A 53,950-nucleotide genomic window follows, 5' to 3' on the forward strand; every position below is an offset into this window, starting at 1 on the left:
CCGAATTTGACGGCAAAGCGAAGTTCGTGATCGAGGGCGAAGGCGCGGTGATGATGGATTCGGCAGGCGCGCGCGCCGGCGATGACGAGGCCGATGTGACCCTGACCGCAGACGTCGACACCTTCCAGTCGATCCTGTCGGGCGAGATGAACCCGACCGGGGCCTTCATGTCGGGCAAGCTGGCTGTCGACGGCGACATGGGCATGGCGATGAAACTCGGCTCGGTCCTGAGCTGAGGCGATGGAGCGCGCACCGTTTTTCGACGATCTGGCCGAAGGGCCGGACAACGGTGCCGCCTACTGGCTGCGGGCCGATGATGGCGTGCGGCTGCGCATCGGTGTCTGGCCGCAGGCGGATGCGCGGGGCACGGCCATCATCTTTCCCGGACGCACCGAATATGCCGAGAAATATGGCCGCGCCGCCGCCGATCTGGCAGCGCGCGGCTATGCCACGCTGGCGATCGACTGGCGCGGGCAGGGTCTGGCCGACCGATTGTTGCCGGATCGTGCCATCGGTCATGTCGAGGATTTTGCCGACTACCAACGCGATGTGGCAGCGGTGATCGCGGCGGCCCATGCGCTGGACCTGCCCCGCCCCTGGCACTTGATCGCGCATTCGCTGGGCGGTTGCATCGGTTTGCGCGCGGTGATGTCGGGCCTGCCGGTGCAATCATGCGTCTTTTCCGCCCCGATGTGGGGCATCACCCTTGCCCCCGCCACGCGGCCCGCAGCCTGGGCGCTGGGGTGGAGCGCCGCGCGCCTGAAACTGGGGCGCAGCATGGCCCCCGGCACCAGCCCCGTGCACCTTGTTCTGGGCGAACCGTTCGAGGGCAATCCCCTGACCACGGATCGTGACATGTTCGACTATATGCGCAGTCATCTGGTGATGCAGCCGGACCTGAGCCTTGGCGGCCCGTCCATCCATTGGGTGCACAAGGCGCTGGTGGAAATGCGCGCGCTGGCGCGACTGCCATCGCCATCCCTGCCCTGCCTGACTTTCCTTGGCACGGCGGAAAAGATCGTCGATCCCGGTCGCATCGATGCCCGCATGGCCGCGTGGCCCGGCGGCAGCCTGCAGATGGTCGCAGGCGCCGAGCACGAGGTTCTGATGGAGACCCCCGCAATCCGCGCCCTTGCCTTTGACCAGGCCACCGCGCTGTTCGATGCCAGCGCCGATGGCCCGGTGAACCGCGCGCGGATCGGCTAGGCGCTCTCAGGCGTCGCGCTGTATTTCTTGGCGCTGCGCGCCAAGACGTTCGATCCTGGCCTCCATGATATCGCCTTCCTTCAGGAATTTCTGCGGCTTGTGGCCCATGCCGACGCCGGGCGGCGTTCCGGTGGCGATCACATCCCCGGGATGCAGGGTCATGATCTGGCTCAGATGCGAAATGATCTGCGGCACGTTGAAGATCATGTAGGACGTGTTGCCGGTCTGCATGGCCGTGCCGTTCACCTCAAGCGACATGGCAAGGTTGTGCACATCGCCCACTTCGTCCGGCGTCACCAGCCAGGGGCCGATCGGCGCAAAGGTGTCGCAACTTTTGCCCTTGGTCCACTGCCCGCCCATTTCCAGCTGGAATTCCCGCTCGGACACGTCGTTGACGATGGTAAAGCCCGCGACATGATCCATCGCCTCTGCTTCGGTCACGTACTTGGTACGCTTGCCGATGACGATGCCCAGTTCGACCTCCCAATCCGCCTTTTTCGAACTGCGCGGCAGGATCACCGGATCGAAGGGGCCGTTGATCGCGCTGTTGGCCTTCAGGAACACGATGGGCATTTCAGGTGGTTCGGCGTTCAGCTCGGCGGCGTGATCGCTGAAGTTCAGGCCGATCGCCACCAGCTTGCCGATGCCGCCCACGGGCACGCCAAGACGCGGGTTGCCCTCGACCAGCGGCAGGGTCTCGGGATCGACGCGGGGCAGATCGGCCAGCACATCGCCCGCCAGATCACCCACCACGCCCGACAGGTCGCGCAAGCCCCCCTGCGCATCCAGAATCCCCGGTTTCTCTGCCCCGTCAGCCCCATAGCGCACGAATTTCATGTCATTTCTCCTGCAAGTTTCCGCGCCACCCTAGCCACACCGCCGGAAAGGGCAAGCACTGGCGCGGCGCTTGCCTTGCCCTATGATGGTGGGTATGGCCGAAAAGCAGGTTCTGGAATTTACGGACAGGGGCGTCTATTGCCCGGCGGGCGATTTTTACATCGACCCGTGGCGCCCGGTGGCGCGCGCGCTGATCACCCACGCCCATGCCGATCATTCACGCCCCGGGCATGGCGCCTATCTGGCGACCCATGGCAGCCTGCCGGTGATGCGCCACCGGTTGGGCGGCATCACGGCCGAGGGTGTGGGGTATGGCGAGGTGCGCAGGATCGGTGATGCATCGGTCAGCTTTCATCCCGCAGGCCATGTGCCCGGATCGGCGCAGATCCGGGTTGAGGTGGACGGCCAGGTCTGGGTCGTTTCAGGCGATTACAAGCTGGGCGATGACGGGCTGTGCGACCCGTTCGAGCCGGTGCGCTGCCACGCCTTCATCACCGAATGCACCTTTGGTCTGCCGGTGTTCCGCTGGCGCCCGCAGGCCGAGGTGGCGCAGGACATCCTGCACTGGTGGCAGAGCAACGCCGCCGAGGGACGCGCCAGCCTCCTGGGGGCCTATTCGCTGGGCAAGGCGCAGCGTCTGCTGCACATGCTGCGCGACCGGCCCGGCCCGATCCTCACCCACGCAGCGGTCGAGAACGTGAACGAGGTGCTGCGTGCCCAAGGCCTGCCGCTGCCTGATACTGTCCGCGTCACACCCGATCTGGACGCCAAGGCATATCCCGGCGCGTTGGTGGTCGCGCCGCCGTCGGCCTTTGGCAGCACCTGGGCGCGGCGGTTCGGCCCGGCCAGCACCGGCTTTGCCAGCGGCTGGATGCAGTTGCGCGGGGTGCGGCGGCGGCGCGCGATGGATCGCGGCTTTGTCGTGTCGGATCATGCGGACTGGCCTGAACTGCACCGGGCCATCACTGATACCGGTGCGGAAAGCATATATGTAACACATGGTTACACCGACATCTTCGCGCGTCACTTGAATGAGCAGGGCTACAGCGCGCTGGTCGTGCCAACGGAATTCGGCACTGACGAAGATGCGAGCGAGGATGCGGCATGAAACGCTTTGCCGCGCTGTTCACCCAGATCGACCAGACCACGAAAACATCACTCAAAACCAATGTGTTGCGCACCTATTTTGAGACGGCCCCGGAAAACGACAAGCTGTGGACTGTGGCGCTGCTGTCAGGCCGTCGTCCAAAACGCGCCGTCACCACCACACGCCTGCGCGAATGGGCGGCCGAGCGTGCCGGGATCCCCCTGTGGCTGTTCGAGGACACCTATGCCATCGTCGGTGATCTGGCCGAAACCATCGCACTAGTCCTGCCCCCGCCCGCCCGTGCTGACGACCCCAGCCTGACCGACACCATCACCCGTCTGCGCGCGCTGACGCATCTGGAGGAACCCGCGCGCAAGCCGGTCATTCTGGACCTGTGGGACGGGCTGGACCCGTCGCAGCGACTGGTGTTCAACAAGCTGCTGACCGGCGGTTTCCGCATCGGTGTCAGCCAGAAGCTGATGACCCGTGCGCTGGCGCAGGCGGTGGACAAAGACGAGGCCGAGATTGCCCACCGCCTGATGGGCGACTGGACCCCTGACAGCACCACCTGGCACAGCCTGATCATCGCGCGCGACGCCAGCGCCGATCTGTCCCGGCCCTATCCCTTTGCGCTGGCGCATCAGGTGGATGACACGCCCGACACTCTGGGCCCGATCACAGACTGGCAGGCGGAATGGAAATGGGACGGCATCCGCGGCCAGTTGATCCTGCGTGAGGGCCAGCATTTCACCTGGTCGCGTGGCGAGGAGCTGATGACCGACCGCTTTCCCGAACTGGCGCGCGCCACCGACTACCTGCCCCCGGGCACCGTGCTGGATGGCGAGATTGTCGCATGGGACGGCACCGCGCCCCTGCCCTTCAACGCGCTGCAAAAACGCATCGGGCGCAAGACAGTGCCGAAGAAGCTACTGGCCGAGGCGCCGGTGATACTGCTGGCCTATGATCTGCTGGAACACGGCGGGGACGACATCCGCAACCAACCGCTTGTCACCCGCCGTGCGGCGCTGGACGCGTTGCTGGCCAACCTGCCCGATGATGCGCCGATCCGCCCCTCGCCCCTGATCGACGCCGCCACATGGGGTGACCTGGCGCAGGTCCGCGCCAGCGCCCGCGAAAACCGGGCCGAGGGGCTGATGCTGAAACGCCTTGCCAGCCCCTATTTCGTGGGCCGCAGACGCGGCGACTGGTGGAAATGGAAACTGGACCCGCTGACCATCGACGCGGTGATGATCTATGCCCAGTCAGGCCACGGGCGGCGCGCCAACCTGTTTACCGATTTCACCTTTGCCGTGCGCGATGGCGACGCGCTGGTGCCCTTCACCAAGGCCTATTCCGGCCTGACCGACGCCGAGTTTCGCCAGATCACCGCATGGGTGCGCAAGAACACGCTGCAACGCTTTGGCCCGGTGCGGCAGGTGACGCCGCATCACGTGTTCGAAATCGCCTTCGAGGGCATCCAGCGCAGTCCGCGCCACAAATCGGGTGTGGCGCTGCGGTTTCCGCGCATGGCGCGCTGGCGGCAGGACATGGCGATTGACGACGCCGACACGCTGGACCACCTGCACGAACTGCTGGATACCTACGGCTAGGGTTGAGGGTCGGCCCCGCCAGCCATATGTGTGGAGCAACAAACAAAAGGATTGCCCCATGTTCCACCTGCCCCTGCCCGTCTTTGACGCCAACACCAATTCCGGCCCCGGCGGCCTGGGCGATCTGCCCGAATGGGATCTGACCGATCTCTACCAGTCCGAGGATGACCCGAAACTGGCCCGCGACCTGGAATGGCTGGAGCAGGAATGCGCCGCCTTTGCTGCTGATTACGAGAGCAAGCTGGCCGATCTGGACGCCGAGGGGCTGCTGACCTGCGTGCACCGCAACGAGGCGATCAGCGCCATTGCCGGGCGCATCATGTCCTTTGCGGGCCTGCGCTATTACCAGATGACCATCGATGCGGGTCGCGCGAAATTCCTGTCGGACGCGCAGGAAAAGATCACCAACTTCACCACGCCGCTGGTGTTCTTCACGCTGGAACTGAACCGCATCGACGACGCGCATCTGGATGCGATGCTGGACGCCAACGCCGATCTGGGCCGCTATCGGGCCGTGTTCGACCGTATTCGCGCGATGAAACCGTTTCAGTTGTCCGACGAGATGGAGAAATTCCTGCACGATCTGGGTGTCGTGGGCGACGCTTGGGAAAAGCTGTTCGACGAAACCATCGCAGGCATGGGGTTCGAGGTGGATGGCGAACCGCTGGGGATCGAGGGCACGCTGAACCTGCTGACCGACCATGACCGCGCCAAACGCGAATCCGCCGCGCGCGAACTGGGGCGCGTTTTCCAGACAAATATCAAGACCTTCGCCCGTGTGCACAACACGCAGACCAAGGAAAAAGAGGTGATGGACCGCTGGCGCGGAATGCCCACGGCACAGACCGGGCGGCATCTGTCCAACGATGTCGAACCCGAGGTGGTCGAGGCACTGCGCAACGCGGTGGTCGAGGCCTATCCGCGCCTTTCGCATCGTTACTACGCGCTCAAGGCAAAATGGCTGGGGCTGAACCGCATGCAGGTCTGGGACCGCAACGCGCCCCTGCCGATGGACGCGCCCAAGACCGTCGGCTGGGACGAGGCCCGCGCCATTGTTACCGAAGCCTACGAGGGGTTCGATCCGCGCATGGCGGACTTGGCCGAGCCGTTCTTTACAAAGGGCTGGATCGACGCGGGCGTGAAACCGGGCAAGGCACCCGGTGCCTTTGCCCACCCGACCGTGACCGACGTGCACCCGTATGTGATGCTCAACTACCTGGGCAAACCGCGCGATGTGATGACACTGGCGCATGAGCTGGGGCATGGCGTGCATCAACGGCTTGCTGCGGGTCAGGGGGAAATGCTGTCGTCAACGCCGCTGACCCTGGCCGAAACCGCCAGCGTGTTCGGCGAGATGCTGACATTCCGCAAGATGTTGGAAAAAGCCAAAACTCAACAGGAACGCAAGGTTCTTTTGGCCGGAAAAGTTGAGGATATGATAATCACGGTCGTGCGCCAGATCGCATTCTATGACTTTGAATGCAAGCTGCACGCCGCTCGCAGGCTGGGTGAACTGACCCCCGACGACATCAATGACATCTGGATGAGCGTGCAGGGCGAGAGCCTTGGTCCGGTGTTCGATTTCATGGACGGGTATGAAACTTTCTGGGCCTATATCCCGCATTTCGTCCACTCGCCCTTTTACGTCTATGCCTATGCCTTTGGCGACGGGCTGGTGAACGCCCTCTATGCCGTCTACGAGGAACAACCCGAGGGATTTCAGGAGAAATACTTCGACATGCTCAAGGCTGGCGGGTCCAAGCACCACAAGGAACTGCTGGCCCCCTTCGGACTGGATGCGTCCGATCCGGCGTTCTGGGACAAGGGGCTTGGCATGATCGAAAGCATGATCGACGAGCTGGAAGCGATGGAGGGATAAGCGCCAGCGCCGCGCTTCTGGCGCTGCGCGCGCCCTTTGCTGCGCATCCGCTTTGGTGCCACGCGCTGGCAGGGGCTCTATAGATCAATCATCAGGCTCGATATGGGTTAAGTGATCACTATTCGCAGAAAAAAGCGCGCCGCCCGAAAAGGCGGCGCGCTAAATGGTCTTGTGGCGGGAATTTCTTCAGCCGATTCAAAGTATCTTAGTTTGCATCCCGGTTGTTTTCCGCTTCATCGTCCGAGGATTCGGCTTCGTCGCTGGACTCTTCATCGGCCTCACTGCCTGTATCCGACTCGGTCGTCTCGGCTTGCGTGCCTTCGTCCTGGGTGCCTTCGCTGGTTGCACCTTCGGAGTCCGTGCCTTCGGTCGTTGCCTCTTCGGTCTCCACACCTTCGGATTCGGTGCCGTCAGTGTCTGTCCCTTCGGTTTCCGACCCTTGGGATTCAGTGCCATCACCGTTGTCACCCGAAGATTGCGCGCCCTCGGCGTCAGAGCCGTCGGTTTCAGTGCTTTCCGAGTCGGCACCATCATTGCCTGACCCTTCGGCGTCGGAGCCTTCCGAGTCCGCGCCCTCAGATCGCGTCCCGTCGTCTGCGGTGCCTTGGGCGTTTTCCTCTTCGCCTTCCGTGCTTTCGCCTTCTGTCGCATCGGAAGACGCGCCGTCGGTATCCTCGCGCCCTTCGCCCGAGCCTTCGCTGTCACCTTCTGCCGCAGCCTGATCGGATTGCGATGTCGACGAGGCATCAGACGTATCGGCCCCGGCTTCACCTTCCTGCGCCGACTCCGCATCGGGCTGCTCGGGCGTGTCCGATGCCATCGTGCCGGCGATACGGTTTTCCAGATCCGACAACTCCTCGGCCCGGCGGGCGATGGAATCGGTCAAGGTGACAAGCGCGCCCTGCACTTCCGTGCGCTGCGTCTCGGTCGCGGCGATGTCCTCTTTCAGTCCCGCCAGACGGGTCTCGGCTTGTGCCGCGTCCTCTTCCATCTGGGCGATGTTCTGCTCCAGCGTCTCGCTTTCGCTGCGCGATTGTTCAAGCGCCTCGGTAACTTCGGCCAGTTCCGCGCGGGCTTCTTCAACCTCTGCCTTGCTGCTGGAGGCCTCTTCCGTCAGGCGCGCGGTTTCTTCGGTCAGTTGTGACAGGGTTTCCTGAAGCTCGGCTTCCTGGTTACGCGCCTGCTCGACCCGTTCGCCGACCTGTGACAGCTCAGCTTCCTGATCGGCGGTGGCCTGCTCCAGCTCGTCGCGACGCTGCTCGAACGTCGAGAGCTCTTCGCGCAGCGGCGCCAGCTCTTCTTCCAGCGTTGCCTTGTTCTGCTCGGCGGTCTCGATCTGCGATTGCAACTCGGATTCCTGCGCGCGCAGCTCTTCGACGCGTTCAAGCAGCGTCTCGGCGTCGCCCTGGGCACCATCGCGCTGCTCGGTCAGCTCCTGCAGTTCGGGCGTCAGCGCCTCGATCTGGGCATTCAGGTCTGCCAGGGTGCCCGATGCTTCGCGCTGCTCATCGAATTCCTGTTGCACCTCGTTGCGTTCTGCCAAGGTGCGGTTCAGTTCACCGTCCAGACGATTTTGCTCTGTGTAGAAAAAGACAGCAGCCATCAGACCCACAACCGCGACGGCAATCGCGATAATGGTCAGTCTGCTCGTGCCGCCAGACGCGGTTTGCTTCTCAGCCATCGTTCATCCCCTATCAGCTGTGACCGGCGCGGTCTGGACGACGGTCGTTACACGTTCATGAACGCACGACCGCCGCAGTTCGTTCCCGCAGGCGCGCAATTTTCTTGATCCGAAGCGCCGATCAGTTCAACGGCGGCAGGTCCAGCGCGGCTCGGATGGCGTCGATTGCCGCCCCGACCATCTCGGGGTTGGCGCTGGCACCCTCGACAAGTGCGCGCAAAGTCGAGCGCTGTTCTTCGCTGATCTGGTCGCTGTCTTCGATCAATGCCAGCGTCTCGTCGCGATCAAATCCTTCGGGCGTCAGCAGCTCCTCGGGGTCGGTCGCGCCCGTGGTATCTGCACTCTCAACTGCCGGGTCCGTCGCCGTATCGGGCGTGTCTGCCGAACCAGCAGACTCGCCATCCTCGACGATTCGGGCTGTGGACGTTGTCTCATCGGTATCCATGATGACCGGCTCGGACGTCTCGGAGTCCACGACGGTCGTGTCTTCGGTGATTTCATCGCCGATCACCGTCCGGTCGTCTCCAACCGCTTCGGCTTCGCCGTCCTGGGTGGCGGCGTCATCACCGGCAGGCTCTGCTTCGCCTTCCTGGGCTGGCTGGTCGGTTTGTCCGGCTGTCGCGGCCTCTGCTTCTTCGCTTGCGCGCGCGGCCTCAAGCGCCGCTTCTTCCTCGCGGATGCGGTTTTCTTCGTCCCTCGCTTCCTGAGCGGCCTGTTCCGTGCGTTCCTCTTGCAATCGGACCTGCTCGGACTGATTGTTCATCCAGAGGACTCCCCCAATGACAACAATGACGGCAACGACGATTGCGATGATGATTCCTGGGCGCATGGGCTGACCTACTTTCGACTTTGGTCGCAGCAGCATTGGCCGCCTTTTGACCGGTTCACGGGTCGCGTCGCGGCATGCCACGAGGCGTATTCCTGAAATAACCCTCGATCCTGAGTTTCGTTCCGACCTGACGCCCCAGACACCGCCGGGCCGTGATTTTCTGAGGCGCATCCGGTGGCCTGGGTCTGCGCGCAAGGGATTGGTCAACGGAACTTTCTTCCGCTCAGAAACAGCGCCCAGCCACCAGGCCGTGCCGAAAAACCGGAACGGACGCAGGCGGGTCCTGTTGTCAAGGGTAGTCGCAACCATCCAGTAGGAGAACAACCATGCTTCGAAACACCACGCGGGTCGCGCTTCTGAGTTCAGTCGCAGCACTTGCCTTCACGACAGCTCAGGCCCAGACCAACGAGCAAGCACAGGCCGAAACCGATGCCCAGGCCTGCGTCTCCCTTGCCGAGCGCCTGGCGGACGACACCGACGTCGATGCAGAAGTCCGCACCGAGGTCGAAGATGTCATTGCCACGGGCGATGTCACGCAATGCGAGGTCGTTTTCACCGCCTGGGAGGAAGAGGGCACGATCAACCGCGAAACCCTTGAACTTGTCGGCACGGATACGGTCACCGAGCGCATGATCGTTCAGCAGGAGATCGAGGTGGATGCCGACGTCGCGGTCTATCAGCCACCAGCCGAGGTCGGCGTAGACACCGGCACGCCCGAGGTCATGTGGACCCTGCCGCGCCAGAGCGTCACCGTGGAAGAGCAGGCACCGCAGATCCTGATCCGTCAGGGCCGGCCCTCGATCAATGTCCAGCTTCCGCAACCCCGGGTGACAGTCATGATCCCCGAACCTGAAATCATCATCACCTGGCCCGAGTCGACACTCGACATGTCGCAGCTCGAACCACGGATCGAGGTGCGTATTCCCGAGCCGACGGTGACCGTAAACATGCCCGACCCGATCATCGAACTGACGATCGGCGGCGAGGGACCGACCGATCTGGTGGAACTCGAAGATGGCAGGTTCGCGCCGCAGGGAGCCTCCGAGGCAGACCTTGAACCACGGATTTCCATTCAAAATCGCGACGCGATGATCAGTCCCGGCCAAGAGGCCGAGCAGCCCGAAATCGTGTTCAACCGTGGCGAACCCAGGGTAACCTATGAGGGCGGAGACCCCGAGGTCACGGTCGAGGTGGTCGGCGAACCCGAAATCCGCGTTTCGGGTGGGCAACAGGATGGCGAGGCGAACGTCACGATCCGTCGCGACGAGGCCCAAGGCGAAACGGACGGTGAAACCGAAGCCGACCGTGCGCAGGACCCTGACACGGCCAATGACTGACCATCGCTTTCGGGTAACCGACCGGACCATCTGTCCGGCGCGGGACCCCCTTCTGCATGATCACACCCTCGCCAGACGGCGGGGGTGTATTCGTTTGTCTAGCCTTCAAACTGAAAGGCAGCACGCCCGCAGCCCAAACCTGCCTCGGGTGTGCAGGCCAGTCACTTCAACTGACTGTCCTTCGATCCGCGTCGGTTGATCCCGCCCCGCGCCGCGCTGCGCCCGTCCCGCTCGGCGGCGCAATCAACGCACAGCTTGACGCCCGGCAGCGCCTCGCGCCGCGCCTGCGCGATCTCTTCGCCACATTCGGCACATTCGGTCAGGCTGTCGCCCACGGGTTGCGGGCGGGCCTTCATGCGTTTCAACTCATCCTCGATCGAGGCTTCGATCTGTTCGCTTACCGCGCCATCGCGCGACCATCCGCCTGCCATCGCACACCCTCCTGGTTCGCCAGCGCCCGACCTTGCGTCAGGCTTGGCGTGCTTGTGATTCTCGCGCAGCATGCCGGATAAGATCAAGGGGGGCACCGATGCGCATCATATTCAGGGGGCTGTTGGCCCTGACCGTTCTGGCCCTTTTTGCGCTGGCGGCTTTCTTCATCTTCGCCCCCGCCTATGTCGAGTCGCAGCGCAATGCGGTGATTCCGCATGATCCTTACCCGGTGTCGGCCGAGGCCCGCGCCCTGCACGACAGCCTGACCGTGGGCGACTGGCATGCCGATCCGCTGCTGTGGAAACGCGATCTGGCCGAACGCGACACGCGCGGGCAGGTCGACATCCCCCGCCTGATCGAAGGCGGCGTGGCGGTGCAGGTCTTTACCGCGGTCACCAAATCCCCCGCCGGGCAGAATTACGAGGAAAACAGCGCGGATACCGCCGACAACATCACCTTTCTGGCGATCGGGCAGTTGTGGCCGATGCGCACATGGACGAGCATCTACCAGCGCGCCCTGTATCAGGCCGAGAAACTGCACCGGTTCGAGGCGCGGCTTGACGGGCAGTTGAAGGTCATCAGGTCACTGGCCGATCTGGACGCCGTGCTGGAAGCCCGCGCAAGCGGTCAGGACGTTGTCGGCGGTATTCTGGGGGTCGAGGGCCTGCACGCGATCGAGGGCGATCTGGCCAAGCTGGACGGCCTGTATGACGCGGGCCACCGGCTGTTCGGGCTGCACCATTTCTTTGACAACGAACTGGGCAGTTCGCTGCACGGCACCGGCGACAGGGGCCTGACCGAGTTTGGCCGGCAGGTGGTGACCGAGCTTACCAGCCGCCCGGTGATCATCGACGTGGCCCATTCCAGCCCGCAGGTGGTGCAGCAGGTGCTGGCGATGACCGATGTGCCCATCGTGCTGTCGCACACCGGGCTGCATTCGCAATGCGAAGTCACCCGCAACCTGCCCGACGAGTTGATGCGCCAGATTGCGGCCAGCGGCGGGGTGATCGGCATGGGCTACTGGGCCGATGTGGTCTGCGGGCCGATCACCCCCAACGGCATCGCCGACATGATCGCGGCGGCGATTGACGCGGTGGGGGTCGATCACGTCTCGCTGGGGTCGGATTTCGACGGGTCGGTCGAAACCGCCTTTGACACATCGGAACTGCCCGCGCTGACCCATGCCCTGCTGGAACAAGGTCTGACCGAGGATCAGATCGCAAAGGTGATGGGCGGCAACATGGTGCGGGTGCTGCGCGCCCGGCTGGAGTGACCGTCAGACCGCCAGCACATCGGCCAGATGCGTGTCGAGGTCTTTCAGCGGCAGCTTGGCCAGATCCTTGTCCAGGTCCGCGTGCAGCGCTTTTTTCAGTGCATCCGGCATCTCGTCGCGCAGCGCGCCCAGCATCTTGGGCGATGCTGAAATCACCAGACGGTCATAGCCGTGTCGCGCAAACATATCGGCGGCCTCTTCCATGACGTGGCTGGCGAAATCCTCGCGCTTTTGCCGCCGGACCGAGGTGGGGCGTTCGAACCCGTGCCCGCCATCCCCCGGCGAAGCCTGCTGACGGCCCGGCGCATCGGTGTAGCTGGCGCGCACCTCGCCCAGATCATCGACGGTGTAGTCGGCAATCTCGGCCAAACCCTTGCCGACACCGGCGTTTTCGATCAGGCGCATGCGCTTTTCGCTGGCCAGCAGGATCATCGTGCGGACTGGTTTCATACCGTCATCTCCTTTTGTCTGCTTCACATGAGAAGGTGGCCATTCGCTGCCCCGGCTTCAATGCGAGGGGTCAGATATCGTACCCGGTGGCACGAATACGCCGGAGCACCTGATCCGGCATCGCATCCGACCCGGCGTTGATGCACATCCGCCCGAAGTACCAGTAGACATACTTGGCATACTGGCGCGCGGGGGGCGGCGCGCGCAGCGCCATTTCCAACGCATCCGCATCGCGCGCCACGGTGGCGACGTGGTGAAAATCGCTCTGCCCGCACAGGATAACGGGTTTGCGATGCAGATAGGCCTCGACGCCGACGGCCGAGTTGATCGTCACCACCCGGTCGCTGGCGGCGAGGATGTCGTGGATGTTGCCCATGCTGATATGCAGCCGTGGATGCGTGGCGCGCATTCCCACCAGCCGCTCCAGCACATCGCTGTCCATCTCGCGCGGATGCGGCTTCACGATCACTTGGCCGGTGGTGGCGGCCAGCACGGTGTCCAGCATGGTCCAGCGATCCATGTGGCATGTCTCGCCCACGATGCGGTGGGTTTCGGATTGTAAGAACACCGCCGCCTGCGCCTGCGGCAGCGCCTCGGCATCCTGAGGTTGGTCATAGCGCGAGGTGCGGGTGCTCACCAGCCGGGTGCGCAGCCGGTGAAAGAATGCGCGCGCCTTGTCGCCGTCGATCCGCGCGGGGCGAAAGGCCATGTCGGCGATGGACGAAAACGCGCGGATGCCCTGCGGATCAAGGTTCCAGAACGGGTAGATATAGGCGATCCCGGCGTTCAGCGCGCGGGGATGGCGCACCTGCCCGTGATTGACGATGTGAAAGGCGTCATCGGCATCCAGACTGGCGGGCAGCGCGTCGCGGTCTATCGCCACCGCACGCCAGACGATGCCGCGCTGATCCAGCCCGGCCATCAGTTTCTGATAGAACGGCAGCATGGCGGCGCGGTCGGTCACCCAGTCGCGCGGCACGTGAAATACGATCTGACCCATCGCCGCCATATCACCGCGCCCACGCAGCAAAGACAAGGCCCCGCGCAGGGGATGCACGGGGCCGGATTTCGAGCGGCTTGTGTAGATCAGGCTGCGGGCAACATGCCCTTTTCGACCGCCAGTTCGCGCATGCGCTGTTGCAGCTTTTCGAACGCCCGCACCTCGATCTGGCGGATGCGCTCGCGGCTGACGTCGTATTGCGTGCTCAGATCCTCCAGCGTCACGGTCTCGTCCGACAGGCGGCGCTGGGTCAGGATATCGCGCTCACGCTCGTTCAGCACATCCATCGCCTGCGCCAGCAACTCGCGCCGCGCCACAAGCTCGTCGCGCTCGGCATACTCGCCGGCCTGATCTGCGCTTTCGTCCTCCAGCCAGTCCTGCCACTGCATCGTGCCTTCGCCCTCGGACCCGACAGTGGCGTTCAGCGAGGCATCGCCGCCGGACATGCGGCGGTTCATGCTGATCACCTCGTCCTCGGTCACGCCCAGATCATGTGCGATCTGCTTGACGTTCTCGGGGCGCATGTCGCCGTCTTCCAGCGCGCCGATGCGGGCCTTGGCCTTGCGCAGGTTGAAGAACAGCTTTTTCTGTGCCGATGTCGTGCCCAGTTTCACAAGGCTCCAGGACCGCAGGATGTATTCCTGAATGCTGGCACGGATCCACCACATGGCATAGGTCGCAAGGCGAAAGCCCTTTTCCGGGTCGAACCGCTTGACCGCCTGCATCAGGCCCACGTTGGCCTCGGAAATCACCTCGGCGGTGGGCAGGCCATAGCCACGATAGCCCATGGCGATCTTGGCCGCCAGACGCAGGTGGCTGGTGACCATCTTGTGCGCGGCCTCGGTGTCTTCCTGCTCGACCCAGCGCTTGGCCAGCATGTATTCCTCTTCGGGCTCCAGCAGGGGAAACTTGCGTATTTCCTGCATGTAGCGGTTCAGCCCGCCTTCCGGCGTCGGTGCCGGGAGATTTCCATAATTGCTCATGTTCCCTGTCCCTTCCTTAATGTTTAAGGGTTTAACATCCACATGGGATGTCATGGCCCCGCTTTCAAGGGTCTGTTTCCACTATACGGAACATGGGAGGCGCTCCGTCGTTTTTCGCGGGATATGTCAGCCCGATCACTCTCTTGTGCAACGCGGGTCAGCCCCGCAAGGTTTCCAATAAACCGGCAAAATCCTGCGGCAAGGGCGCGTCAAAGCGCAACGGCTCTCCGCTGACGGGGTGGACAAAGCCCAGGGTCGCCGCATGCAGCGCCTGCCGGGGGAAAACGCGCACCGCCGCGACCGCCGCTGCCGGCAGTGCCTTTTGCGAGACCTTGCGCCGCCCGCCATAGACCGGATCACCGATCAGCCCGTGGCCCACATGCGCCATATGCACCCGGATCTGATGCGTGCGCCCGGTTTCCAGCCGACACTCCACCAGCGCCGCCACGCCGGGCGTGCCGAAACTTTCCAGCACGCGCGCCCGGGTCACCGCATGCCGCCCGCCCTGAAACAGCACGGCCTGTTTTTGCCGGTCGGTCTTGTGTCGGGCCAGCTGGGTGGTGATCTTGAGCACGGCGCCGGGTTCGAAACTGACACCGCGCACGCCATTCAGGCGCGGATCGCCCGGATCGGGCACGCCGTTGCACAGCGCAAGATAGGCGCGCTCGGCCGTGTGTTTCTCGAACTGCGCGGCCAGCCCGTGATGCGCCCGGTCGGATTTCGCCACCACCAGCAAGCCGCTGGTATCCTTGTCGATCCGGTGCACGATGCCCGGGCGCTTGGACCCGCCCACGCCCGACAGGGTGCCACCAAAATGATGCAGCAGCGCGTTGACCAGCGTACCACCGGGGCTGCCGGGGGCGGGATGCACGACCATGCCCGCCGGCTTGTCGATCACGATCAGGTCATCATCCTCGAACACCACGGACAGGGCGATATCCTCGGCCCCGATATGGCTTTCGGCGGCTTGCTGCACGGTGATCTCGACCACATCGCCCTCGGCCACGCGGGCCTTGGGGTCGGTCACGGGCGCGCCGTTCACCTGCACCGACCCGTCCGCGATCAGCCGCGCCAGGCGTGTGCGCGACAGCGCCGCATCCTCTGGCACATCGCGCGCCAGCGCCTTATCAAGGCGGGGCGGCGGCGCGGTGCCGATGCAGACGGATACAAGGGTGCTTTGCATGGATGACCTGCCCCAGCCGGAGGAACCGGCCAACCTGAAATTCCTGCGCCGTCTGGTGACAACCCTGACAGCGGTGATGATCGTCGGGGTCATAGTGATCATTGCCCTGCTTGTCACGGCCCTGCGCGACACCGGCCCCGCCCTGCCCGATCAGATCACTCTGCCCGGCGGCGCAACCGCCACCGCCTTTACCCAAGGTGCGGGCTGGTATGCCATCGTGACGGCGGATGACCGCATCCTGATCTACAACCGCACCACGGGGGCGATGATGCAGGAAATAACGGTTGATGCGGGTGACTGATGGTACCGCCTCCCCGGCTTGAACGGGGGACCTCTGGATCCACAATCCAGCGCTCTAACCAACTGAGCTAAGGCGGCACTGACGGGCGATCTACCCGCAAGGGTGAATGAATGCAAGGGCGTTGCCGCGATTTTTCACCGCGTCTGCAAATCAATCTCCCACGCCTGTTCCACCAGATCGACACCGAAACTGTGCACCGGGCGCGATGCCGTGCAGGACCAGCCGTTGCGCGCATACAGCGCGCAGGCGGCGCGGTGGCTTTCGTGGGTCCAAAGCTGCATGCGCGCATATCCCCGCCCCCGCGCCCAATCCGTGCAGGTCGCCAGCAGGTGCCGCCCCAGACCGGTGCCACGCGCCTGCGGCACCAGCAGGAACAGCCGCAGCTTGGCTGTGGTGTCGTCCTGACGGACGCAGAATATGCTGCCCAGACGTTCACCCCCGCGCCACGCGATCCAGGCCCGTTCGCAGGCCGGATCGTGGCTGCGGATGAATTCGGCCAGCACCTCGGCCACCAGCGCCTCGAACGTGGCATCGAACCCTTCGTCGCGGGCATACAGAACGCCATGCTGCTGGATCAGCCAGCCCGCATCGCCGATTTCCAGATCGCGCAGTTCGATATCATCCATGCCCCATCTGACTGCGCCCGCGCTTGCCAAGCAAGGGGGAAAGGGATAATCGCCCTTCAGACCAAGGAGACGACAGATGGGCATCAACAGCGAACGCGACGTGACAGCCAACCTGCAAATCGGTCCGACCGATCAGGGCATGGTGCGCCTGTACATCGAGGCCGATGGCGTCGAGGTCCCGATGGATTTCGAGCCCGAAGAGGCCGAGGAAATCGCCGAGGAAATCCGCGCCGCCGCCCGGGCCGCGCGCGGCGTCAAACCGAAAAAATGAACTCGGGGTCGCGCAGCGCCTGAAGCCGCCTTGCGGCGTGGGTTGCGAATTTCTGCACCATCGCCTTGCGCCGTGCCGGGGCCAGCCGGGATTCATGCCCGCTGCGGATCAGTTCGGCCCCCCAGGCATCGGCCAGGATCAGCCCGGTTTCATCGGGCAGCAATTCGGTCGGAAAATCGGCGTCGACGGCCCAGAAAAACCTGTCGGACCACTCCAGATAGCCCTGCCACTTGCTATCGGACATGAAATCGGCACGGCTGGATTTACACTCGATCACCCATAACTCGCCCTTGGGACCCAGCGCCATGACGTCCACGCGCAGGCCACGGCAGGGCACGAATTCCTCGATCGAGACAAAGCCAAGCTCGGTCAGATGGCGGCATACGCCACGCGCAAGCATCTGTCCGGGTTGGGTGCGCAGGGTCATGCGTCAAATATGAACAAACACGGAACAAAGACAAGCCCTTGTCGGAGCCTCCATGTCGGCTTATGTGCTGTGGTGGCGGGTGCTGCTCTTCTCGTTACACGGTTGCATTCCGGTGGCCTTAAGCATCTCCGAGGGAGTTGGCTCTGTCCGGGCCCTGGTCCGGTTACCTGACGCCCACCTGTACACACAGGTCCTCGGGAATGAGATAACCAAACGGTCGCTGCGGGCCCGCCACACTACCCCACAGCAGTTCAGCGGCGACGCGGCGCCTTGGCCGGGGCTGACACCGGGACAGGGCGGCTCATGTCGACGCGGACCACCGGCGCGCGGTTGCCGCCGCGCGGTTCGTCATCGTCATCATCCTTCATGCGCATCACGGCGATGGCAAACTGCACGCCTGCAAAGACGATGCCATTGGCGAACCAAAGGATGATCACCGCCAGCAACCCCTTGTCCGAATGGGTCACAAGGTGCCACAGGTTGGCGATGTTGAAATACAGCAGCATGCCCACAAAGGCCGCCGCGATGGCAAAACCGATGGCGACATTCACGATGTAGAGACGGATCAGCTTGGGCATTGGATCGCTCCTTTTGAATATGACAAAGATACTCTGCCCCGGTATCGCTTCAACCCCGTTGACCGCGCAGACGCCGGTATCGGCCTTATTTGGCCTATCCTGCGCGCTTATGCAGCAGGCGCGCGGCGCAGATACATGGGCCGCGCATCGGGACGCAGGGCATGATGCGGCTTGCCGTCGCGCGCACGCAGGGCTTTGAGACGGTTCTGGCGGGCCTTGATCAGCAGGGTCATGTCAGAGATTCCTTCAACGGTTGGTCAGAGCGTGTGGATCAAGCCGCACGGCGGCTGCGGAAATCGACCGGCGCAGGGCGCTGCGACAGATCGGCAAAGAGGTTGGTGTGCTGCGCCTGCAGCTTTTGCAGGGCGATGAGGCGGTTCTGGCGGGCTTTGATCAACAGGGTCATGTCAGGTCTCCGAGCGAGAATGGTTTGATGGGTGAAAACAGTCACAGACCGTTAAAGCCACGGGCGGCATAGCCCAGCTCGTAGCGGAACAGCGTTGCGATCTCTGTCCGCGTCACCTTGGGCGGAACAGGTTCGGCGCTGACGTCTTTTGCCAAATCCAGTCCCAGGCGGGTTTTCAATGTCTGCATCATCGTTGTCTTCCTTTTCCGTGTCGCCCCCGACATCAACAAGGACGGACCCATCGAGAAATAAGTTTCACGAAAAAGACGCTTTTCGACCCAGAAAAGGTTAACATCTTGTTATTTATGGTAAAATTAAGTCGAAAAAAATGAAATCATGAGGAAGGAGCCACGGTTTGGCTGATCCTGCACTGATCGAGCAGCTGTTGTCGCGCGTCTCACTGGGCGACCGGCGCGCCTATGCACAGCTTTATGATGTGGCGGCCCCGAAACTGTTTGGCGTCTGCGTGCGTGTGTTGAAGGACCACGCCACAGCCGAAGACGCGCTGCAAGAGGCATGGATGAAGATCTGGCGCTATGCCGACCGCTATGCCGGTGGGGGAAGTTCCGCGATGGGCTGGATGGTCTCGATCGCGCGCAACACCGCCATCGACAAGCTGCGGGCGGCACGCGTCACCGACGACGTGGATGAGGTGGCCGAGCGGCTGCCCTCCTCGGACCCGACGCCCGAGCAGGCGGTTCTGGCCAGTGCGCAACTGGGCGAGATCACCGCCTGTCTGGCCACGCTGGACGACCCGCGCGACAAGGCCGTGCGCGGGGCCTATCTCGAGGGGCTCAGCTATTCCGAGCTGGCCCGGAAATTCGACGTGCCGCTGAACACGGTGCGCACCTGGCTGCGTCGCAGCCTGCTGAGTCTGAGGGAGTGTATGGGTCAATGACAGACGCCGTGATGGAAAACCGCGAATACAGCCTGCGCGCGGGCGAATACGTGCTGCGTCTGCTTTCCGCCCGCGAAGAACGCGATTTCGAGGATCAGTTGACCGGCAACCCCGGCCTGATGGCCGAGGTCGCGCGCTGGAACCGGCGTTTCGCCGGTCTGGACGCCGAGTTTCAACCCGTGCCCCCGCCAAGCGCGGTCAAGGCCGAGCTGATGGCCCGCCTGTTCGGTGAAGAGACGCCGCGCACCCTGCCCTTCTGGCAGCGGCTGGGCCTGTGGCAGGGGGTATCGCTTGCCTCGCTTGCCGTCGCAGGCGTGTTCGCCTGGCAGGTGATGCAGACGCAGCCCGGCCCGGTTGGCCCGGCCCCTGTCTATGTCTCCGAAGTGGTGGCCGAGGATTCCAGCCTGCGGGTTCTGGCGGTGTTTGACGGGGCCACCGATCAACTGCGCATCACCCGCACGGCGGGCGGCCCCGATACCGGACGGGTGCACGAATTGTGGGCCATCGCGGGCGACAACGCGCCGGTGTCGCTTGGCGTGATGCCCGACGACGGGCGCGGGGCGATCACCCTGCCGCAGGGCGTGTCCCCGCAGGGGCTGGTGCTGGCCATCTCGGACGAGCCACCGGGCGGCTCGCCCACGGGTCAACCCACCGGCGCGGTTCTGGCCGTGGGGCAGGTCTTGGACCTGTGACGGCTTGGGGGATGGTGACATGACAGGGTCATCATCCCCGGCTACTCTTGCGACATCCTGACGCAAGGAGAGTGCCATGTTGCGACTGCACTGTTTTGCCCCCGCCATGGGCATGATCAGCCCCAGCCCGTTTTCCGTGAAATCGCTGGCTCTGCTGGAAATCGCCGGCTTGACGTACGAGCGGGTCGCGGGCGATCCCCGCCGCGCGCCCAAGAAGAAACTTCCGTTTCTCAGGGATGCGGGAAAGACGATCCCGGATTCGCATCTGACCCAGCAGCATCTGACGCAGGCGCATGGGGTCGACCTTGATGCGCACCTGTCGGATCACGAGCACGCGATCGCAACCGGTTTTCGCGCCTTGATCGAAGATCAGTTGTGCTGGGTGCTGGTCCATTCGCGCTGGATCGACAATCCCGATGCCACCCGCGATGCGTTTTTCAAGCCGGTGCCCGCCCTGATCCGTCCGGTGGTCTTTGCCATGGTGCAGCGTTATGTGCACAGGTCGCTGAACAGCCAGGGCATGGGCAGGCATAACGGCGCGCAGATCTATCGCTTTGGGGACGAGGCGCTGTCGGCGCTGGCAAATTATCTTGGTGACAAGCCCTATCTGATGGGCGCGCAGCCCTCGGCCATCGACACAAGCCTGTTCGGCATGCTGGAAAGCATCCTGACCCCTGCGCTTGACACGCCGTTGAAACAGGCCGCCTTGGCCCATCCGACCCTTGTGGCCTATCACCAGAGGTTCGAGGCAGAGCAGGTGCCCGATTTGCGGGCCAAAGCAGTCTAGAACGCTTCGGGCCGGGCCTCGCGCGCCATGTGGTCCAGCACCGCGTTGACGAAGGCGGGTTCGCGCCCGTCGGGAAAGAACGCCCCGGCAATGTCGACGAATTCCTTGATCACCACGCGCGGCGGCGTGTCCTTGGACACCAGTTCGGCCCCGGCGGCACGAAACAGCGCGCGCAGCACCGAATCGATGCGCCCCAAAGGCCAGGCCACCACCAGTGCGCGGTCGGTCATGTGGTCGATCCTGGTCTGCCAGTTCACCGCCTGATCCACGAGGTCGCGGAACAGGTCGGGATGGCCCTCGGCCATCTCGTCGCCCTCATAGCTTGCGCCGAAACGGTGGTCCAGAAACTCGCGCACCACGCCATCTGCGTCCTGCCCCGACTGCTCCATCTGGAACAGCGCCTGCACGGCATAAAGCCGCGCGGCCGATTTCATCTGGCGTCGGGTATCGGCGTCGGGCCGGGTCGCGGAGCGGTTGGTCATGCGGTGCTGTCGTCCTGTGAGGGGCCCGCCACCTGATATTCATCGCGCGCGGGCTGAAACCCCACACCTCCGCGGGGCGCGCCCCACTTACGGGCAAGCGCCAGCAGATGCAAGGCCGCAGCCGCAGCACCACCGCCCTTGTTCTGGTCCTTCGGATCGGCGCGCACCTCGGCCTGTTTGCGGTTTTCCACGGTCAGGATACCGTTGCCGATGCACAGCCCTTGCAGGCCCAGCAGGGTCAGACCGCGGCTGCTGTCATTGCAGACCGTATCATAATGCGTCGTCTCGCCCCGGATGATGCAGCCCAGCGCGACATAGCCGTCGAAATTCGCCATCCGTTCGGCCATGCCGATGGCGGGCGGGATTTCCAGCGCGCCGGGCACCTCGACCACCTCGAACGTGCCACCCACCGCCTCGATCTCGGCCACGGCCCCGGCGATCAGGTTGTCGGCGATGTCCTTATAGTACGGCGCCACCACGATCAGCAGTTTCACCGGCTTGTCGAAGGTCGGGCGCGGCAGGATGTAATGGGTTTCCGATCCGGCCATGTCAGGCGTCCCTTTCGATCTTGCGGGTTCCGGTGATTTCAAGGCCATAGGCATCGAGCCCGACCACGCGCGGCAGGCCCGAATTGGTCAGCAGTTCGAGTTTCGACAGGCCCAGCGACGACAGGATCTGCGCCCCCAGCCCGTATTGCCGCAGGGTATGGGGGCTGACTTCGTCATCCTGCACGACCTTCATGTCCAGATCACGCAGCAGCACCAGAACGCCGCGCCCTTCGGCCGCGATCTGGCGCATCGAGTCCGAGAACTCGAACGCGCGGCCCGCCGGACCGGCGCCCACCATGTCGCGCAGCGGGTCCAGTGCGTGCATCCGCACCAGCACCGGCGCGTCACCCGAGATATCGCCCTTGATCAGCGCAATATGCTCGGCGCCTTGCGTCTCGTCCGTATAGACGCGCATCTGCCAGTCACCGCCGAATTCGCTGGTGATGGTCTGATCGCTGCGCATCCGCACCAGGTTGTCATGACGGCGGCGATAGCCGATCAGGTCGGAAATCGTGCCGATCTTCAGACCGTGCCGCTGGGCAAAGGCCACCAGGTCGGGCAGCCGCGCCATGCTGCCGTCGTCATTCATGATCTCGCAGATAACGCCGCTGGGGTTCAGCCCGGCCAGACGCGCCACATCGACCGCCGCCTCGGTATGGCCCGCGCGCACCAGCACGCCGCCATCGCGCGCGCGCAGGGGAAACACGTGCCCCGGTGTGGCGATGTCCTGCGCGCCCTTGGACGCGTCGATCGCCACCGAAACGGTGCGGGCGCGGTCATGGGCGGAAATGCCGGTGCTCACACCCTCGCGCGCCTCGATCGAGATGGTAAAGGCCGTTTCATGGCGGCTGGAGTTGTTGATGCTCATCAGTTGCAGGCCCAACTGATCGACGCGCGCGCTGGTCATCGACAGGCAGATCAGCCCGCGCCCGTGGGTGGCCATGAAATTGATCGCCTCGGGCGTGGCCATCTGGGCGGGGATCACCAGATCGCCCTCGTTCTCGCGATCCTCGTGATCGACAAGGATGAACATCCGCCCGTTGCGCGCGTCCTCGATGATGTCCTCGATCGACGAAATGGCATCGCGCCAGTTTTCCTCGACCGGGCCGGCTTGTTCGTATTTCGCGCTATCGGCCATCTGTCTCTCCCGCGTCATGTGTTATGGCGCAGATAGCGCAGGGCGCGCGTGAAGGCCAGAGGGACGGGGCGTCGCGGCGTCACACACAAGGTGTGCGCCGTGCATCCCGCACGCCGCCAGAGGTGGGGGGCCAGCCCCCCACACCCCCCGGGATATTTGCAGAGAGAGGAAAACAGGTTGCGCGCACTGCGGCGCGGTCAGTCCTGGAATTGCCACAGCGCCGGGAGAAAGCGATAGCTGTCGTCCTCGCGAAGCACATGCCCCACACCCGGAAACGGGAAGTGATAGCCCAGAACCGCGATCCGGTCGGCGGCGGCCATGTCCAGCAGGCGCTTTCGGGTCGCCACAGTCTGATCGCCGTCTGCGTCAAAGGCGTTGTACCAGTCAGGATGGGCAAAGTTGGTATAGGCGTGCGACATGGCGTCCCCCAGCGCCATCAACTGCTTGCCACCGGAGTCCAGCACGACGCTTTGATGGCCCGGCGTGTGGCCGGGCGTGTCGATGACGCGCAGGCCCGGAACGACCTCGTCACCGTCCTGCAACAAAGTCCACTCGACCCCGTCGATGGTGATCGAATTGACCGCGCCGACGACGAATTGCTGATCCTCGGCCGCGACCTGATTCACCAGATCGTCCTGCATCCAGTAATCATGCTCCACCTGCCCGATGAAATACTGCGCGTCGGGGAACAACGGCTCGTCAAAGTCATCGCGGATGCCCCAGATGTGATCTGGATGCGCATGGGTGATCACCACGTGGGTGATCCCGGAGGGATCGACGCCCGCCGCCTCGATGTTCGCCATCAGGCGGCCCGTGGTCGGCATGAACCGGCTGCCCGATCCGACATCGACCAGCACCCTGGCATCGCCCAGTTCCACCAGCAGGTGGTTGGTGTGCGAATAGCCGTCCTCGGGGGACAGGTAGTGCTGCTCCAGAAAGGCCTCGACCTCGTCGCGTGGCGCGTTCACACCCAGCCCGTCGGTGGGAAGGCTGAAATACCCGTCCGACAGGATGGTCAGCCGCGCCTCGCCCAACGTGAACCGGAAATGGGCGGGGTTGGCCGCATCGGGCACGCCAAGCTGCGCGCGCACCGCGGCCGGCAGGGCAAAGGCCGGGGCCATCGCGGCCAGTCTGAGGATTTCGCGGCGCGTCGGCGTGATAAGTGTCATCGGTGGTATCCTCCCGTTGATGCATTGGCGCCAAGACTAAGGCCCCGGGCCGTGGACGCAATGCAGTTTTTGAATGCGTTTCGCTGGCAGGCGCGTATCGGCGTGCGCGCGAACCTTCCTGCGCAGATCAACTAAAGATTGCAAGCCAGGGGCGCCCCCGCTAGCCTGCCCGCATGAACGCAGACCGCCCCTTTTTCGGAATTGCGCTGATGCTTGGCTTTTGCGTGATCGCACCGCTTGCGGATGCGACAGCCAAGCTGCTGGGTCAGGCTGTGCCGCTGGACGAGGTCTTGCTGTTCCGCTTTGGCATACAGGCGCTCGTGCTGATTCCACTGATCTTCCTTGGCGGTCGGGCCTGGCGGATGCGGGGCATGGTGCTGTGGCTGACCGTTCTGCGCACGGTGATGCATCTGGTCGGAATCGCGATGATGTTCACCGCGCTGCGGTATCTGCCGCTGGCCGATGCGATCGCGATCACCTTTGTGATGCCTTTCATGCTGATGGTATTGGGCAATATCCTTCTAAAGGAAGAGGTCGGCCCGCGCCGCATCACCGCCTGCGCCGTGGGCTTTGCCGGGCCACTGCTGGTGGTGCAGCCCAGCTTTGCCAATGTCGGCTGGCCGGCGGTGCTGCCCGTTGGCGTGGCGCTGAATTTCGCGCTGTTCATGCTGGTGACACGCAAGATCGCCAAGGCGACCGATCCGATCGGCCTGCAGGCCGTCAGCGGCGTGATGGCGGTGGTGATCATGCTGCCGGTGATGATCATTGGTGATGGCACCGGGCTGCAGCTCGAGGTTTCGGGCGGGTATGAATGGTCGCTGTTGCTGGCCATCGGCCTGCTGGGCACGCTGGCGCATCTGCTGATGACATGGTCGCTGCGCTATGCGCCCTCGGCCACCCTTGCCCCGATGCAGTATCTGGAAATTCCGGTGGCCACGCTGATCGGCTGGATGATCTTTGCCGACTGGCCCAATCCGCTGGCGGGCATGGGCATTTGCATCGTGATGGCGGCCGGTCTCTACGTGGTGTTCAGAGAGCGGGCCACCAGCCGCGCCGCGCCAGTACCGCCTGCACCACCTGCGGCATAGCCGATCGTGGCAGGATAAGCAGCATGCCGGGCGCGTCAAATTGCAGGTGCACCGGCCCGGTCGCCGCATTCGACGTGCCGATCCGCCCGTCAGGGGCAAAGCCGATCCCGTCGATGGGCCAGCGCAGGCCGGTAGATCGCCCGGTGACCGCCCGCAACGGAAACAGCGATACACGCGCCCCTGGATCAAGATCAAGCCGCAGGTCGGGCGGTGCCTGCAACACGATCTCGTCCCCGCCCGCCAGAATGCACGCGCGATGGGCGTGGCGCACTAGCGTGTTGTAATTGGCCAGTTCGTGATCGCGCCGCGCGCCCAGAAACCCCAGCCCCAGCACCAGCGGCGCGTCGATCCGGCTCAATGCCTTTTCAAAGTCGGTACTGTCCTGCTCCGTTACCTTGTGCACCAGCGCGGGATCGATCCGCGCCAGATCATCCGCCCCAAGACTGTCCATGTCCCCGATCACCGCCAGCGGCATCATCCCCGCGGCCAGCGCCAGCGCCGCGCCACCATCGGCGGCAACGACCTGTGGCGCATGGCGACGCAGATCCTGCAGCATGGCCAGATCCGCCTCGCCCCCGCCCAGCAGCATTACGGGCGCGTTACTCTGGACAATTTTAGCAGTCATTGAAGGATTACCTGTGTTTTGGGAAACAAATCACAATCCGGCCATGAAATCCGGCCATGAAATGATACGTTAAAAACCGAAGAATCGTTCACGTTTCGGCGTCACCGGGATGGTAGAGAGAAGGTCGCAGGCAAAGAAAGGCAAGTGAACATGGTGAACACGAGTAAAATCCTGACGGTTTCCTATGGCACGTTCTCGTGTACGCTGGAAGGCTTCGACGACTCGTTCGAGACGATGAAGGCAATCGCGGAGTATTTTCGCGACCTGGCTGCCGACGACCGCTATTTCGGTGCCGAACCGCCAGTGCCTGATGCCGAAATGCTTGCCCGCATCGCCGAGCGCGAGATTGCCCGCCGGGTCGAGGCCCGCGAAGAAAAAGGCGGCATTGTCCTGCGTGCCGCGCAGCCCGAAGAGACCTATTCGCTGACCGCGCCGATGCCTGCCGCCAAGGCCAAGCCTGCAGACCAGGCGCAACCCGAGCCTGTTGCCAAAACCGAGCCTGCTGCAACACCCGAGCCTACTGCGACATCCGAGCCGCAGCCCACGCCCGCCGAAGACCTGCAAGACTCCCGGCAAGCCCCTGCCGATGCGATTGCCGACGCACATGCCCAAGAAACACCTTCAGCCGCTGAATCGCAGGATGTTGCGGCAGCCCGGCCCGACGCGCCGACGATGGATCAACCCGAGCAGGCCCTGTCCGAGGACGTCGTAAGCGATGAAGTGGCGACCGAGGACGTCGTGACCGAGGACGTGATCGCCGAGGATGTCGCCGCCGAAGACATGCCAGTTCGCCGCGCCGTTGGCGAAGACTCCACCATCGCCGCCAAGCTGCAGCGGATTCGCGCCGTTGTATCGCGCAATACGGCCGTGCCTGCCGAGTATTCCGAGGACGAGCACGCCGATATCTTTGCGGAACCCGAAACCGTCACGCCGGACGCCGTTCTGACCGAGGAAGCGAAGGCAGACGCCGCCGCGGAGATGGCTGTTGAAGACGTGACAGGGGATGATGTGGCCGGGGATGATGACCTTACACTGGCCGATATCCTTGCCGAAGTCAGGATCGATCCACCCAAGGACACCGATACCGCCGAGGCTTCGGTGACAGAGGATGCACAGGACGACGCCGGGGATGGCATCCCGCAGGAAGACATCGCCGAGGTCGACGTCACAGGGGCAGAAGCTGCCGAGTACGAAGACGAATACGAGGACAACACCTTCGCGCTCGACCCGCAGGAGTCCGCCCCGCAGCCACCGGAAACTCTGACCGCGCAGGACTCGCCCGAACCCGAAACCGAGGACGAAAACGCCGCATCGCAACCCGAGCAGACTGTGTTGATCACCCCTGCCCCCGCGACGCAGGACGCATCACAAGATCTGGAAGACGACGATGATGACGTAGCCGCCATCCTTGACCGGCTGGCAGGACTGTCCCCCGATACTGCAGAGGACACGCCCGCGGCCACAACCGTCGAGGAAGAACGCGACGAACTGGACGATATCCTCGCCGGTCTGGCCGATCAGCCCGACGAGCGGCCGGATCAGGCAAACCATGCTGCGCCCGAAACAACACAAGACCCCACCCAGCCATCGCTGCGCGCCCGCGTGGTCAAGATGAAGCGCACCGATTTCGAGGCTGCCATCGCCCAGGGTCACCTTGAAGAAACGGACGAGGAGGACGACTGGCACGCGCTGGATGACAGCGCCCTGTCGCCCGAGGAAGAAGCGGATTTGCAGGCCGAACTGGCCGAGGTCGAGGCCGAACTGCACAGGGAAGACGACACGCTGCCCGAGGATGACAGCGAAGAGGTCGATTCGATCTTTGCCGAAGCGCAGGATGACACACCCTATCCCGCCGATCGTCGCCGCGCGCTGGACCAGTTGGACGAGGCTGCATCAGAACGCGACATGACCCGCCTGATGGCCAAGACCATCAGCGAAATGGACGAGCCCGAATCGGCCAGCCGCCGCAATGCCATCGCTCATCTGCGCGCCGCGGTCGCCGCCACGCGCGCCGACAAGGAGGCGGGGGTAACCGAACGCCCCGACACGATCAGCGACGCCTTCCGCGATGATCTGGCCAGCGTGGTGCGCCCGCGCCGCCCCCGAGCCGAAGGCACGCAGACCGCCCGCCCGGTGGAACAAAGCCGCGCCGCACCGCTGAAACTGGTGGCAGAACAGCGCATCGATGCGCCCGTGGCCCCGCCCGCCCCGGTGCGCCCGCGCCGCGTGTCTATGGCCGAAATCCAGCAAGAACCGCGCCAGGCCGCGGCCACCACGGAACCCGGCAGCAGCTTCGCCGAATATGTCGAGGAAAAAGGCGCCCACGACCTGCCGGAAATCCTCGAGGCAGCGGCCTCTTTCCTGTCCTTCGTCGAAGGCCGCGACCAGTTCACGCGCCCGCAACTGATGACCCGCGCCCGCTCGGTCGTGGGAGAGGATTTCAGCCGCGAGGACGGGCTGCGCAGCTTTGGTCAGCTTCTGCGCCAGGGCAAGATCCAGAAACTCAAGGGCGGGCGCTTTACCGTGTCCGACCAGATCGGCTTTCAACCCTCGGCACGACGCGCCGGGTGAACCCTATCACGGAAACGCAAAAACGGCGGGCCATGACAGCCCGCCGTTTTGCATTGGTTCCCAGTCGTGATCCACGCGCTTCCCCTCGCCCTCGCGGGGAGGGGCCGGAGGGGCGCAGAACGCCCCTGAATATCCTATTCTTCCGGCGCGTCAGGATCGGCCTGCCCGATCCCGCGAAACACGAAGCGAAACGGCAATATCCACACGATGCCCAACCCAAGATAGACCAGCAGTTCGAGCAGCAGCGGCTTGTTCAACGGGTCTGGAAACAACCAGCCCACCAACGTCACCGCTGCCACGATATACAGCGGCATCGCCACCAGCAGGATCACCAGCGACCATCTTTTGCGGGATTTATATGTCAGGCTCATCAGTCTGCAAACGGGTCCGTTACAAGGATCGTGTCTTCACGCTCAGGTGACGTGGATAATAGAGCGACCGGACAGCCGATCAGCTCTTCGACACGCCGCACGTACTTGATGGCATTGGCAGGCAGATCGGCCCAGCTGCGTGCACCTTCGGTGGAGTCCTGCCAGCCCGGCATTTCTTCGTAGACCGGCGTGCAGCGCGCCTGGCTGTCCGACGCCGTCGGCAGGTAATCCAGCCGGACACCGTCCAAATTGTAACCCACGCAGATCTTCAGTGTGTCGAACCCGTCCAGCACATCCAGCTTGGTCAGCGAAATCCCCGTCACGCCGCTGGTGGCGCAGGTTTGACGCACCAGCGCGGCATCGAACCAGCCGCAGCGCCGCTTGCGCCCGGTCGTTGTGCCAAACTCGCGCCCGCGCTCGCCCAGCCGCTGACCGTCTGCATCGTGCAGTTCGGTCGGGAACGGGCCTTCGCCCACGCGGGTGGTATAGGCCTTGACGATGCCCAGCACGTAATCCACCGCCCCCGGTCCCAGACCGACGCCCGTCGCCGCCTGCCCCGCGATCACATTGGACGAGGTGACAAAGGGATAGGTCCCGAAATCGATATCCAGCAGCGCCCCCTGCGCGCCTTCGAACAGGATGCGTTTACCGGCCCGGCGCTTTTCGTTCAGCACCTTCCAGACCGGCGCGGCAAAGGGCAGGATCTGCGGCGCGATGGTGCGCAGCGCATCGATCAGCGCATCGCGATCCACCGGATCGATGCCCAGACCCCGGCGCAGCGGATCGTGATGCTGCAACGCACGATCGACCCGGGCAATCAGCGTGGCGTCATCGGCCAGATCGGCCACCCGCACCGCGCGACGGCCCACCTTGTCCTCATAGGCCGGGCCGATCCCGCGCCCGGTTGTGCCGATCTTGGTGCCCTTGCTGGCCGCCTCTTCGCGCGCGCGGTCCAGCTCGCCGTGGATCGGCAGGATCAGCGGCGTGTTCTCGGCAATCATCAGCGTCTCGGGGCTGATCTCGACGCCCTGCGCCCGGATCTTGCCGATCTCCTCGATCAGGTGCCAGGGGTCCAGCACCACGCCATTGCCGATCACCGACAGCTTGCCGCCCCGCACCACGCCCGAGGGCAGCGCGTGCAACTTGAAAACCTCGCCGTCGATCACCAGCGTGTGCCCGGCGTTGTGCCCGCCCTGGAACCGGCAGATCACATCGGCGCGCTCGGACAGCCAGTCGACGATCTTGCCCTTGCCCTCATCGCCCCACTGGGCCCCCACGACGACCACGTTTGCCATGTCACGATCCTTTTCTGACGGCAGAAACCGTCGCCGGGTATAGCGAGGCCGGGGCGCAGGTGAAACCGGAAAGTCACCGCGCACTGGACACTCCGCCCGACAGCGGTCAAAACTCCCCCGACCCGACCCCGGAGGACAAGATGGGCTTTATCACCCGCTGGCTCGTGGCCTTTGCGTTGCTGGCCCTGACCTATAACCCGACCGAGTGGAACTTTGCCCGCTGGGCCGCCCGCGCGTGGGAGGACCAGATGCCCCTGGTGGTGCTGGCCGGGCTGCTGCTGACGGTGGGCTTCATCATCTACCTGCGCGCCACGCTGCGGTCCATCGGGCCGCTCGGCATGGGGCTGGTTCTGGCGATCATCGCCGCGCTGCTCTGGGTGGCCTATGATTTTGGCTGGCTCAGCCTGGCGGATCCCACCGTAAACACATGGATCGCGCTGGTGGCCCTGTCCACCGTGCTGGGCGTCGGCCTGAACTGGAGCCACGTGCGCCGCCGTCTCAGCGGCCAGGCCGACATGGACGACGTCGACGACTGACCCTGCGTTGCGTGGCCTTGGCCATGCAACACTGCCAGGTCACGCCAGCTTTACCGGATCTCCATGCGGTGTTGCCAGATAGGCCCGCTCCCAGGCGGATCGCATCTCTTCGACAGCCTCAGGTGCCACCTCGGCATCCTGAACCAAAAGCCCTTCCAGCGCCGCCAGCCAGGCGGTAAAGTAATCGTCCCCACCGTCCAGCTCTTTCGACAGCCCCGCCCGTGCCAGTTCCGCGCCGAACCGTGCGGCCCAGTCCGGCCAGGTGAACAGCCCGCGATCATGCAGATGCACGGTCAGCGCAAAGACCTGCGCATGCCAAGGCTCGGCGAAGACGGGGGCGGGCGGCGTTTCTGTCATGCGGGCCTCAGATAGCTGTCCCACAGATCGCAGGTCACCTCGTCACCCGCGCGCTCGGGCGCACCCCACAGATCGGCGGCGTCAAACACCACGGTGTAAAGAGGCTCGGGCGCTTCGCCCAACCCATGCGCATTGGTGTCGGGCAGCACATGCGCGCCGTGCAGATGCACAATGCGCCCCGGCACGCCCGCGGCATAGGCCGGCAGCCGGGTATGCCCGCCCGTCACATGCAGGTTGCGCGCGGGCCGCCGTGTGACCACGGCATCGCCTACGGCAAACCGCGGCGCCTGCTGCGTGGCCCGGTCCGACGGACCGCCCCGCGCCAGCACGCCCGCCACATCCTCGGCCGCAAGCGCGCGCTCCGCCAACGGGCTGCGCCCCGCCGCCTGACCGCTGGCCAGTTCTTCGCGCGTCACGATGCCCTGATCCACCAGCATGTCCGCCAGCGCCGAAATCCATTTCTCGAAATAGGAAAACCGCGCGTAATCCCCCGGCGACAGGCATTCGCGTGTGTGGCGCGAGCGGTCGATCGACCACTGCCCCAACGCCCCTGCCGCCAGCGTCACCGCCAGCGCGCGGGCGTGCCAGTCGTACTTGAACACCGGCTCGGGACCGGGCTGCACCGGGCCATCGCCGAACCGCCCGCCCATGTCGTGCACCCGTGTCATGCGGGGCGCTCCGGCAGGCCGGTGCCGATCATCGAATCGCGCGTGACCCAGTCGCACAGTTCCGCCTCGATCAGCCCTTCGGTGCCCTCGGGGCGCATCGGCAGCACCAGATAGCGGATCTCGGCGGTCGAATCCCAGACCCGCACCTTGGTGCCTTCGGGCAGCTTGATCCCGAATTCAGCCAGCACCTTGCGCGGTTCACGCACGGCGCGGGCACGGTAGGCGTCGGATTTGTACCAGCCCGGCGGAATGCCCAGCAGCGGCCATGGATAGCAGCTGCACAGGGTGCAGACGACCATGTTGTGCACCTGGGGCGTGTTCTCGACCACCACGATATGCTCGCCCTGACGCCCGTAGAATCCCAACTCGGCCACCACAGCCGTCGCATCCGCCAGCAGGGCGGCGCGGAACTCGGGGTCGCTCCAGGCCCTGGCGACCACCAGCGCGCCGTTCTTTGGCCCGATCCGGTTTTCATAAGTGTCGATGATTTCATCCAGCGCCGCCGGATCGATCAGCCCCTTTTGCGTCAGAATCGTCTCGATCGCCTTCACCCGCAGCGCGGGATCGGGCGGCAGAACGGCGTGGGCATGGTCGTGGTCGTGGTGATCATGTGGCATGGGCATGATCATGCGCCAGGTCCGCGCATCCTGTCCAGCCCCGGGAATGATGGCTTGCCCATTGGGCCAAAGACCCTTACATGGGCGCTGTTATGCAATTCCGGCAATCCGAGGCCCCATGGAAAACGTCATCCTGATCGTCCACCTTCTTCTGGCGCTGTCGCTGATCGGCATCGTGCTGATTCAGAAGTCCGAGGGCGGTGGCCTTGGGATCGGTGGTGGTGGCGGTGGCACCATGTCGGGCCGTCCGCCTTCGACGCCCATGGCCAAGGTCACGTGGTTCCTGGCGATTGCGTTCATCTGTACCTCGATGGCGCTGACCATCGTGGCGGCGCAGAAGTCGGCGGGCAGTTCGGTGCTCGACCGCATCGGCAACCGCCCGGTCAGTCAGGATCGCGACGATCCGGCATCCCCGGCGATGCCCTCGGGTGATGGCCTGCTGCCACCCAGCGCGGGCGACTCCGCCCCGCTTGTGCCCCGCGCCGACTGACATCAGCACCGCATCGTAACCACAAGTGTTTGAGGGCAGGGCCAAACCCGCAACAGCATCTTGCGGTTGGCTTGCGCTTGTTCGCAAAATCCTTTAAGGCGTAAGTCCCGTGATGCTGCGGTCCTTCGGGCCGGGCGGGCGCTCGCATTTCGCGACTTCACGGGAGAAGCCAGACCATGGCACGGTATATCTTCATCACGGGCGGCGTTGTGTCCTCGCTGGGCAAGGGCCTGGCCTCGGCGGCGCTTGGCGCGCTGTTGCAGGCGCGCGGCTTTTCCGTGCGGCTGCGCAAGCTTGACCCCTATCTGAACGTCGATCCCGGCACCATGTCCCCGTTCGAACATGGCGAGGTTTTCGTCACCGATGACGGGGCCGAAACCGATCTGGACCTTGGCCATTACGAGCGGTTCACCGGCGTTCCGGCGCGCAACACGGATTCGGTCAGCTCCGGGCGCATCTATTCCAACGTGCTGGAAAAGGAACGTCGCGGCGACTATCTGGGCAAGACCATTCAGGTCGTCCCCCACGTCACCAACGAGATCAAGGATTTCCTGCGCGTGGGCGAGGACGAGGTCGATTTCATGCTGTGCGAGATCGGCGGCACCGTGGGCGACATCGAAGGCCTGCCGTTCTTCGAGGCGATCCGCCAGTTTTCCCACGACAAGCCGCGCGGGCAATGCATCTTCATGCACCTGACGCTGCTGCCCTATCTGGCCGCCAGCGGCGAGTTGAAGACAAAGCCGACCCAGCACAGCGTCAAGGAGCTGCAAAGCATCGGCATCGCACCCGACATTCTTGTCTGCCGGTCCGAACATCCGATTCCCGAAAAGGAACGCGAAAAGATTGCCCTGTTCTGCAACGTCCGCAAGGAGGACGTGGTCGCCGCATATGACCTGAACTCGATCTACGAGGCGCCGCTGGCCTATCACCACGAAGGGCTGGATCAGGCCGTGCTGGATGCGTTCCAGATCAGCCCCGCCCCCCGCCCTGACCTGCGCAAGTGGGAGGATGTGGCCGACCGCATCCACAACACCGACGGCGCGGTGAATGTGGCAATCGTGGGCAAGTACACGCAACTGGAAGACGCTTACAAATCCATCAAGGAGGCGCTGACCCACGGCGGCATGGCCAACCGGGTCAAGGTGAACGTGTCCTGGGTCGATGCCGAGGTGTTCGACCGCGAGGACGCCGCACCGCATCTCGAAGGGTTCCACGCCATCATCGTGCCCGGCGGCTTTGGCGAGCGCGGCACCGAGGGCAAGATCAAGGCCGCCGAATTCGCCCGCACCCGCAAGATCCCCTATCTCGGCATCTGTCTGGGCATGCAGATGGCGGTGATCGAGGCCGCGCGCAACGTTGCAGGCCTGTCCGCCGCCGGGTCCGAGGAGTTTGACCACGAAGCCGGGAAAAAGCGTTTCGAGCCGGTGGTGTACCACCTCAAGGAATGGGTGCAGGGCAACCAGAAGGTCAGGCGCAAGACCAGCGACGACAAGGGCGGCACCATGCGTCTGGGTGCCTATGATGCGGTGCTGAAAGAAGGCTCCAAGGTCGCAAAGGTCTATGGCGGGCTGGCCATCGACGAACGCCACCGCCACCGCTACGAGGTGGATATCAAGTATCGCGAGCAGCTTGAATCCGCAGGGCTGACCTTTTCGGGCATGTCCCCGGACGGGCGGCTGCCGGAAATCGTGGAATGGTCGGATCACCCGTGGTTCATCGGGGTCCAGTTTCACCCCGAGCTGAAATCGAAACCTTTCGATCCGCACCCGCTGTTTGCCGATTTCATCCGCGCCGCGGTGGAAACCTCGCGTCTGGTGTGACGCGGGGTCGGCCCTATCCCAGTATGGGGGACAACAGCTCGCGCCACAGGCTGACGCGGCGGGGCTTTTCGCCATCGGAAAAGATCGACCTGTCCACCGAGGCGTCCTGCACTACGGTCGGGTCGTCATCCTCGTCGTGATCGGCCTGCACCGCCTTCAACGTGATGGGCGTGAACAGCGCAGGATCGAACACCCAGCGGCCCACCCGGCCCATCGCGCGGTCGTCTTCCTGCCGGGCGATCCACTCGGCGATTGCGTCGAACACATCCTCGATCCCAAGCTCTGGATCGGGCAGGTAGAACCCGCTGACGGCACGGTGATGGATCGCATCCAGAACCTGACAACGCGCCCGCGCCTCGGGCGGCACCTTGTCCTTGCGCAGGTGGGTGTAGCGTGCGGGCGCGCCGTTCAGGAAAACCGTCATGGCGGTGCCAAGGTCAACGCCTTTCTGCGCCATCGACCAGCCCAGCTTGCGCAGATCGCCGCTGGCCCAATCAAAGGCACGCAGCGCGGCGCGCCGATCGGCCAGGCTGCCGCCGCGAATCTCCTGCAACAGGTCCTGCAAATCCGCATCGGACAGCTTTTCAACAGGCTTGCTTTGCACCTGGCTCACCCTTCACCTTTCCCACAAGGGGGCAACCTAGATGCGAAATGTGGTAAGATTGCGGAAGCGTTGTGGCGTGCAGGGTGCGGCGATGGCCCTGCTGGCGATGACCCTCCCTGTTTGCGCCGATACGCTGCTGCCGGTGCCCTATGCCGATCTGGCCGCGCGTCTGGACGGGCGCGTCACGTTCGACAGCCTGCCCGCGCGCCCTGAACCGGGGCTGACGTTCGATCATCCACTGGGGATCGAGGGCGTACAGGTCGGGGCGGGCTTTGCCGGGCAGGTGCCCGCAATCCGCCACGGGCACGACGACACCCGGCATGACGACATCAGCCAGGTCCGCGCCGATGCGCCGCTGCGGCTGGTCGGCCACGGTCCGGGGCGCGGGCTGGCCTTTGCACAACATCGCGGCTTTGGCTCGGTCGCGGTGTTTCCGCTTGGGCCGGACGGGTTCGGGGCCATTTCGGGCAGGGGCGAGGGCGCGCTGGCGGTGCTGTTTCCCCGGGATCAGGCGGCCTTTGGCTTGCGCATCCATTCCGATTATCCCGACCCTCTGGGTGCGCGGCAAACGCGCCGCGGTGGCGTCACGGTGATCGTCATGGCCCGCGATGGACAGCCACTTGCGCGGCACGATGCGCAACTGGGCACCGGCATCAAGGAGCTGGGGCTGGTGCGTGCGGCCGGGCAGAACGATATCGCGGGGTTCTTGCTGCTCAATACCGACCCGGGCGGCATCGCCGTCGATGACATCCTGTTTGCCCGTGCGGCCCTGCTGGGCCACCCCTTGACCACCCCGCGCGCCCCGCGCAGGATGGCGCGGCACAACAAGGGACGGGATGACATGGCCAAGGGCTATTGGGTGGGGCATGTGGATGTGGACGATCCGCAGATCTACGAGGATTACAAGCGCGCCAACGCGGAACCCTTCGCGGAATTCGGCGCGCGTTTCGTCGTGCGCGGCGGGCAGCAGACGGTGCGCGAAGGCACCGCGCGCGGGCGCACCGTGGTGATCGAATTTCCCAGCTACCAGGCCGCTCTGGACTGTTTCGACAGCCCGGCCTATCAGCGCGCAAAGGCGCTGCGCGACCCCGTGTCCAGCGCCGACATGATCATCGTCGAAGGATATGACGGCTGATGTTTGACAGGCTCTTGTCGCGCTTTCGCTCGGGCGAGCCCACGCCCCTGCCGCAACCCGATGCCGATCTGGCGCTGGGGGCGCTGCTGGTGCGGGTGGCGATGTCCGATCACACCTACCGGGTCGAGGAAATCCGCCGCATCGACCGTCTGCTGGGGCGGCTGTTCCGGCTGAACCCGGTGCAGGCCGCCAAGATGCGCGCCACCTGCGAAAAGCTGGAGCGTCAGGCCCCCGGCACAGGGCAGTTCGCCGCGCTGATCCGCGACAATGTCGACCATTCGCACCGGCTGGACGCGCTGCAGGCGATGTTCGAGGTGATGTTGGCAGATGACACGCGCGCCGCCGAAGAGGTGACGCTGATCCACGCCCTGACCGAGGCGCTGGGTCTGTCGCCCGAGGACGAGGCCACCGCCCTGACCCGCGCCGAACAAGGCCGCGACATGCCCCCCGCGCATTGATCGTCAGTCCGCTCGATCGCGGCAGGTGGCGATCCTGATCACACCCCCGACCGCCTCCCCACAAGGGGAAGGAGGGGTGAGTGTTGGAACCGTTCGGCGTATACCTCCGCTTCCCCTGGTAGGGAGAGGCCGAGGGTGGGGCGGTATGCCCGCCACCGTGCAAAACAGCCCGGGCACGGATTTGTGCCTTGGCGAGCATGGTCGCGCGGCGTATGTCTGACCGCATGTTGTCAAGACTTCTGAACAGCCTGATGGCTCCCGAACCCGAAACGCTGCCCGATGCGGATGCACGGCTGGCGCTCACCGCGCTGCTGGTGCGCATCGCGCGCACCGACGGGCATTACGCCCCCGAAGAGATCGAGCGCATCGACCGCATATCGCAGGCCCGCTATGGCCTGACCGAACATGCCGCCCTTGAATTGCGCGCCGAGGCCGAGACGATCGAGGCCGAAGCCCCCGATACCGTCCGCTTTACCCGCGCGATCAAGGACGCCGTGCCCTATGACGAGCGGCTGGGCGTGGTCGTCGCCCTTTGGGAGGTGGTGCTGGCCGACGGCGTGCGCGAGGCCGAGGAAGACGCGCTGCTGCGCATGGTGACCTCGCTGCTGGGCATCACCGATCAGGACAGCGCCCGCGCCCGTCAGCGGGCCCAGAACGGCGGGTGATCGCCGCCCTGCCAATGTATGACATGCCATGGGCACAGGCGGCCAACGACCGGCTGTGGCAGGCGGTGCGCGCGCATATGCCCTCCGACCTGCAAAGCAAGGCCCCCGAGACGCTGACCCGCGACCGCGATCTGTGGCAGGTCTGGCAGGCCCCCGACCTGTTGCTGGCACAGACCTGCGGCCTGCCGTTCCGCGCGCGGCTGCATGCCGGCGTCACGCTGGTGGCCAGCCCCGATCATCGCCTGCCGGGCTGTCCGCCCGGTCACTACCGCAGCACGCTGATCCGGCGGCAGGGCGATACCCGTGATCTGCCCGCGCTGGTGAAATCTGTTATGGCCTATAACGAACCGCTGTCGCAATCTGGCTGGGCCGCGCCCGTGGCACATCTGGCAGGCCTCGGGCTGGAACCCGAGGCCACCCTGCGCACCGGCGCGCATCACGCCTCGATCCGCGCCGTGGCCGGCGGGCAGGCCGATTTCGCCGCGATCGACGCGGTGACCTGGGCGATGGTGGTGGATGGTCAGCCCGATCTGGCCGCGCGGATTTACCCGTTCGACCAGACCGCGCCCACACCCGCCCTGCCCTACATCACCGCGCCCGGACAGGAGGGCGAAACCCTGGCAACGGCGCTGGCGCAGGGCATCGCCGCGCTGTCGCCGCAGGACCGCGCCACGCTGCACCTGCACGGCATCACCCGTCTGCCCGCCACCGCCTATACCGCGCTGCCCCTGCCGCCCGCGCCCAAAGACTAGGCAGGGCTGCCGAAACGCGCGATGACCACAGGTCAAATCGGCACAAACCGCGCCCGACCGCGCGCTTTGCAAGTTGCAATGGCGCAGGTTTTCCGCCCTAGTGTGCCATTGTAACAACAGCAATACACGACACCCGGGGGGATACGTGGCCGACAGCGATCCGGTTATCGAAATCCGTGGCCTGCACAAGGCTTATGGCGCGCTTGAGGTGATCAAGGGCGTCGACATCACGGCCCGTCGCGGCGACGTGGTGTCGCTGATCGGCTCGTCCGGATCGGGCAAATCGACCATCCTGCGCTGCGCCAACCTGCTCTAAGACAGCCAGCAGGGCGATATCGTGTTCAAGGGCGAGCCTGTCACCTGGCGCGGCTCAGGCCCCACGCGCCAGCCGGCCGATCCCGCCCAGGTGCTGCGCATCCGCACCAACCTGTCGATGGTGTTCCAGCAGTTCAACCTGTGGGCGCACATGACCATCCTGCAAAACGTGATGGAGGCGCCGGTCACCGTGCTGGGCCGCCCCCGCGCCGAGGTCGAGCAATCCGCCCGTGCCTATCTTGACAAGGTGGGCATCGGAGAGAAGGCTGATGCCTACCCCGCGCAGCTTTCGGGCGGGCAGCAGCAGCGCGCAGCCATCGCACGCGCGCTTTGCATGGAGCCACAGGCGCTGCTGTTCGACGAACCCACCAGCGCGCTGGACCCGGAACTGGAGCAGGAGGTGGTCAAGGTCATCAAGGCGCTGGCCGAGGAAGGCCGCACCATGCTGGTCGTGACCCATGACATGCGCATGGCTGCCGATATCTCGGACCTTGTGGTGTTCCTGCATCAGGGCCGGATCGAGGAACAGGGCGCGCCCGATTCCATGTTCGGTGCGCCGCAGACAGAGCGGCTCAAGGGGTTCCTGTCGGCCACCCTGCACGAGTGACCGGGCCGGCAAGACAATCAAACAAACCAACCAAGGGAGCATACACATGCACAAACTGATCCTGACAACGGCCGCGCTGGCCTTTACCGCCCAGATGGGCATGGCACAGGACGTCACACGGCTTGGCACCGAGGGCGCCTACCCTCCGTGGAACTTCATCAACGATTCAGGCGAAATCGCAGGGTTCGAGCGTGAACTGGGCGACGAGCTGTGCGCGCGCGCCGAGTTGACCTGCGAATGGGTCACCAATGACTGGGATTCGATCATCCCCAACCTGGTGTCCGGCAACTATGACGTGATCATCGCGGGCATGAGCATCACCGACGAACGCGACGAGGTGATCGACTTTTCCCAGAACTACAGCCAGCCCGACCCTTCGGCCTATCTGGCCACCACGGCGGATGTCGATGTCGAAGGCGCGGTGATCGCGGCGCAGGCCAGCAACATCCAGGCGGCCTTTGTCGCCGAACAGGGCTGGACCCTGCTGGAATTCGCCACGCCCGAGGAAACCATCGCCGCCGTGCGCAACGGCGAGGCGGATGCGGTTCTGGCCGACAAATCCTACCTGATGCCCATTGCCGAAGAGGATGCCGGCCTTGTCATGCTCGAGCGTGACGAGATGCTGGGCGGCGGCGTGGGCCTTGGCCTGCGCGAATCCGACACCGAGCTGAAGGAGAAGTTCAACGCCGCCATCCAGTCGATGAAGGACGATGGCAGCCTGAACGAGCTGATCACCAAGTGGGACATCGGCGAGACGTTCTGAATACCGCAGGGGTGGGCAGATTGCCCACCCTACCCGCACCGCCCCCGTAGGATGGGCATTCCGCCAACCTTTCCGCGCCCTTGCCAGGACCTGCCGCCATGTTCAGCTTTTGCACAGACCCGGCCACGCTGAACGATCTGCGATGGATGGCCTGCTACCTGACCACGGGCAAGCACATGGCGTTCTACTGGTCCTTCGGCACGGTGCTGCTGCTGCTGGCGATCACCGCGCCATCGGCCCTGCTGTTCGGCTTTGGCGGGGCGGCGGCGGCACGCTCGCGCATCTTGCCGGTGTCGTGGCTGGGCAAGGGCTATATCTCGGTCGTGCGCGGCGTGCCCGACATCGCGTTCTTCCTGTTTTTCGTGATCGCGCTGGATCAGGGGTTCGAATACCTGCGCCACCAGTGGATGTGCCCCGACTGGGGTCAGCCGATCCGCCAGGGCAACGATTTCATCGTCTGCGCGCAGGCCAAGCTGCCGCGGGGCAACTCGCCCCAGATCTGGCACGAGATCTATGGCTTCTTCCTTGCCGTCCTGACATTCGCCATCGTGTTCGGTGCCTTTGCCGCCAACGTGCTGTTCGGGGCCATGCGCGCCGTGCCCCATGACCAGCTTGAAACCGCCGCCGCCTATGGCATGACCCCGCGCCAGACCTTCTGGCGCATCCTTGTGCCGCAGATGTGGGTCTTTGCCCTGCCCGGCCTTGGCAACCTGTGGATGGTGCTGATCAAGGCCACACCGCTGCTGTTTCTGCTGGGGGTGCAGGACATCGTCTATTGGGCGCGCGAACTGGGCGGCACCAAGACGCCGCGCTTTACTGATTACCCCCATGGTGACTGGCGCATGTGGTACTTTGGCGCGCTGCTGGTGTTCTACCTGTGCTTCACCCGCGTGTCCGAACTGGTGCTGGAGCGCCTGATGCGCAAGCTGACCCATGGTCAGGCCACACTGGGTGGTGAAGCACAAAGAAGGCTCGCGGCATGAGCTGCTGGGACACCATCGCCGATTACGCCCTGCGCAGCGTCGGCATCGGCGAGCGGCTGCTGCCGCGCACCGATTTCACCCTGTGCCAGCAGTTCACGCTGATCGGCTCGGGCCTGATCTGGAACGTGTATTTCGGCGTCGTGGCACTGGCCTCGGGGTTCTTTCTGGCCACCGCGCTGGCGATGGGCAAGGCCTCGCAGAACCGCATCCTGCGCACGCTGTCGGAATGGGTGATCTTCGTGTTTCGCGGCTCGCCCTTGTTCATCCAGTTCTTCTTTGCCTATTTCCTGTTCCTGTCGCTGAAAAACGCGGTGCCGTTCTTTACCCCGCTCAGCAGCGCCTGGGCCGGGGCGCTGGTGGTGCTGTTTCTCAACACCGCCGCCTATTCCGGCGAGATATTCTATGGCGCGCTGCAATCGGTGCCGCGCGGCGAGACCGAGGCCGCCGACGCCTATGGCTTTTCGGGCTGGAAAAAGTTTCGCCACATCACCTGGCCCACCATGCTGCGGCTGGCCTGGCCCGCCTACACGAACGAGGCGATATTCCTGTTCCATGCCACCACGCTGGTGTTTTTCAGCGGCTTTCCCGCGCAGGGCCAGCAGGGTGACGCACTGTATTACGCCAGCTATTTCGCCGACAAGACCTTCAACCCCTTCGTGCCCTATCCGATTCTTGCGGGCTATTTCATCCTGCTGACGCTGGGCATCATCGGGCTGTTCGGGGTGATCAACCGGCGGCTGAACCGGCACCTCCCGCAAGAGCAGCGCCGCCGCCTGAAACTGCGCCCAAACCTTTTGCGTTGACAGGCGCGCGCCCGGACGAAAACCGCAAATCCTGCGATTTGCCTTGATTTCCGGGCGGTTTGGGCGGTATCCAACATTTGATCAAATTATCCTGACGGCGTTTCCACATGACGACTCTTCCACCAAAAGACTGGCTGCACGCGAATCCGCAGGTGCGCACGATCCGCGTGGCCGCCTCCGACCTTAATGGCCAGCCGCGCGGCAAACGCGTGCCCACCCGCTTTGCCCACAAGGTGGTCGAGGATGGCACGCGCTTTCCGCTGTCCGCGCTGAACCTCGATATCTGGGGCGAGGATATCGACGACAGCCCGCTGGTATTCGAGACCGGCGATGCCGATGGCGTGCTGCGCCCGACCGAGCGTGGCTTCATGCCGATGCCGTGGTTGTCGGCGCCCACCGGCCTGCTGCCGATCTGGATGTTTCACGAGGATGGCCGCCCCTTCGACGGCGATCCACGCCACGCCCTGCGCGCGGTGGTTGACCGCTACAAGGCGCTGGGGCTGACCCCGGTGGTCGCGGTCGAGCTTGAGTTCTTTCTGATCGACGACAGCGGCAAGTCGTTGCAGGTGCCGCTGTCGCCGCGCTCGGGCAAGCGGCGCAAGGCGGCCGAGATCCTGTCGATCCGCGCACTGGATGCGTTCGACCAGTTCTTCACCGACCTTTACGACGCCTGCGAGGCGATGGACATTCCCGCCGACACCGCCATTTCCGAGGCCGGTCTGGGCCAGTTCGAAATCAACCTGATGCATCAGGACGACGCCCTGCGCGCCGCCGACGATGCCTGGCTGTTCAAGATGCTGGTCAAGGGTCTGGCGCGCAGCCACGGCTTTGCCGCGTCCTTCATGGCCAAACCCTACGAGGATTACGCCGGGTCCGGCCTGCATGTGCATTTCTCGGTGCTGGACAAGGACGGCAGGAACATCTTTGACGATGGCGGTCCCAAGGGCACCGACGTGCTGCGCCATGCCATCGCGGGCTGCCTGACCGCGCTGCCCGACAGCATGCTGATCTTTGCACCGCACGCAAACAGCTATGACCGGCTGGTGCCGGACAACCACGCGCCCACCGGCATCGCCTGGGCCTATGAAAACCGCACCGCCGCCATTCGCGTGCCCGCCGGTGCCTCGGCGGCCCGCCGGATCGAACACCGCGTGGCCGGGGGTGACGTGAACCCCTATCTGCATCTGGCCGCCGTGCTGGGGGCCGCCCTGACCGGGATCGAGGACAAGGTCGAGCCACCCGCACCGATCACCGGCAGCGCCTATGCGCTCGACCTGCCGCAGGTGCCCAACACCTGGGCCGATGCGATCACGGCGTTTGACACAAGCGACCGGATCAAGCGCATTTTCGCGCCTATGCTGATCCAGAACCTGCTGATGACCAAGCGACAGGAAATGCACTACATGGCCGAACTGACCCCGCAGGAACAGGTGGAGATTTACCTCGACACGGTCTGAGGCGGGCCTTGCCCGCCTGCCCCACACCGCGCTACCCTGCAACCGACCAACCCAATTGGTGATCCATGAAAATCGGCATCCTGCAAACCGGCCACGCCCCTGACCAGATCAGGGACAGCATCGGCGACTATGAAGATATGTTCCAGCACCTGCTGGCGGCACATGGCTTTGACTTTGAAACCTGGAACGTCGTCGATGGCGCGTTCCCCCCGGGGCCAGAGGCCTGCGACGGCTGGCTGATCACCGGCTCGAAACACGGCGCATACGAGGATCACCCGTGGATCCCCCCGCTCGAGGTGCTGATCCGGGCGATCCGCGATACGGCCCGTCCGCTGGTGGGCGTGTGTTTCGGCCATCAGATCATCGCGCAGGCCCTTGGCGGCCGGGTCGAGAAATTCGCCGGCGGCTGGGCCATCGGCCCGCAGGCCTATGACCTGGCGGACGGCGGGCAGATCACCCTGAACGCGTGGCATCAGGATCAGGTGACCGCCCTGCCACCCGGCGCAAAGGTCATGGCGCATAACGATTTCTGCGCCAATGCCGCGCTGACCATCGGCGACAGCATCCTGACCGTGCAGGCCCACCCCGAGTTTGGCCGCGACGTGATCGACGGGCTGTTGACCCATCGCGCTCACGGGGTCGTGCCCGACGCGCAGATCGCCACCGCAACAGCCGCGTTGGACACGCCCACGCAAGGCATGGACTTCGGCGTGCGGATGGCCGCGTTCTTTCGCCAGCACGCGACAGCATCCATGACGGAGGGCGCATCATGAGCGCCCCTTCGTGGACAGACAACCTGCCCGACGCCGCCCGCGCCTTTCTGGAAGGCCGCAGGCTGGACGAGGTCGAATGCATCATCTCGGACCTGCCGGGCATCGCGCGCGGCAAGGCCGTGCCCGCCACGAAATTCGGCCGGATGGAGTATTTCCACCTGCCCGACAGCATCTTCTACCAGACCATCACCGGCGACTGGGGCGAGGCGGCGGGCGACGAAGGCTTTATCGAGCGCGACATGATGCTCTATCCCGACATGAGCACCGCCAGCGCCGCGCCCTGGACCGCCGACTGGACCCTGCAGGTGATCCACGACGCCTATGACCGCAAGGGCCGCCCGATCCCGTTTTCGCCGCGCAACGTGCTCAAACGCGTGGTGGGGCTGTACAAGGCGCAGGGCTGGAAGCCGGTGATCGCACCCGAGATGGAATTCTACCTTGTCGCACGCAATCTGGACCCGGCCAAGAAGATCGAGCCGATGATGGGCCGCTCGGGCCGGCCCGCCGCCGCGCGTCAGGCCTATTCGATGTCGGCGGTGGATGAGTTCGGGCCCGTCATCGACGACATCTATGATTTCGCCGAGGCGCAGGGGTTCGAGATCGACGGCATTACCCAAGAGGGCGGCGCGGGGCAGCTGGAGATCAACCTGCGCCACGGCGACCCGGTGAAACTGGCCGACGAGGTGTTTTTCTTCAAACGCCTGATCCGCGAGGCCGCGTTGCGCCACGACTGCTTTGCCACCTTCATGGCCAAGCCGATCGCCGAGGAACCCGGCAGTGCGATGCATATCCATCACTCGATCCTGGATATCGAGACCGGGCAAAACATCTTTTCCGGTCCTGCCGGGGGCGAGACGGATGCGTTTTTCAACTTTCTGGGGGGCATGCAGAAACACCTGCCCGCGGCCATCGCGGTGATGGCGCCTTACGTGAACAGCTATCGCCGCTATGTGCGCGATCATGCAGCGCCGATCAATCTGGCCTGGGGCCGCGACAACCGCACCACCGGCATCCGCGTGCCGCTGTCGGGCCCCGACAGCCGCCGGATCGAGAACCGGCTGGCGGGGATGGATTGCAACCCCTACCTGGGCATCGCGGCCAGCCTGGCCTGCGGCTATCTGGGACTGATGAACGAGGAATGGCCCGACAAGCAGTTCAAGGGCGACGCCTATGAAAGCGAAGAGGACATTCCGCGCGTGCTGGGTCAGGCGCTGGACATCTTTGAAGGCGCCACCGAGATGCACGAGGTGCTGGGGCCGGAGTTCGCCCGCGTCTATGCCATCGTGAAACGCGCCGAATACGAGGAATTCCTGCAGGTGATCAGCCCGTGGGAGCGCGAACACCTGCTGCTGAACGTATAGGCCCGGAGGGGTTTCGCCGCGCGATGCGCGGCGACCGTGTGGGGGGCCAGCCCCCCACACCGCAGGGACAAGTGGGGGGCCAGCCCCCCACTCCCCCCGGGATATTTGTCGAGAGAGGAAACCCGAAGGCGTTGTCTTGAACCTGCTGTATTCCAACGATCGCAAGGGCAAATACCCCGCAAGCTGGTACGCCGCCACGGCCCATGACGCGCCTTTGCGCCCCGCTTTGCAGGGCGAGGTGAAGGCCGATGTCTGCGTCGTCGGGGCCGGGTTTACCGGCCTGTCCACGGCGCTGCACCTGGCCGAACGCGGCGTGAATGTGGTGCTGCTCGAGGCGCATCGCGTGGGCTTTGGCGCGTCGGGGCGCAATGGCGGACAGTTGGGCAGCGGCCAGCGGCAGGATCAGGCGGCGCTGATCAAAATGGTTGGGCGCGACGACGCGCGGCATCTGTGGCGGCTGGGCGAAGAGGCCAAGCAGGTTGTGCGCGGGCTGATCGAAACGCACGGAATCGACTGCGATTACCGCCCCGGCGTGGCTTGGACCGGGTTTTCCGACCGCGAGACGCGCGATCTGCATGGCTATGCCGACCTGCTTGAACGGGAATACGGCTATACCCAGATCGAGCGGCTGGACGAGGATGCCTGCCACGCGCTCTGCCCCTCGCCCGCGTACAAGGGCGGGATCCTGGACATGGGGGCGGGGCATCTGCATCCGCTGAATTTCACGCTGGGGCTGGCGCGCGCCGCCGAGGCGGCGGGCGTGCGCATCTTTGAAGGCACCCATGTGCACGGGGTCGAGGACGGGCGCCCCGCGACCGTGCGCTGCGATCAGGGGCATGTGGTGGCCGAAACCGTCGTACTGGCCGCCAATGGCTATCTGGGCGGGCTGAACCGCAAGGTGGCGGCGCGGGTCATGCCGATCAACAACTTCGTGGTCGCGACCGAGCCTTTGGGAGACCGCGCGGCAGAGGTGCTGACCCGCGACGTGGCGGTGGCGGACAGCAAGTTCGTGGTGAACTACTTTCGCCTGACCCGCGACAAGCGGCTGCTGTTCGGCGGCGGCGAAAGCTATGGCGACCGCTTTCCTGCCGACATCGCCGCCAAGGTGCGCAAGCCGATGCTCGAGATCTTTCCCCATCTGGCGGATGTGCGGATCGATCACGCCTGGGGCGGCACGCTGGCCATCACGATGAAGCGCCTGCCCTACCTGGGCCAGGTGGGAAGCAGCGTGCTGTCGGCCTCGGGCTATTCGGGGCATGGCGTGGGGACCGCCACCCATGCCGGGATGCTGATGGCGCAGGCCATCATGGGCCGCAGTGCCGGATTCGACGCGATGGCGCGGCTGCCGGTGCCGCGGTTTCCGGGCGGGCCTGCGCTGCGCACGCCGCTGCTGACGCTGGCGATGACGTGGTTTTCCCTGCGCGACCGGCTGGGATTCTAAGGTTTTTGCGCAACAGCGTTGGGCCAAACCCTGCCTGTGACCATGCGCGCAGGCGGCCAGGGCTTGTTTTTCGATGCGATGTCTTTAGAAATCCTGAAAAGATCCTTCAGGAAAGCCGAAAACATGACATCTGCCCCCAACGTCTATGACGCCGAGCCGATCCCCCCCGCCGCCCGGGCCGAGATCGAGCGGCTGCTGAAATCTGGCGACCTGTTTCGCTATACCGCGCCCGCCGATGCGCCCGTGGCCTTGCTGGAGCGCGAGTTTGCCGACCTGCTGGGCGCGAAATACGCGCTGGCGGTGTCGTCCTGTTCGGCGGCGCTGTTTCTGTCGCTCAAGGCGCTGAACCTGCCACGCGGGGCGCGGGTGCTGATCCCGGCCTTCACCTTTGCCGCCGTGCCGTCCTCGATCGTGCATGCCGATTGCGAACCGGTGCTGTGCGAGGTGGGCGAGAATTACCGCATCGACCTGGCGGATTTCCACGCCAAGATCGCCACTGTCGATGCCGTGATGATCAGCCACATGCGCGGGCACACCAGCGACATGGATGCGATCATGGCCGCCGCACAGGCGCGCGGGCTGCCGGTGATCGAGGATGCGGCCCATTCGCTGGGCACGGTCTGGGACGGGCGCAACATCGGCACCATCGGGCAGATCGGCTGCTTCAGTTTCCAGTCCTACAAGCTGCTCAACAGCGGTGAAGGCGGCATCCTGATCACCGATGACCCGGATATCCTGGCCCGCGCGGTGATCATGTCGGGCGCGTATGAGCACAACTGGCGCAAGCACGGCACCGACCCCGCGTTGGAGGCGGCATTTGCCCGCCATCAGAACCGGTTTCCGCTGTATAACCTGCGGCTGGGCAACCTGTCTGCCGCCGTGGTGCGCGCGCAACTGGCCGAGGTGGCTCGCCGCGTGCGTGACGGTCGCCGCAACCACGACCACGTGGCGGCACAGCTGAACCTGAGCCCCTGGATCGTGGTGCCCGACAAGCTGGCAAAGGAGCAGCGCGCGCCGGATTCGATCCAGTTCAACCTGCTGGGCATGGATGACCACGAGGTGCGCGCCTTTGTCGAGGTCGCCGCCGCGCAGGGCATCAAGGTGCAGGTGTTCGGGCTGAGCACCGACAACGCGCGCGCCTACTGGAACTGGCAGTTCCTGTCCGATCTGCCCGATCTGCCACAGACCCGCGCGATGCTGATGCGCGCCTGCGACGTGCGCCTGCCCGCGCGACTGACGCCCGAGGATTGCGATTTCGTAGCCGATGTGCTGATCCGTGCGGCACAGGACATCAAGGGCAACCTGCGCGCCACGGGAACCTGAGCGCGCCGCTTGCCAAGCCGCCCCGCCCCGCCCATCCTGTACAAAACAGGAGGGACGGTTGATGACGGATTTATCCAAGGGGGCGGCATGGATGGCAGGGGACATCCTGCCCATCGGCGAGGCGAAGATGAGCGTGATGGATTGGGGCCTGACCCATTCCGACGTGACCTATGACGTGGTGCCGGTGTGGAAGGGCGGGTTCTTTCGTCTTGATGACTACATGGACCGCTTTCTGGAAAGCCTGTCCGCCATGCGGCTGGACCCGGGGCTGAGCCGCGCGCAGATGGTGGAGGCGCTGACCGACATGATGGCCGCCAGCGGATTGCAGGATGCCTATTGCGCCATGGTCTGTGCGCGCGGCGTTCCGCTGATCCCGGGCAGCCGTGATCCGCGCGAATGTGGCAACCACTTCTACGCCTGGTGCGTGCCTTACGTGCATGTGATCCCGTTCGAGGTGGCCGAGGCGGGGGCCAGCGCCCTGATCCCCGACAGCCCGCGCCGCATCCCGCAGGACAGCGTGAATCCGCGCGCCAAGAACTACCACTGGGGAGATTTCACCGACGGGCTGTTTCAGGCCAAGGAGCAGGGCTTCAACACCGTGATCCTGCTGGATCACGCGGGCAACGTGACCGAGGGGCCGGGGTTCAACGTCTTTGCCATCAAGGGCGACCGGGTGGTGACATCGGGTCATGGCGTGCTGGGGGGCATCACCCGCCGCACCGTGCTGGAAATGGTGGCCGAGCGCGGGATGACCCCCGAGGAACGCCCCCTGCCGCTGGAGGAATTCCTGGAGGCGGACGAGGTGTTCCTGTCCTCGTCGGGTGGCGGCGTGACGCCGGTGGTGCGCGTGGGGTACAGGGTGTTCGGCAACGGTGCGCCGGGGCCGGTGGCAAGCGCGCTGCGCAAGACCTATTTCGACTGGCTGGTTGCGCCCAAGTTCCGAACGGAAATAGCCTATGCGTGACCGGCTTCAGCCGCCGGTCAGCCGCTTGCGCTCGTCCTCCAGCATGCGGGGGGCGTGGCGGCTGGCGCGCAGCGCCTCGGTCAGGTCGGCCCCGTCCAGCGTGGCGCGGGCGAAGCGCGCCAGCGCATAGCTGGGCAGCGTCGCCACCCCGGCAAGGGCGGCGCGGGCCACGGACTGAACACTCAGCATCAGGCCCTGCGATCCCAGCACCGCAGCACCTGCAACCGGCTGGCCCATGGCGTTCGCCTCGCAGGCGCCCGCATCAGTGGAGAAATACGCCCGGCACAGCATCGGCCGCGCATCATAGGCGCGGCACATGCGGCTTTGCGGGTCGAGCACCGGGCAGGCATCGGGGTGCCATGCGCTGCCATCAGGCTGACCCCGCAACGCCACCAGCGCGGGATGCAGCGCGCGCGCCTCGGCCCCAAGGATGGTGCCACCGTCATCGCCGGGCAGCAGACAGCAGAACGCACAGCCCGGCGCGCAGGCGGCGCGCAGCAGGGCGTCGGGCGGGTTGGCCCCGATGCGCTGCAACTCGGCAGCAGCAATGGTGCGGGCGGCAGCCCCGGATTTCAGCGCGCGCAGCACCTCGTCGAACGGCACGCCCTGCGCGATGGCCGCATCCAGCCAGACCAGCAGCAGCGACCGCGCGCGCGCCTGCACCTCGCCGTGCAGGCGCAGCCCGTCAAGACGGGCGCGCAGGGTGGGCAGATCGCGGGGTTTGCCGCCTTGTTTTCGGGGGGCCATCAAGATGCTCCTGTCGGCTCAGTGAACGGTGATCACGTCGGCTATGAACGGATAGGCCGCAACCGCCGGGTCGATCACCCCGGTCTGCAGCAGCGGCTTGAGCTCGGCTGCCACGCGCGCCGGCATGTCCTGAAAAATACCCTTGCGGGCGGTCAGGGTGATGGTGCGCGACAGCGGCGCACAGGGCAGCGGCAGCACATCCAGCAGATCGGCATAGCGCCGTGCGCGCATCAGGGCCAGCGGCGTCAGGATGGTCCAGCCGACCCCCTGCCCCACCATGGCAAGGATCGCGTGATAGCTGTCCAGCTCGAACCGATACGACAGCGCCAGGTTCTGCCGCGCCAGATGCGCCGCGATCAGCCGCCCCATGTGGTGCCGGGTGGTGTACTGCACCATCGGCAGGACGCGAAGTTGCCGCAGAACATCGCGGTCGGGCCGGATCGCCCCGCGCGGCGCGGCGACGACGAACCCTTCGGTCAGGATGGGATGCAGTTCCATCCACTCGGCCTCGGCCCCCATTTCGGCGGCCACGATCATGTCCAGCGCGCGGGCGTCCAGCAGGTCATGCAGGTGATGGCTGGCCCCGGTTTCCAGCAGAAACTGGCTGCTTTTCAGATCTCCGGCCAGCGCGGTCAGCAGGCGGGGCGTCACATCGGCCTCGAAATCCTCGATCATGCCAAGGCGGAACCGCGTCAGGCTTGTCATGTCGGCCATCGCCAGTTCGGCGCGGGCCAGCGCGGCCTCGTTCAGGATCGCCCCCGCACGGCGGCGAAAGATCTCGCCCGCCGGGGTCAGCGACACGGGCCGCGTGTTGCGATGCAGCAGCGTGGTGCCGATCGCCCCTTCCAGATTGGTCAGTTGCTGGCTCACGGCCGAGGGGCTGGCCCCCAGCCGCCGGGCGGCGGCCGAGATGCTGCCCTCTTCGGCGGTGGCAACAAACACCTCGACCCCCCAAAGGGTGATCCGGCCGGGGCTGTCCACCATCGCCGGTTACTTGCCCATCTTGGTCAGTTTCGCCTGAAGCTCGGCCAGTTGCTTCTTGATGGTTTCCAGATCCTCGGGATCGTCCTGCGCGGGCTTGTCGCCCTTGGCGGGCGCGTCCTTTTCCGGGCCGCTCCACTGGTTCGACATGCCGCCGGTCATCGCCTTGAGAAAGGCCTGTTGCTGCGCCTGCAGCGCCTCGAACCCGGGCATCTGCGCCATCGGGTTCACCCGAACCATCTTTTCCATCATCTTCGACTGGCTGTCATGCAGCATCTCGAACGACGCCTGCAGGAAATGCGGCACGATCGACCCGGCCTGCGTGGTGTAGGAACGCACCAGATCGGTCAGCACATTGACCGGCAGCATCGTCTCGCCCCGGCTTTCGTGTTCGGCAATGATTTGAAGCAGATACTGGCGCGTCAGGTCGTCGCCGGATTTCAGATCGACGATCTGCACCTCGCGGCCTTCGCGGATGAAACCGGCGATATCTTCCAGCGTGACGTAATCGCTGGTTTCGGTGTTATAGAGCCTGCGGCTTGCATACCTTTTGATCAGCAGCGTTTTCTTCTCATCGGCCAATCCACGACCCTCCCAATGCAGCGGTGCAGAAAAAAGACTGTCACACCCCCGCGCAAAAAGAAAGGGCGGGCACGAGGCCCGCCCTTACCCTGCATCCATGAGGGAGGAGAAGAGGATGCAGTCAACGTATCAACGCGGCCTTACTTGGCAGCGGTGGCTTTCTTGGCGGCCGTGGTGGCCTCTTTGGTCATCTTCTGGACGTTGGCCGATGCTTCTTCGGTCAGGTCCTTGCCGGCGGCCATCATCAGTTCGACGGTGTCCATCTGGATCTTCTTGGCGATCTCGGCGAAGGCGGCCATGTTCTCGGCTGCCACTTCGGCCTGGGCCGATGCGAAATCGGTCATCGCCTTGGCGTAGTCCGCGGGCTCTGCCTTGGCTTTGCTCATCTCGGCCATCTTGGCGATGGTTTCCTTGGTCCACTTGGACGAAATCTCGGTCGACTTCTCGACGGCTTCCAGCGCAACGCCGGTCAGCTTTTCGTTCAGGGTCGCCTGCGTCTTGAACGCATCTTCCATCGCTTTGGTGTCGACGGGGAATGCGCCCATCATGTCTTTCATCATCGCGGTCATGTCTTGGGTCTTTGCCATGGTCTTGGTCCTCTTGGGGTCTGTACCGGGCCAGTCCCGGTGGTGTGTTTACTGAACACAATATGCATGCTGCAGTGCAGCATTTCAACCCCCGATGCTGCACTGCAGCGAAAAACTCCTTACCCTAGGGAAATCAAGGATTTTCCGCCCGCCGCACATAGGTTCCGGGGGCCGGACACAGCACCGGATGGGTCGAATCACCCGGCTCGCGCGCAGGAACCTTCTTGCCCGACCGCTTGCTCAGCCAGGTATCCCAGCGCGGCCACCACGACCCCTCGGTAAAGGTGGCGCCAGCCATCCAGTCCTCGGGCGGCAGGCTCATGTCGGTGTTGGTGTAATGGCCGTATTTCTTCTTGCTGGGCGGGTTGATGATCCCCGCGATATGGCCCGACTGCGACACGATGAAGGTGCGGTCCTTCGATCCCAGCTTCTGCGCCCCGCGATAGCTGGCCTTCCATGCGGCGATGTGATCGGTCTCGCAGGCGATGAAACAGACCGGCAGATCGACATCCTCGGACTGCAGCCGTGTGCCCATCAGATCGATCCCGCCATCGGCGAATTCGTTGCGCTGGCACAGGCCGCGCAGGTATTCCATCGCCATCCGGCCCGGCAGGTTGGTGCTGTCGCCGTTCCAGTACAGCAGGTCAAAGGCGGGCGGTGTTTCCCCCAGCATGTAGGACCGGATCGCCGGACCATAGATCAGGTCGTTCGAGCGCAGGAACGAGAACGTCCGCGACAGGATGAAACTGCGCAGGTATCCCTGCTCCACCACCTCCTTCTCGATCCCGTCGATGAAATCATCCTGCAGAAACGGCGTGAATTCACCCTGATCCGAGAAATCGGTCAACGTGGTAAAGAACGTCGCCGATTTCACCGAGGCATCGCCGCGCTGTTTCAGCAGCGACAGCACCATCGCCAAAGTGCTGCCCCCGATGCAATAGCCCACGGCATTGACCTGTTTCTGCCCGGTGATCTGCTTGATCTCGCGGAACGCGGCCAGATAGCCGTCTTCGATGTAATCCTCGATCCCGACATCGCGGTATGTCGCGTCGGGATTGACCCAGGACACCACGAAAAGGGTATAGCCCTGCTCGGTCAGCCATTTAATCAGGCTGTTCTGCTCTTTCAGATCCAGAATATAATACTTGTTGATCCACGGCGGAAAGATCACCAGCGGAATCGCGTGCACCTGCTCGGTTGCGGGCGCGAACTGGATCAACTCCAGCATGCGGTTGCGATAGACGACCTGCCCCGGCGTGGTGGCGATGTTCTCGCCCAGCTTGAAGGCATTCTCGTCCGACAGCCGCACCAGCATCTCGCCGCGGTTGGCCTCAAGATCGCTGACCAGGTTTTCCAGCCCCTTGACCAGGCTTTCGCCATCGGTCGCCACCGCGCGCTCCAGCGCGTCGGGGTTGGTGCCCAGGAAATTGGTCGGCGCCAGCATGTCGATGATCTGGGTCGAGAAGTATTCCAGCCGCTTGCGCTCGGTCTGGTCCAGATCCTCCAGATCGCCCACCGCGCTGCGGATCGCCTGCGCGTTCAGCATGTACTGCTGCTTGATGTAATTGAAATAGGGGTGCGTCTTCCACAGCGGGTTGGCAAAGCGGCGGTCGTCGGGGGTGTCATCCTCGGGCGCTTCCAGCTTGCCATGGGCCAGCACCTGCTGCGCCTCGATGAAATGCTTCACAGACTTGCCCCAGTATTCGACCTGCTGTTCAAAGATCCGCGCGGGGTTGTGCATCATTTCGTGCATGTAGGATTGCGTGGCCTTGGCCATCAGATCGGGGCCCGGACCGCTCAGCGTGGCATTGGCCGGATCGCGCTGCGTCATGGCCGCCACCAGTCGCTTCGACAACTCTTCGACCCGCGTCAGATTGGCGTTCAGCCGTTCCAGATTTTCACCAGTTTCATTGTCTTTGGTTGTCATATTAGCAAATACCCCGTATCTTTGCTGCTATGCAGCATGCAGTCGCCAAGGCGGAGGGGCACAGCGGCCAACATGCGTGGGCACCACGCCCGACAACATGGAGAGAATACTTATGCGCCACATGGCCAGTTACGACCTTATGGAAACCATGCGCAATACAAACCAATGGTTGGG

At 64.5% G+C, this 53,950-nt stretch carries 61 protein-coding genes, 1 tRNA gene and 1 pseudogene (2 of these 63 cut by a window edge); 32 read left to right on the forward strand and 31 right to left on the reverse strand.

Annotated elements, in window-relative coordinates; translation table 11 throughout:
- Both ACFTOW_RS02630 and ACFTOW_RS02635 read left to right on the forward strand, forming a co-directional pair.
- Positions 1-236 carry the 3' portion of an SCP2 sterol-binding domain-containing protein gene (locus ACFTOW_RS02630; protein ID WP_379912779.1) on the forward strand. Its footprint begins 55 nt before the window's first position, so 236 of the gene's 291 nt are visible here — the last part of the coding sequence; its start codon lies beyond the left edge, outside the window; the stop codon is at positions 234-236.
- A gap of 4 nt (positions 237-240) precedes the next feature.
- A complete protein-coding gene (locus tag ACFTOW_RS02635; protein ID WP_379912781.1) occupies positions 241-1,206 on the forward strand; it encodes an alpha/beta fold hydrolase in 966 nt (321 codons plus the stop codon).
- Positions 1,207-1,212: 6 nt separating this feature from the next.
- Here the strand turns inward: ACFTOW_RS02635 and ACFTOW_RS02640 are convergent, their stop codons facing one another.
- On the reverse strand, positions 1,213-2,043 hold the full coding sequence (locus tag ACFTOW_RS02640) for a fumarylacetoacetate hydrolase family protein (protein WP_379912783.1): 831 nt from the start codon (positions 2,041-2,043) through the stop codon (positions 1,213-1,215).
- Positions 2,044-2,137: 94 nt separating this feature from the next.
- On the opposite strand from ACFTOW_RS02640, the gene ACFTOW_RS02645 reads away from it, so the two are divergent.
- Genes ACFTOW_RS02645 through ACFTOW_RS02655 form a run of 3 tightly spaced genes read left to right on the forward strand, consistent with a single transcriptional unit; the run spans position 2,138 to position 6,619 of the window.
- Positions 2,138-3,151, forward strand: a complete 1,014-nt coding sequence (locus ACFTOW_RS02645) for a ligase-associated DNA damage response exonuclease (protein ID WP_379912785.1) — start codon at positions 2,138-2,140, stop codon at positions 3,149-3,151.
- Positions 3,148-4,740, forward strand: coding sequence for an ATP-dependent DNA ligase (locus ACFTOW_RS02650; RefSeq protein ID WP_379912787.1), 1,593 nt, complete (start codon positions 3,148-3,150; stop codon positions 4,738-4,740). Before ACFTOW_RS02645 ends, ACFTOW_RS02650 begins: the two co-directional genes overlap by 4 nt.
- Positions 4,741-4,798: 58 nt before the next feature.
- Positions 4,799-6,619: a M3 family oligoendopeptidase gene (locus tag ACFTOW_RS02655; RefSeq protein ID WP_379912789.1), complete on the forward strand. Its 1,821-nt coding sequence runs from the start codon at positions 4,799-4,801 to the stop codon at positions 6,617-6,619.
- Positions 6,620-6,824: 205 nt separating this feature from the next.
- On the opposite strand, the gene ACFTOW_RS02660 is transcribed toward ACFTOW_RS02655, so the two are convergent.
- Both ACFTOW_RS02660 and ACFTOW_RS02665 read right to left on the reverse strand, forming a co-directional pair.
- Positions 6,825-8,300, reverse strand: coding sequence for a coiled-coil domain-containing protein (locus ACFTOW_RS02660; RefSeq protein ID WP_379912791.1), 1,476 nt, complete (start codon positions 8,298-8,300; stop codon positions 6,825-6,827).
- A gap of 121 nt (positions 8,301-8,421) precedes the next feature.
- The gene (locus ACFTOW_RS02665; RefSeq protein ID WP_379912792.1) at positions 8,422-9,063 is read right to left on the reverse strand and encodes a hypothetical protein; all 642 of its coding nucleotides are present in this window, start codon (positions 9,061-9,063) and stop codon (positions 8,422-8,424) included.
- 392 nt (positions 9,064-9,455) lie between these two features.
- On the opposite strand from ACFTOW_RS02665, the gene ACFTOW_RS02670 reads away from it, so the two are divergent.
- Positions 9,456-10,466 carry a hypothetical protein gene (locus tag ACFTOW_RS02670; protein WP_379912794.1) on the forward strand — a complete coding sequence of 337 codons (1,011 nt, stop codon included), beginning with the start codon at positions 9,456-9,458 and terminating at the stop codon, positions 10,464-10,466.
- A 161-nt stretch (positions 10,467-10,627) separates the two neighbouring features.
- On the opposite strand, the gene ACFTOW_RS02675 is transcribed toward ACFTOW_RS02670, so the two are convergent.
- Positions 10,628-10,897 (reverse strand): DksA/TraR family C4-type zinc finger protein, encoded by a 270-nt coding sequence (locus ACFTOW_RS02675; RefSeq protein WP_379912796.1) that lies wholly within the window; start codon positions 10,895-10,897, stop codon positions 10,628-10,630.
- A 98-nt stretch (positions 10,898-10,995) separates the two neighbouring features.
- On the opposite strand from ACFTOW_RS02675, the gene ACFTOW_RS02680 reads away from it, so the two are divergent.
- Complete coding sequence (locus ACFTOW_RS02680) at positions 10,996-12,171, forward strand: dipeptidase (RefSeq protein ID WP_379912798.1); 1,176 nt, start codon at positions 10,996-10,998, stop codon at positions 12,169-12,171.
- Positions 12,172-12,174: 3 nt separating this feature from the next.
- Here the strand turns inward: ACFTOW_RS02680 and ACFTOW_RS02685 are convergent, their stop codons facing one another.
- From ACFTOW_RS02685 to ACFTOW_RS02700, 4 genes are all read right to left on the reverse strand, one after another.
- Positions 12,175-12,621 carry a baeRF12 domain-containing protein gene (locus ACFTOW_RS02685; protein WP_379912800.1) on the reverse strand — a complete coding sequence of 149 codons (447 nt, stop codon included), beginning with the start codon at positions 12,619-12,621 and terminating at the stop codon, positions 12,175-12,177.
- Between the two features lie 70 nt (positions 12,622-12,691).
- Positions 12,692-13,621 (reverse strand): capsular polysaccharide export protein, LipB/KpsS family, encoded by a 930-nt coding sequence (locus tag ACFTOW_RS02690; RefSeq protein WP_379912802.1) that lies wholly within the window; start codon positions 13,619-13,621, stop codon positions 12,692-12,694.
- Positions 13,622-13,707: 86 nt separating this feature from the next.
- Positions 13,708-14,604, reverse strand: a complete 897-nt coding sequence (gene rpoH / locus ACFTOW_RS02695; protein WP_379912804.1) for an RNA polymerase sigma factor RpoH — start codon at positions 14,602-14,604, stop codon at positions 13,708-13,710.
- Between the two features lie 157 nt (positions 14,605-14,761).
- Entirely contained in the window at positions 14,762-15,787 is a 1,026-nt protein-coding gene (locus tag ACFTOW_RS02700; RefSeq protein WP_379912806.1) for an RluA family pseudouridine synthase, read from the reverse strand.
- Here ACFTOW_RS02700 and ACFTOW_RS02705 point away from each other — a divergent pair.
- A complete protein-coding gene (locus ACFTOW_RS02705; protein ID WP_379912808.1) occupies positions 15,786-16,088 on the forward strand; it encodes a DUF6476 family protein in 303 nt (100 codons plus the stop codon). The genes ACFTOW_RS02700 and ACFTOW_RS02705 overlap by 2 nt on opposite strands.
- Here ACFTOW_RS02705 and ACFTOW_RS02710 read toward each other — a convergent pair.
- Positions 16,089-16,165, reverse strand: a tRNA-His gene (locus tag ACFTOW_RS02710).
- Positions 16,166-16,222: 57 nt separating this feature from the next.
- Positions 16,223-16,714 carry a GNAT family N-acetyltransferase gene (locus ACFTOW_RS02715; RefSeq protein ID WP_379912810.1) on the reverse strand — a complete coding sequence of 164 codons (492 nt, stop codon included), beginning with the start codon at positions 16,712-16,714 and terminating at the stop codon, positions 16,223-16,225.
- 76 nt (positions 16,715-16,790) lie between these two features.
- Between ACFTOW_RS02715 and ACFTOW_RS02720 the strand changes: the two genes are divergently transcribed.
- Complete coding sequence (locus ACFTOW_RS02720) at positions 16,791-16,985, forward strand: DUF6324 family protein (RefSeq protein WP_379912812.1); 195 nt, start codon at positions 16,791-16,793, stop codon at positions 16,983-16,985.
- Here the strand turns inward: ACFTOW_RS02720 and ACFTOW_RS02725 are convergent.
- The 5 genes from ACFTOW_RS02725 to ACFTOW_RS02745 all read right to left on the reverse strand — a co-directional run bounded on the left by ACFTOW_RS02725 (position 16,969) and on the right by ACFTOW_RS02745 (position 18,587).
- Entirely contained in the window at positions 16,969-17,412 is a 444-nt protein-coding gene (locus ACFTOW_RS02725; protein ID WP_379912814.1) for an MmcB family DNA repair protein, read from the reverse strand. The two genes, ACFTOW_RS02720 and ACFTOW_RS02725, sit on opposite strands and share 17 nt — an antisense overlap.
- Before the next feature lie 251 nt (positions 17,413-17,663).
- Complete coding sequence (locus ACFTOW_RS02730; RefSeq protein ID WP_379912816.1) at positions 17,664-17,990, reverse strand: hypothetical protein; 327 nt, start codon at positions 17,988-17,990, stop codon at positions 17,664-17,666.
- Positions 17,991-18,097: 107 nt separating this feature from the next.
- On the reverse strand, positions 18,098-18,223 hold the full coding sequence (locus ACFTOW_RS02735) for a hypothetical protein (protein WP_379912818.1): 126 nt from the start codon (positions 18,221-18,223) through the stop codon (positions 18,098-18,100).
- 38 nt (positions 18,224-18,261) lie between these two features.
- Positions 18,262-18,396: a hypothetical protein gene (locus ACFTOW_RS02740; RefSeq protein WP_379912820.1), complete on the reverse strand. Its 135-nt coding sequence runs from the start codon at positions 18,394-18,396 to the stop codon at positions 18,262-18,264.
- Positions 18,397-18,437: 41 nt separating this feature from the next.
- Positions 18,438-18,587, reverse strand: coding sequence for a hypothetical protein (locus ACFTOW_RS02745; protein ID WP_379912822.1), 150 nt, complete (start codon positions 18,585-18,587; stop codon positions 18,438-18,440).
- A gap of 164 nt (positions 18,588-18,751) precedes the next feature.
- On the opposite strand from ACFTOW_RS02745, the gene ACFTOW_RS02750 reads away from it, so the two are divergent.
- The 3 genes from ACFTOW_RS02750 to ACFTOW_RS02760 all read left to right on the forward strand — a co-directional run bounded on the left by ACFTOW_RS02750 (position 18,752) and on the right by ACFTOW_RS02760 (position 20,773).
- On the forward strand, positions 18,752-19,294 hold the full coding sequence (locus ACFTOW_RS02750) for a sigma-70 family RNA polymerase sigma factor (protein ID WP_379912824.1): 543 nt from the start codon (positions 18,752-18,754) through the stop codon (positions 19,292-19,294).
- On the forward strand, positions 19,291-19,986 hold the full coding sequence (locus ACFTOW_RS02755; RefSeq protein ID WP_379912826.1) for an anti-sigma factor: 696 nt from the start codon (positions 19,291-19,293) through the stop codon (positions 19,984-19,986). Before ACFTOW_RS02750 ends, ACFTOW_RS02755 begins: the two co-directional genes overlap by 4 nt.
- 76 nt (positions 19,987-20,062) lie before the next feature.
- On the forward strand, positions 20,063-20,773 hold the full coding sequence (locus ACFTOW_RS02760; RefSeq protein WP_379912828.1) for a glutathione S-transferase family protein: 711 nt from the start codon (positions 20,063-20,065) through the stop codon (positions 20,771-20,773).
- On the opposite strand, the gene nusB is transcribed toward ACFTOW_RS02760, so the two are convergent.
- From nusB to ACFTOW_RS02780, 4 genes are all read right to left on the reverse strand, one after another.
- Positions 20,770-21,255, reverse strand: a complete 486-nt coding sequence (gene nusB / locus ACFTOW_RS02765; protein ID WP_379912830.1) for a transcription antitermination factor NusB — start codon at positions 21,253-21,255, stop codon at positions 20,770-20,772. The two genes, ACFTOW_RS02760 and nusB, sit on opposite strands and share 4 nt — an antisense overlap.
- Positions 21,252-21,803 (reverse strand): 6,7-dimethyl-8-ribityllumazine synthase, encoded by a 552-nt coding sequence (locus ACFTOW_RS02770; RefSeq protein WP_379912832.1) that lies wholly within the window; start codon positions 21,801-21,803, stop codon positions 21,252-21,254. Before ACFTOW_RS02770 ends, nusB begins: the two co-directional genes overlap by 4 nt.
- Before the next feature lies 1 nt (position 21,804).
- Positions 21,805-22,941, reverse strand: coding sequence for a 3,4-dihydroxy-2-butanone-4-phosphate synthase (ribB, locus tag ACFTOW_RS02775; protein ID WP_379912834.1), 1,137 nt, complete (start codon positions 22,939-22,941; stop codon positions 21,805-21,807).
- 197 nt (positions 22,942-23,138) lie between these two features.
- Positions 23,139-24,110 carry an MBL fold metallo-hydrolase gene (locus ACFTOW_RS02780; RefSeq protein WP_379912836.1) on the reverse strand — a complete coding sequence of 324 codons (972 nt, stop codon included), beginning with the start codon at positions 24,108-24,110 and terminating at the stop codon, positions 23,139-23,141.
- A gap of 173 nt (positions 24,111-24,283) precedes the next feature.
- Here ACFTOW_RS02780 and ACFTOW_RS02785 point away from each other — a divergent pair, with 173 nt between their 5' ends.
- The gene (locus ACFTOW_RS02785; RefSeq protein ID WP_379912838.1) at positions 24,284-25,198 is read left to right on the forward strand and encodes a DMT family transporter; all 915 of its coding nucleotides are present in this window, start codon (positions 24,284-24,286) and stop codon (positions 25,196-25,198) included.
- On the opposite strand, the gene ACFTOW_RS02790 is transcribed toward ACFTOW_RS02785, so the two are convergent.
- The gene (locus ACFTOW_RS02790) at positions 25,140-25,787 is read right to left on the reverse strand and encodes a thiamine diphosphokinase (protein ID WP_379912840.1); all 648 of its coding nucleotides are present in this window, start codon (positions 25,785-25,787) and stop codon (positions 25,140-25,142) included. The genes ACFTOW_RS02785 and ACFTOW_RS02790 overlap by 59 nt on opposite strands.
- A 186-nt stretch (positions 25,788-25,973) precedes the next feature.
- Here ACFTOW_RS02790 and ACFTOW_RS02795 point away from each other — a divergent pair, with 186 nt between their 5' ends.
- Positions 25,974-28,394, forward strand: coding sequence for a chemotaxis protein CheA (locus tag ACFTOW_RS02795; protein ID WP_379912842.1), 2,421 nt, complete (start codon positions 25,974-25,976; stop codon positions 28,392-28,394).
- A gap of 134 nt (positions 28,395-28,528) precedes the next feature.
- Here the strand turns inward: ACFTOW_RS02795 and ACFTOW_RS02800 are convergent, their stop codons facing one another.
- Complete coding sequence (locus ACFTOW_RS02800) at positions 28,529-28,765, reverse strand: DUF2842 domain-containing protein (protein ID WP_379912844.1); 237 nt, start codon at positions 28,763-28,765, stop codon at positions 28,529-28,531.
- On the reverse strand, positions 28,765-30,060 hold the full coding sequence (locus ACFTOW_RS02805) for an adenylosuccinate synthase (RefSeq protein WP_379912846.1): 1,296 nt from the start codon (positions 30,058-30,060) through the stop codon (positions 28,765-28,767). Before ACFTOW_RS02805 ends, ACFTOW_RS02800 begins: the two co-directional genes overlap by 1 nt.
- Before the next feature lie 140 nt (positions 30,061-30,200).
- On the opposite strand from ACFTOW_RS02805, the gene ACFTOW_RS02810 reads away from it, so the two are divergent.
- A complete protein-coding gene (locus tag ACFTOW_RS02810; RefSeq protein ID WP_379912848.1) occupies positions 30,201-30,596 on the forward strand; it encodes a DUF6524 family protein in 396 nt (131 codons plus the stop codon).
- 39 nt (positions 30,597-30,635) lie between these two features.
- On the opposite strand, the gene ACFTOW_RS02815 is transcribed toward ACFTOW_RS02810, so the two are convergent.
- From ACFTOW_RS02815 to nthA, 3 genes are read right to left on the reverse strand one after another with little or no spacing between them, the layout of a single operon-like run.
- Positions 30,636-30,953: a nitrile hydratase accessory protein gene (locus tag ACFTOW_RS02815; RefSeq protein ID WP_379912850.1), complete on the reverse strand. Its 318-nt coding sequence runs from the start codon at positions 30,951-30,953 to the stop codon at positions 30,636-30,638.
- Positions 30,950-31,621, reverse strand: a complete 672-nt coding sequence (nthB, locus tag ACFTOW_RS02820) for a nitrile hydratase subunit beta (protein WP_379912852.1) — start codon at positions 31,619-31,621, stop codon at positions 30,950-30,952. Before nthB ends, ACFTOW_RS02815 begins: the two co-directional genes overlap by 4 nt.
- Complete coding sequence (gene nthA / locus ACFTOW_RS02825) at positions 31,618-32,238, reverse strand: nitrile hydratase subunit alpha (RefSeq protein ID WP_379913250.1); 621 nt, start codon at positions 32,236-32,238, stop codon at positions 31,618-31,620. The genes nthB and nthA overlap by 4 nt, the downstream gene beginning before the upstream one ends.
- A gap of 118 nt (positions 32,239-32,356) precedes the next feature.
- Between nthA and secG the strand changes: the two genes are divergently transcribed.
- Together secG and ACFTOW_RS02835 are read left to right on the forward strand one after the other, a co-directional pair.
- Positions 32,357-32,728 (forward strand): preprotein translocase subunit SecG, encoded by a 372-nt coding sequence (secG, locus tag ACFTOW_RS02830; protein ID WP_379912854.1) that lies wholly within the window; start codon positions 32,357-32,359, stop codon positions 32,726-32,728.
- A 176-nt stretch (positions 32,729-32,904) separates the two neighbouring features.
- On the forward strand, positions 32,905-34,548 hold the full coding sequence (locus ACFTOW_RS02835) for a CTP synthase (protein ID WP_379912856.1): 1,644 nt from the start codon (positions 32,905-32,907) through the stop codon (positions 34,546-34,548).
- A gap of 13 nt (positions 34,549-34,561) precedes the next feature.
- Here the strand turns inward: ACFTOW_RS02835 and ACFTOW_RS02840 are convergent, their stop codons facing one another.
- Complete coding sequence (locus ACFTOW_RS02840) at positions 34,562-35,152, reverse strand: hypothetical protein (RefSeq protein ID WP_379912858.1); 591 nt, start codon at positions 35,150-35,152, stop codon at positions 34,562-34,564.
- An 841-nt stretch (positions 35,153-35,993) separates the two neighbouring features.
- Here ACFTOW_RS02840 and ACFTOW_RS02845 point away from each other — a divergent pair.
- From ACFTOW_RS02845 to ACFTOW_RS02910, 14 genes and pseudogenes are all read left to right on the forward strand, one after another.
- Positions 35,994-36,287, forward strand: coding sequence for a DUF1330 domain-containing protein (locus ACFTOW_RS02845; RefSeq protein WP_379913252.1), 294 nt, complete (start codon positions 35,994-35,996; stop codon positions 36,285-36,287).
- Positions 36,287-36,745 (forward strand): tellurite resistance TerB family protein, encoded by a 459-nt coding sequence (locus ACFTOW_RS02850; protein WP_379912860.1) that lies wholly within the window; start codon positions 36,287-36,289, stop codon positions 36,743-36,745. The genes ACFTOW_RS02845 and ACFTOW_RS02850 overlap by 1 nt, the downstream gene beginning before the upstream one ends.
- 224 nt (positions 36,746-36,969) lie before the next feature.
- Positions 36,970-37,410: a tellurite resistance TerB family protein gene (locus ACFTOW_RS02855; RefSeq protein ID WP_379912862.1), complete on the forward strand. Its 441-nt coding sequence runs from the start codon at positions 36,970-36,972 to the stop codon at positions 37,408-37,410.
- 23 nt (positions 37,411-37,433) lie between these two features.
- Entirely contained in the window at positions 37,434-38,162 is a 729-nt protein-coding gene (locus ACFTOW_RS02860) for a phosphate/phosphite/phosphonate ABC transporter substrate-binding protein (RefSeq protein ID WP_379912864.1), read from the forward strand.
- Positions 38,163-38,307: 145 nt separating this feature from the next.
- A pseudogene (locus ACFTOW_RS02865) lies at positions 38,308-39,084 on the forward strand (ABC transporter ATP-binding protein).
- A 46-nt stretch (positions 39,085-39,130) separates the two neighbouring features.
- Positions 39,131-39,847: a transporter substrate-binding domain-containing protein gene (locus ACFTOW_RS02870; protein WP_379912866.1), complete on the forward strand. Its 717-nt coding sequence runs from the start codon at positions 39,131-39,133 to the stop codon at positions 39,845-39,847.
- A 98-nt stretch (positions 39,848-39,945) separates the two neighbouring features.
- A complete protein-coding gene (locus ACFTOW_RS02875) occupies positions 39,946-40,830 on the forward strand; it encodes an ABC transporter permease (RefSeq protein WP_379912868.1) in 885 nt (294 codons plus the stop codon).
- A complete protein-coding gene (locus ACFTOW_RS02880) occupies positions 40,827-41,633 on the forward strand; it encodes an ABC transporter permease (RefSeq protein WP_379912870.1) in 807 nt (268 codons plus the stop codon). Before ACFTOW_RS02875 ends, ACFTOW_RS02880 begins: the two co-directional genes overlap by 4 nt.
- A gap of 107 nt (positions 41,634-41,740) precedes the next feature.
- Positions 41,741-43,090 carry a glutamine synthetase family protein gene (locus ACFTOW_RS02885; protein WP_379912872.1) on the forward strand — a complete coding sequence of 450 codons (1,350 nt, stop codon included), beginning with the start codon at positions 41,741-41,743 and terminating at the stop codon, positions 43,088-43,090.
- 65 nt (positions 43,091-43,155) lie between these two features.
- Positions 43,156-43,863: a type 1 glutamine amidotransferase gene (locus ACFTOW_RS02890; protein ID WP_379912874.1), complete on the forward strand. Its 708-nt coding sequence runs from the start codon at positions 43,156-43,158 to the stop codon at positions 43,861-43,863.
- Positions 43,860-45,224, forward strand: a complete 1,365-nt coding sequence (locus ACFTOW_RS02895) for a glutamine synthetase family protein (protein WP_379912876.1) — start codon at positions 43,860-43,862, stop codon at positions 45,222-45,224. Before ACFTOW_RS02890 ends, ACFTOW_RS02895 begins: the two co-directional genes overlap by 4 nt.
- A 136-nt stretch (positions 45,225-45,360) precedes the next feature.
- Positions 45,361-46,665, forward strand: a complete 1,305-nt coding sequence (locus ACFTOW_RS02900) for an NAD(P)/FAD-dependent oxidoreductase (RefSeq protein ID WP_379912878.1) — start codon at positions 45,361-45,363, stop codon at positions 46,663-46,665.
- Between the two features lie 123 nt (positions 46,666-46,788).
- Positions 46,789-47,988 (forward strand): DegT/DnrJ/EryC1/StrS family aminotransferase, encoded by a 1,200-nt coding sequence (locus ACFTOW_RS02905; RefSeq protein WP_379912880.1) that lies wholly within the window; start codon positions 46,789-46,791, stop codon positions 47,986-47,988.
- Between the two features lie 61 nt (positions 47,989-48,049).
- Positions 48,050-48,952: an aminotransferase class IV gene (locus ACFTOW_RS02910; RefSeq protein ID WP_379912882.1), complete on the forward strand. Its 903-nt coding sequence runs from the start codon at positions 48,050-48,052 to the stop codon at positions 48,950-48,952.
- A 6-nt stretch (positions 48,953-48,958) separates the two neighbouring features.
- Here ACFTOW_RS02910 and ACFTOW_RS02915 read toward each other — a convergent pair whose 3' ends face one another.
- The 5 genes from ACFTOW_RS02915 to ACFTOW_RS02935 all read right to left on the reverse strand — a co-directional run bounded on the left by ACFTOW_RS02915 (position 48,959) and on the right by ACFTOW_RS02935 (position 53,776).
- Positions 48,959-49,699, reverse strand: a complete 741-nt coding sequence (locus tag ACFTOW_RS02915; protein WP_379912884.1) for a YkgJ family cysteine cluster protein — start codon at positions 49,697-49,699, stop codon at positions 48,959-48,961.
- Between the two features lie 18 nt (positions 49,700-49,717).
- Entirely contained in the window at positions 49,718-50,683 is a 966-nt protein-coding gene (locus ACFTOW_RS02920) for a LysR family transcriptional regulator (RefSeq protein ID WP_379912886.1), read from the reverse strand.
- 6 nt (positions 50,684-50,689) lie between these two features.
- Positions 50,690-51,262 carry a polyhydroxyalkanoate synthesis repressor PhaR gene (gene phaR, locus ACFTOW_RS02925; RefSeq protein ID WP_379912888.1) on the reverse strand — a complete coding sequence of 191 codons (573 nt, stop codon included), beginning with the start codon at positions 51,260-51,262 and terminating at the stop codon, positions 50,690-50,692.
- 140 nt (positions 51,263-51,402) lie between these two features.
- Complete coding sequence (locus ACFTOW_RS02930) at positions 51,403-51,849, reverse strand: phasin family protein (RefSeq protein ID WP_379912890.1); 447 nt, start codon at positions 51,847-51,849, stop codon at positions 51,403-51,405.
- Between the two features lie 133 nt (positions 51,850-51,982).
- A complete protein-coding gene (locus ACFTOW_RS02935; RefSeq protein WP_379912892.1) occupies positions 51,983-53,776 on the reverse strand; it encodes a PHA/PHB synthase family protein in 1,794 nt (597 codons plus the stop codon).
- Between the two features lie 112 nt (positions 53,777-53,888).
- On the opposite strand from ACFTOW_RS02935, the gene phaZ reads away from it, so the two are divergent.
- Positions 53,889-53,950, forward strand: partial view of a polyhydroxyalkanoate depolymerase gene (gene phaZ / locus ACFTOW_RS02940; protein WP_379913254.1) — the start only. It continues 1,231 nt past the right edge of the window; 62 of the gene's 1,293 nt are visible here — the first part of the coding sequence; it begins with the start codon at positions 53,889-53,891; the stop codon falls past the right edge of the window.

Origin of the sequence: Lacimonas salitolerans, from assembly GCF_042677865.1 — a bacterium.
GTDB lineage: Bacteria > Pseudomonadota > Alphaproteobacteria > Rhodobacterales > Rhodobacteraceae > Lutimaribacter > Lutimaribacter salitolerans.

Bases quoted from the DNA above. Each gene is read 5' to 3' on its own strand.
- ACFTOW_RS02635 (WP_379912781.1), top strand. From the start codon at position 241: ATGGAGCGCGCACCGTTTTTCGACGATCTGGCCGAAGGGCCGGACAAC.
- ACFTOW_RS02640 (WP_379912783.1), bottom strand. From the start codon at position 2,043: ATGAAATTCGTGCGCTATGGGGCTGACGGGGCAGAGAAACCGGGGATT.
- ACFTOW_RS02645 (WP_379912785.1), top strand. From the start codon at position 2,138: ATGGCCGAAAAGCAGGTTCTGGAATTTACGGACAGGGGCGTCTATTGC.
- ACFTOW_RS02650 (WP_379912787.1), top strand. From the start codon at position 3,148: ATGAAACGCTTTGCCGCGCTGTTCACCCAGATCGACCAGACCACGAAA.
- ACFTOW_RS02655 (WP_379912789.1), top strand. From the start codon at position 4,799: ATGTTCCACCTGCCCCTGCCCGTCTTTGACGCCAACACCAATTCCGGC.
- ACFTOW_RS02660 (WP_379912791.1), bottom strand. From the start codon at position 8,300: ATGGCTGAGAAGCAAACCGCGTCTGGCGGCACGAGCAGACTGACCATT.
- ACFTOW_RS02665 (WP_379912792.1), bottom strand. From the start codon at position 9,063: ATGAACAATCAGTCCGAGCAGGTCCGATTGCAAGAGGAACGCACGGAA.
- ACFTOW_RS02670 (WP_379912794.1), top strand. From the start codon at position 9,456: ATGCTTCGAAACACCACGCGGGTCGCGCTTCTGAGTTCAGTCGCAGCA.
- ACFTOW_RS02675 (WP_379912796.1), bottom strand. From the start codon at position 10,897: ATGGCAGGCGGATGGTCGCGCGATGGCGCGGTAAGCGAACAGATCGAA.
- ACFTOW_RS02680 (WP_379912798.1), top strand. From the start codon at position 10,996: ATGCGCATCATATTCAGGGGGCTGTTGGCCCTGACCGTTCTGGCCCTT.
- ACFTOW_RS02685 (WP_379912800.1), bottom strand. From the start codon at position 12,621: ATGAAACCAGTCCGCACGATGATCCTGCTGGCCAGCGAAAAGCGCATG.
- ACFTOW_RS02690 (WP_379912802.1), bottom strand. From the start codon at position 13,621: ATGGGTCAGATCGTATTTCACGTGCCGCGCGACTGGGTGACCGACCGC.
- rpoH (WP_379912804.1), bottom strand. From the start codon at position 14,604: ATGAGCAATTATGGAAATCTCCCGGCACCGACGCCGGAAGGCGGGCTG.
- ACFTOW_RS02705 (WP_379912808.1), top strand. From the start codon at position 15,786: ATGGATGACCTGCCCCAGCCGGAGGAACCGGCCAACCTGAAATTCCTG.
- ACFTOW_RS02700 (WP_379912806.1), bottom strand. From the start codon at position 15,787: ATGCAAAGCACCCTTGTATCCGTCTGCATCGGCACCGCGCCGCCGCCC.
- ACFTOW_RS02715 (WP_379912810.1), bottom strand. From the start codon at position 16,714: ATGGATGATATCGAACTGCGCGATCTGGAAATCGGCGATGCGGGCTGG.
- ACFTOW_RS02720 (WP_379912812.1), top strand. From the start codon at position 16,791: ATGGGCATCAACAGCGAACGCGACGTGACAGCCAACCTGCAAATCGGT.
- ACFTOW_RS02725 (WP_379912814.1), bottom strand. From the start codon at position 17,412: ATGACCCTGCGCACCCAACCCGGACAGATGCTTGCGCGTGGCGTATGC.
- ACFTOW_RS02730 (WP_379912816.1), bottom strand. From the start codon at position 17,990: ATGCCCAAGCTGATCCGTCTCTACATCGTGAATGTCGCCATCGGTTTT.
- ACFTOW_RS02735 (WP_379912818.1), bottom strand. From the start codon at position 18,223: ATGACCCTGCTGATCAAGGCCCGCCAGAACCGTCTCAAAGCCCTGCGT.
- ACFTOW_RS02740 (WP_379912820.1), bottom strand. From the start codon at position 18,396: ATGACCCTGTTGATCAAAGCCCGCCAGAACCGCCTCATCGCCCTGCAA.
- ACFTOW_RS02745 (WP_379912822.1), bottom strand. From the start codon at position 18,587: ATGATGCAGACATTGAAAACCCGCCTGGGACTGGATTTGGCAAAAGAC.
- ACFTOW_RS02755 (WP_379912826.1), top strand. From the start codon at position 19,291: ATGACAGACGCCGTGATGGAAAACCGCGAATACAGCCTGCGCGCGGGC.
- ACFTOW_RS02760 (WP_379912828.1), top strand. From the start codon at position 20,063: ATGTTGCGACTGCACTGTTTTGCCCCCGCCATGGGCATGATCAGCCCC.
- nusB (WP_379912830.1), bottom strand. From the start codon at position 21,255: ATGACCAACCGCTCCGCGACCCGGCCCGACGCCGATACCCGACGCCAG.
- ACFTOW_RS02770 (WP_379912832.1), bottom strand. From the start codon at position 21,803: ATGGCCGGATCGGAAACCCATTACATCCTGCCGCGCCCGACCTTCGAC.
- ribB (WP_379912834.1), bottom strand. From the start codon at position 22,941: ATGGCCGATAGCGCGAAATACGAACAAGCCGGCCCGGTCGAGGAAAAC.
- ACFTOW_RS02780 (WP_379912836.1), bottom strand. From the start codon at position 24,110: ATGACACTTATCACGCCGACGCGCCGCGAAATCCTCAGACTGGCCGCG.
- ACFTOW_RS02785 (WP_379912838.1), top strand. From the start codon at position 24,284: ATGAACGCAGACCGCCCCTTTTTCGGAATTGCGCTGATGCTTGGCTTT.
- ACFTOW_RS02790 (WP_379912840.1), bottom strand. From the start codon at position 25,787: ATGCTGCTGGGCGGGGGCGAGGCGGATCTGGCCATGCTGCAGGATCTG.
- ACFTOW_RS02795 (WP_379912842.1), top strand. From the start codon at position 25,974: ATGGTGAACACGAGTAAAATCCTGACGGTTTCCTATGGCACGTTCTCG.
- ACFTOW_RS02800 (WP_379912844.1), bottom strand. From the start codon at position 28,765: ATGAGCCTGACATATAAATCCCGCAAAAGATGGTCGCTGGTGATCCTG.
- ACFTOW_RS02805 (WP_379912846.1), bottom strand. From the start codon at position 30,060: ATGGCAAACGTGGTCGTCGTGGGGGCCCAGTGGGGCGATGAGGGCAAG.
- ACFTOW_RS02810 (WP_379912848.1), top strand. From the start codon at position 30,201: ATGGGCTTTATCACCCGCTGGCTCGTGGCCTTTGCGTTGCTGGCCCTG.
- ACFTOW_RS02815 (WP_379912850.1), bottom strand. From the start codon at position 30,953: ATGACAGAAACGCCGCCCGCCCCCGTCTTCGCCGAGCCTTGGCATGCG.
- nthB (WP_379912852.1), bottom strand. From the start codon at position 31,621: ATGACACGGGTGCACGACATGGGCGGGCGGTTCGGCGATGGCCCGGTG.
- nthA (WP_379913250.1), bottom strand. From the start codon at position 32,238: ATGCCACATGATCACCACGACCACGACCATGCCCACGCCGTTCTGCCG.
- secG (WP_379912854.1), top strand. From the start codon at position 32,357: ATGGAAAACGTCATCCTGATCGTCCACCTTCTTCTGGCGCTGTCGCTG.
- ACFTOW_RS02835 (WP_379912856.1), top strand. From the start codon at position 32,905: ATGGCACGGTATATCTTCATCACGGGCGGCGTTGTGTCCTCGCTGGGC.
- ACFTOW_RS02845 (WP_379913252.1), top strand. From the start codon at position 35,994: ATGGCCAAGGGCTATTGGGTGGGGCATGTGGATGTGGACGATCCGCAG.
- ACFTOW_RS02850 (WP_379912860.1), top strand. From the start codon at position 36,287: ATGTTTGACAGGCTCTTGTCGCGCTTTCGCTCGGGCGAGCCCACGCCC.
- ACFTOW_RS02855 (WP_379912862.1), top strand. From the start codon at position 36,970: ATGTTGTCAAGACTTCTGAACAGCCTGATGGCTCCCGAACCCGAAACG.
- ACFTOW_RS02860 (WP_379912864.1), top strand. From the start codon at position 37,434: ATGCCATGGGCACAGGCGGCCAACGACCGGCTGTGGCAGGCGGTGCGC.
- ACFTOW_RS02870 (WP_379912866.1), top strand. From the start codon at position 39,131: ATGCACAAACTGATCCTGACAACGGCCGCGCTGGCCTTTACCGCCCAG.
- ACFTOW_RS02875 (WP_379912868.1), top strand. From the start codon at position 39,946: ATGTTCAGCTTTTGCACAGACCCGGCCACGCTGAACGATCTGCGATGG.
- ACFTOW_RS02880 (WP_379912870.1), top strand. From the start codon at position 40,827: ATGAGCTGCTGGGACACCATCGCCGATTACGCCCTGCGCAGCGTCGGC.
- ACFTOW_RS02885 (WP_379912872.1), top strand. From the start codon at position 41,741: ATGACGACTCTTCCACCAAAAGACTGGCTGCACGCGAATCCGCAGGTG.
- ACFTOW_RS02890 (WP_379912874.1), top strand. From the start codon at position 43,156: ATGAAAATCGGCATCCTGCAAACCGGCCACGCCCCTGACCAGATCAGG.
- ACFTOW_RS02895 (WP_379912876.1), top strand. From the start codon at position 43,860: ATGAGCGCCCCTTCGTGGACAGACAACCTGCCCGACGCCGCCCGCGCC.
- ACFTOW_RS02905 (WP_379912880.1), top strand. From the start codon at position 46,789: ATGACATCTGCCCCCAACGTCTATGACGCCGAGCCGATCCCCCCCGCC.
- ACFTOW_RS02910 (WP_379912882.1), top strand. From the start codon at position 48,050: ATGACGGATTTATCCAAGGGGGCGGCATGGATGGCAGGGGACATCCTG.
- ACFTOW_RS02915 (WP_379912884.1), bottom strand. From the start codon at position 49,699: ATGGCCCCCCGAAAACAAGGCGGCAAACCCCGCGATCTGCCCACCCTG.
- ACFTOW_RS02920 (WP_379912886.1), bottom strand. From the start codon at position 50,683: ATGGTGGACAGCCCCGGCCGGATCACCCTTTGGGGGGTCGAGGTGTTT.
- ACFTOW_RS02930 (WP_379912890.1), bottom strand. From the start codon at position 51,849: ATGGCAAAGACCCAAGACATGACCGCGATGATGAAAGACATGATGGGC.
- ACFTOW_RS02935 (WP_379912892.1), bottom strand. From the start codon at position 53,776: ATGACAACCAAAGACAATGAAACTGGTGAAAATCTGGAACGGCTGAAC.